Origin of the sequence: Pseudonocardia hydrocarbonoxydans (genome assembly GCF_006539565.1) — a bacterium.
GTDB lineage: Bacteria > Actinomycetota > Actinomycetes > Mycobacteriales > Pseudonocardiaceae > Pseudonocardia > Pseudonocardia hydrocarbonoxydans.
This window is the reverse complement of sequence record NZ_BJNG01000018.1, coordinates 1-54,588: the sequence shown is the minus strand read 5'-3', so window position 1 is coordinate 54,588 and position 54,588 is coordinate 1. Positions and strand designations below refer to the sequence as shown.

60 protein-coding genes and 3 tRNA genes are annotated in these 54,588 nt (G+C 74.5%); 29 read left to right on the top strand and 34 right to left on the bottom strand.

What is annotated here, in order from left to right:
* Window positions 1–75 precede the first annotated feature (75 nt).
* From PHY01_RS12810 to PHY01_RS12800, 3 genes are all read right to left on the bottom strand, one after another.
* Complete coding sequence (locus PHY01_RS12810; protein ID WP_141278835.1) at window positions 76–1,041, bottom strand: R2-like ligand-binding oxidase; 966 nt, start codon at window positions 1,039–1,041, stop codon at window positions 76–78.
* A 17-nt stretch (window positions 1,042–1,058) separates the two neighbouring features.
* On the bottom strand, window positions 1,059–2,165 hold the full coding sequence (locus PHY01_RS12805) for an NDMA-dependent alcohol dehydrogenase (RefSeq protein WP_141278834.1): 1,107 nt from the start codon (window positions 2,163–2,165) through the stop codon (window positions 1,059–1,061).
* Between the two features lie 204 nt (window positions 2,166–2,369).
* Window positions 2,370–3,626: a sensor histidine kinase gene (locus PHY01_RS12800; RefSeq protein WP_141278833.1), complete on the bottom strand. Its 1,257-nt coding sequence runs from the start codon at window positions 3,624–3,626 to the stop codon at window positions 2,370–2,372.
* Window positions 3,627–3,671: 45 nt separating this feature from the next.
* Between PHY01_RS12800 and PHY01_RS12795 the strand changes: the two genes are divergently transcribed.
* The 5 genes from PHY01_RS12795 (at window position 3,672) to PHY01_RS12775 (ending at window position 8,217) form a co-directional block, all read left to right on the top strand.
* Window positions 3,672–4,343: a response regulator gene (locus PHY01_RS12795; protein WP_141278832.1), complete on the top strand. Its 672-nt coding sequence runs from the start codon at window positions 3,672–3,674 to the stop codon at window positions 4,341–4,343.
* Between the two features lie 38 nt (window positions 4,344–4,381).
* Complete coding sequence (locus PHY01_RS12790) at window positions 4,382–4,864, top strand: sterol carrier protein (RefSeq protein ID WP_246085868.1); 483 nt, start codon at window positions 4,382–4,384, stop codon at window positions 4,862–4,864.
* 51 nt (window positions 4,865–4,915) lie between these two features.
* Entirely contained in the window at window positions 4,916–5,179 is a 264-nt protein-coding gene (locus tag PHY01_RS12785) for a hypothetical protein (RefSeq protein ID WP_141278831.1), read from the top strand.
* Window positions 5,180–5,376: 197 nt separating this feature from the next.
* Window positions 5,377–6,834, top strand: a complete 1,458-nt coding sequence (gene yczR / locus PHY01_RS12780) for a MocR-like transcription factor YczR (RefSeq protein WP_246085867.1) — start codon at window positions 5,377–5,379, stop codon at window positions 6,832–6,834.
* 54 nt (window positions 6,835–6,888) lie between these two features.
* Window positions 6,889–8,217, top strand: coding sequence for a hypothetical protein (locus PHY01_RS12775; RefSeq protein ID WP_141278830.1), 1,329 nt, complete (start codon window positions 6,889–6,891; stop codon window positions 8,215–8,217).
* Here PHY01_RS12775 and PHY01_RS12770 read toward each other — a convergent pair.
* A complete protein-coding gene (locus PHY01_RS12770) occupies window positions 8,177–8,632 on the bottom strand; it encodes a hypothetical protein (RefSeq protein WP_174824112.1) in 456 nt (151 codons plus the stop codon). The genes PHY01_RS12775 and PHY01_RS12770 overlap by 41 nt on opposite strands.
* A gap of 10 nt (window positions 8,633–8,642) precedes the next feature.
* Entirely contained in the window at window positions 8,643–9,887 is a 1,245-nt protein-coding gene (locus tag PHY01_RS12765) for a molybdopterin-dependent oxidoreductase (RefSeq protein WP_141278829.1), read from the bottom strand.
* 129 nt (window positions 9,888–10,016) lie between these two features.
* Here PHY01_RS12765 and PHY01_RS12760 point away from each other — a divergent pair, with 129 nt between their 5' ends.
* Window positions 10,017–10,703, top strand: a complete 687-nt coding sequence (locus PHY01_RS12760) for a response regulator transcription factor (protein WP_141278828.1) — start codon at window positions 10,017–10,019, stop codon at window positions 10,701–10,703.
* Window positions 10,700–11,731, top strand: a complete 1,032-nt coding sequence (locus tag PHY01_RS12755; protein ID WP_141278827.1) for a sensor histidine kinase — start codon at window positions 10,700–10,702, stop codon at window positions 11,729–11,731. Before PHY01_RS12760 ends, PHY01_RS12755 begins: the two co-directional genes overlap by 4 nt.
* Here the strand turns inward: PHY01_RS12755 and PHY01_RS12750 are convergent.
* The 4 genes from PHY01_RS12750 to PHY01_RS12735 form a co-directional block, all read right to left on the bottom strand.
* The gene (locus PHY01_RS12750) at window positions 11,718–12,341 is read right to left on the bottom strand and encodes a methyltransferase domain-containing protein (RefSeq protein WP_141278826.1); all 624 of its coding nucleotides are present in this window, start codon (window positions 12,339–12,341) and stop codon (window positions 11,718–11,720) included. The genes PHY01_RS12755 and PHY01_RS12750 overlap by 14 nt on opposite strands.
* Window positions 12,335–13,018, bottom strand: a complete 684-nt coding sequence (locus PHY01_RS12745; protein ID WP_174824111.1) for a TIGR04282 family arsenosugar biosynthesis glycosyltransferase — start codon at window positions 13,016–13,018, stop codon at window positions 12,335–12,337. Before PHY01_RS12745 ends, PHY01_RS12750 begins: the two co-directional genes overlap by 7 nt.
* Before the next feature lie 5 nt (window positions 13,019–13,023).
* A complete protein-coding gene (locus tag PHY01_RS12740) occupies window positions 13,024–13,677 on the bottom strand; it encodes a glycosyltransferase family 2 protein (protein WP_141278824.1) in 654 nt (217 codons plus the stop codon).
* Window positions 13,678–13,739: 62 nt separating this feature from the next.
* A complete protein-coding gene (locus PHY01_RS12735) occupies window positions 13,740–14,798 on the bottom strand; it encodes an NAD-dependent epimerase/dehydratase family protein (RefSeq protein WP_141278823.1) in 1,059 nt (352 codons plus the stop codon).
* 53 nt (window positions 14,799–14,851) lie between these two features.
* Here PHY01_RS12735 and PHY01_RS12730 point away from each other — a divergent pair, with 53 nt between their 5' ends.
* The gene (locus PHY01_RS12730) at window positions 14,852–15,940 is read left to right on the top strand and encodes a CaiB/BaiF CoA transferase family protein (RefSeq protein ID WP_141278822.1); all 1,089 of its coding nucleotides are present in this window, start codon (window positions 14,852–14,854) and stop codon (window positions 15,938–15,940) included.
* Between the two features lie 88 nt (window positions 15,941–16,028).
* On the opposite strand, the gene rplA is transcribed toward PHY01_RS12730, so the two are convergent.
* From rplA to rpmG (PHY01_RS12655), 15 genes are all read right to left on the bottom strand, one after another.
* Window positions 16,029–16,748 carry a 50S ribosomal protein L1 gene (rplA, locus tag PHY01_RS12725; RefSeq protein ID WP_141278821.1) on the bottom strand — a complete coding sequence of 240 codons (720 nt, stop codon included), beginning with the start codon at window positions 16,746–16,748 and terminating at the stop codon, window positions 16,029–16,031.
* Window positions 16,749–16,820: 72 nt separating this feature from the next.
* Window positions 16,821–17,255, bottom strand: a complete 435-nt coding sequence (gene rplK / locus PHY01_RS12720) for a 50S ribosomal protein L11 (RefSeq protein ID WP_141278820.1) — start codon at window positions 17,253–17,255, stop codon at window positions 16,821–16,823.
* Between the two features lie 14 nt (window positions 17,256–17,269).
* On the bottom strand, window positions 17,270–18,142 hold the full coding sequence (gene nusG / locus PHY01_RS12715; RefSeq protein ID WP_141278819.1) for a transcription termination/antitermination protein NusG: 873 nt from the start codon (window positions 18,140–18,142) through the stop codon (window positions 17,270–17,272).
* A 34-nt stretch (window positions 18,143–18,176) separates the two neighbouring features.
* Window positions 18,177–18,518, bottom strand: a complete 342-nt coding sequence (gene secE, locus PHY01_RS12710) for a preprotein translocase subunit SecE (RefSeq protein ID WP_141278818.1) — start codon at window positions 18,516–18,518, stop codon at window positions 18,177–18,179.
* Window positions 18,519–18,600: 82 nt separating this feature from the next.
* Window positions 18,601–18,673, bottom strand: a tRNA-Trp gene (locus tag PHY01_RS12705).
* 105 nt (window positions 18,674–18,778) lie between these two features.
* A complete protein-coding gene (locus tag PHY01_RS12700; protein ID WP_246085866.1) occupies window positions 18,779–18,988 on the bottom strand; it encodes a hypothetical protein in 210 nt (69 codons plus the stop codon).
* A 77-nt stretch (window positions 18,989–19,065) separates the two neighbouring features.
* Window positions 19,066–19,488 carry a MaoC family dehydratase gene (locus tag PHY01_RS12695; RefSeq protein ID WP_141278816.1) on the bottom strand — a complete coding sequence of 141 codons (423 nt, stop codon included), beginning with the start codon at window positions 19,486–19,488 and terminating at the stop codon, window positions 19,066–19,068.
* Window positions 19,485–19,898, bottom strand: a complete 414-nt coding sequence (locus PHY01_RS12690; RefSeq protein ID WP_370467343.1) for an FAS1-like dehydratase domain-containing protein — start codon at window positions 19,896–19,898, stop codon at window positions 19,485–19,487. The genes PHY01_RS12695 and PHY01_RS12690 overlap by 4 nt, the downstream gene beginning before the upstream one ends.
* Before the next feature lie 26 nt (window positions 19,899–19,924).
* Window positions 19,925–20,092 (bottom strand): 50S ribosomal protein L33, encoded by a 168-nt coding sequence (gene rpmG, locus PHY01_RS12685; protein ID WP_141278814.1) that lies wholly within the window; start codon window positions 20,090–20,092, stop codon window positions 19,925–19,927.
* A 38-nt stretch (window positions 20,093–20,130) separates the two neighbouring features.
* Window positions 20,131–20,206 (bottom strand) — tRNA-Met (locus PHY01_RS12680).
* A 28-nt stretch (window positions 20,207–20,234) separates the two neighbouring features.
* Window positions 20,235–20,307: transfer RNA gene (locus tag PHY01_RS12675), tRNA-Thr, on the bottom strand.
* A gap of 81 nt (window positions 20,308–20,388) precedes the next feature.
* Window positions 20,389–20,694 carry a 30S ribosomal protein S14 gene (rpsN, locus tag PHY01_RS12670; RefSeq protein WP_141278813.1) on the bottom strand — a complete coding sequence of 102 codons (306 nt, stop codon included), beginning with the start codon at window positions 20,692–20,694 and terminating at the stop codon, window positions 20,389–20,391.
* A complete protein-coding gene (rpmB, locus tag PHY01_RS12665) occupies window positions 20,694–20,924 on the bottom strand; it encodes a 50S ribosomal protein L28 (RefSeq protein ID WP_141278812.1) in 231 nt (76 codons plus the stop codon). The genes rpsN and rpmB overlap by 1 nt, the downstream gene beginning before the upstream one ends.
* Window positions 20,924–21,160, bottom strand: a complete 237-nt coding sequence (gene rpsR, locus PHY01_RS12660) for a 30S ribosomal protein S18 (protein WP_141278811.1) — start codon at window positions 21,158–21,160, stop codon at window positions 20,924–20,926. Before rpsR ends, rpmB begins: the two co-directional genes overlap by 1 nt.
* A complete protein-coding gene (rpmG, locus tag PHY01_RS12655) occupies window positions 21,160–21,327 on the bottom strand; it encodes a 50S ribosomal protein L33 (RefSeq protein WP_141278810.1) in 168 nt (55 codons plus the stop codon). The genes rpsR and rpmG (PHY01_RS12655) overlap by 1 nt, the downstream gene beginning before the upstream one ends.
* A gap of 69 nt (window positions 21,328–21,396) precedes the next feature.
* Between rpmG (PHY01_RS12655) and mrf the strand changes: the two genes are divergently transcribed.
* From mrf to PHY01_RS12620, 7 genes are all read left to right on the top strand, one after another.
* On the top strand, window positions 21,397–22,617 hold the full coding sequence (gene mrf / locus PHY01_RS12650) for a ribosome hibernation factor-recruiting GTPase MRF (protein ID WP_141278809.1): 1,221 nt from the start codon (window positions 21,397–21,399) through the stop codon (window positions 22,615–22,617).
* Entirely contained in the window at window positions 22,617–22,787 is a 171-nt protein-coding gene (gene rpmF, locus PHY01_RS12645) for a 50S ribosomal protein L32 (RefSeq protein WP_141278808.1), read from the top strand. The genes mrf and rpmF overlap by 1 nt, the downstream gene beginning before the upstream one ends.
* A 259-nt stretch (window positions 22,788–23,046) precedes the next feature.
* The gene (locus PHY01_RS12640; protein WP_141278807.1) at window positions 23,047–23,253 is read left to right on the top strand and encodes a hypothetical protein; all 207 of its coding nucleotides are present in this window, start codon (window positions 23,047–23,049) and stop codon (window positions 23,251–23,253) included.
* Window positions 23,250–26,204, top strand: coding sequence for a helix-turn-helix transcriptional regulator (locus PHY01_RS12635; protein ID WP_141278806.1), 2,955 nt, complete (start codon window positions 23,250–23,252; stop codon window positions 26,202–26,204). The genes PHY01_RS12640 and PHY01_RS12635 overlap by 4 nt, the downstream gene beginning before the upstream one ends.
* A 128-nt stretch (window positions 26,205–26,332) precedes the next feature.
* Window positions 26,333–27,589, top strand: a complete 1,257-nt coding sequence (locus PHY01_RS12630) for a cytochrome P450 (protein ID WP_141278805.1) — start codon at window positions 26,333–26,335, stop codon at window positions 27,587–27,589.
* Window positions 27,586–29,250: a class I adenylate-forming enzyme family protein gene (locus PHY01_RS12625; RefSeq protein ID WP_141278804.1), complete on the top strand. Its 1,665-nt coding sequence runs from the start codon at window positions 27,586–27,588 to the stop codon at window positions 29,248–29,250. Before PHY01_RS12630 ends, PHY01_RS12625 begins: the two co-directional genes overlap by 4 nt.
* A gap of 111 nt (window positions 29,251–29,361) precedes the next feature.
* Window positions 29,362–29,586, top strand: coding sequence for a hypothetical protein (locus tag PHY01_RS12620; RefSeq protein WP_141278803.1), 225 nt, complete (start codon window positions 29,362–29,364; stop codon window positions 29,584–29,586).
* A gap of 21 nt (window positions 29,587–29,607) precedes the next feature.
* Here the strand turns inward: PHY01_RS12620 and PHY01_RS12615 are convergent, their stop codons facing one another.
* A complete protein-coding gene (locus PHY01_RS12615; protein WP_141278802.1) occupies window positions 29,608–29,823 on the bottom strand; it encodes a hypothetical protein in 216 nt (71 codons plus the stop codon).
* Window positions 29,824–30,018: 195 nt separating this feature from the next.
* On the opposite strand from PHY01_RS12615, the gene tenA reads away from it, so the two are divergent.
* Window positions 30,019–30,666 (top strand): thiaminase II, encoded by a 648-nt coding sequence (gene tenA, locus PHY01_RS12610; protein WP_141278801.1) that lies wholly within the window; start codon window positions 30,019–30,021, stop codon window positions 30,664–30,666.
* On the opposite strand, the gene PHY01_RS12605 is transcribed toward tenA, so the two are convergent.
* The 3 genes from PHY01_RS12605 to PHY01_RS12595 form a co-directional block, all read right to left on the bottom strand.
* Window positions 30,667–31,062, bottom strand: a complete 396-nt coding sequence (locus PHY01_RS12605; protein ID WP_174824110.1) for a phage holin family protein — start codon at window positions 31,060–31,062, stop codon at window positions 30,667–30,669.
* Window positions 31,062–32,288, bottom strand: a complete 1,227-nt coding sequence (locus PHY01_RS12600) for a serine hydrolase domain-containing protein (RefSeq protein WP_141278800.1) — start codon at window positions 32,286–32,288, stop codon at window positions 31,062–31,064. Before PHY01_RS12600 ends, PHY01_RS12605 begins: the two co-directional genes overlap by 1 nt.
* Window positions 32,289–32,357: 69 nt before the next feature.
* Window positions 32,358–33,512: an apiosidase-like domain-containing protein gene (locus PHY01_RS12595; protein ID WP_170183786.1), complete on the bottom strand. Its 1,155-nt coding sequence runs from the start codon at window positions 33,510–33,512 to the stop codon at window positions 32,358–32,360.
* Between the two features lie 95 nt (window positions 33,513–33,607).
* Here PHY01_RS12595 and PHY01_RS12590 point away from each other — a divergent pair, with 95 nt between their 5' ends.
* Genes PHY01_RS12590 through PHY01_RS12575 form a run of 4 tightly spaced genes read left to right on the top strand, consistent with a single transcriptional unit; the run spans window position 33,608 to window position 37,541 of the window.
* Window positions 33,608–35,143 carry an FAD-binding oxidoreductase gene (locus PHY01_RS12590; RefSeq protein WP_141278798.1) on the top strand — a complete coding sequence of 512 codons (1,536 nt, stop codon included), beginning with the start codon at window positions 33,608–33,610 and terminating at the stop codon, window positions 35,141–35,143.
* Between the two features lie 27 nt (window positions 35,144–35,170).
* Window positions 35,171–36,127 (top strand): patatin-like phospholipase family protein, encoded by a 957-nt coding sequence (locus tag PHY01_RS12585; protein ID WP_141278797.1) that lies wholly within the window; start codon window positions 35,171–35,173, stop codon window positions 36,125–36,127.
* Window positions 36,124–36,891 (top strand): putative protein N(5)-glutamine methyltransferase, encoded by a 768-nt coding sequence (locus tag PHY01_RS12580; RefSeq protein ID WP_141278796.1) that lies wholly within the window; start codon window positions 36,124–36,126, stop codon window positions 36,889–36,891. Before PHY01_RS12585 ends, PHY01_RS12580 begins: the two co-directional genes overlap by 4 nt.
* A gap of 17 nt (window positions 36,892–36,908) precedes the next feature.
* Window positions 36,909–37,541 (top strand): class I SAM-dependent methyltransferase, encoded by a 633-nt coding sequence (locus PHY01_RS12575; RefSeq protein WP_141278795.1) that lies wholly within the window; start codon window positions 36,909–36,911, stop codon window positions 37,539–37,541.
* Here PHY01_RS12575 and PHY01_RS12570 read toward each other — a convergent pair.
* The 5 genes from PHY01_RS12570 to PHY01_RS12550 are packed head-to-tail and all read right to left on the bottom strand — an operon-like array spanning window position 37,520 to window position 42,357.
* Entirely contained in the window at window positions 37,520–38,092 is a 573-nt protein-coding gene (locus PHY01_RS12570; protein WP_218030138.1) for a DUF1638 domain-containing protein, read from the bottom strand. The genes PHY01_RS12575 and PHY01_RS12570 overlap by 22 nt on opposite strands.
* A gap of 40 nt (window positions 38,093–38,132) precedes the next feature.
* Window positions 38,133–39,992 (bottom strand): ASKHA domain-containing protein, encoded by a 1,860-nt coding sequence (locus PHY01_RS12565; protein WP_218030137.1) that lies wholly within the window; start codon window positions 39,990–39,992, stop codon window positions 38,133–38,135.
* Between the two features lie 50 nt (window positions 39,993–40,042).
* A complete protein-coding gene (locus PHY01_RS12560; RefSeq protein ID WP_141278793.1) occupies window positions 40,043–40,906 on the bottom strand; it encodes a dihydropteroate synthase in 864 nt (287 codons plus the stop codon).
* 3 nt (window positions 40,907–40,909) lie between these two features.
* Window positions 40,910–41,593, bottom strand: coding sequence for a cobalamin B12-binding domain-containing protein (locus PHY01_RS12555; protein WP_141278792.1), 684 nt, complete (start codon window positions 41,591–41,593; stop codon window positions 40,910–40,912).
* Entirely contained in the window at window positions 41,590–42,357 is a 768-nt protein-coding gene (locus tag PHY01_RS12550; protein ID WP_141278791.1) for an IclR family transcriptional regulator, read from the bottom strand. The genes PHY01_RS12555 and PHY01_RS12550 overlap by 4 nt, the downstream gene beginning before the upstream one ends.
* A gap of 146 nt (window positions 42,358–42,503) precedes the next feature.
* Between PHY01_RS12550 and PHY01_RS12545 the strand changes: the two genes are divergently transcribed.
* From PHY01_RS12545 to PHY01_RS12520, 6 genes are read left to right on the top strand one after another with little or no spacing between them, the layout of a single operon-like run.
* Window positions 42,504–43,958, top strand: a complete 1,455-nt coding sequence (locus PHY01_RS12545; protein ID WP_141278790.1) for a trimethylamine methyltransferase family protein — start codon at window positions 42,504–42,506, stop codon at window positions 43,956–43,958.
* An 11-nt stretch (window positions 43,959–43,969) separates the two neighbouring features.
* Entirely contained in the window at window positions 43,970–46,480 is a 2,511-nt protein-coding gene (locus PHY01_RS12540; protein WP_141278789.1) for a GcvT family protein, read from the top strand.
* A 3-nt stretch (window positions 46,481–46,483) separates the two neighbouring features.
* Entirely contained in the window at window positions 46,484–47,233 is a 750-nt protein-coding gene (locus PHY01_RS12535; RefSeq protein WP_141278788.1) for an electron transfer flavoprotein subunit beta/FixA family protein, read from the top strand.
* Window positions 47,230–48,186 (top strand): electron transfer flavoprotein subunit alpha/FixB family protein, encoded by a 957-nt coding sequence (locus PHY01_RS12530; RefSeq protein WP_141278787.1) that lies wholly within the window; start codon window positions 47,230–47,232, stop codon window positions 48,184–48,186. Before PHY01_RS12535 ends, PHY01_RS12530 begins: the two co-directional genes overlap by 4 nt.
* A gap of 3 nt (window positions 48,187–48,189) precedes the next feature.
* The gene (locus PHY01_RS12525; protein WP_141278786.1) at window positions 48,190–49,083 is read left to right on the top strand and encodes a methylenetetrahydrofolate reductase; all 894 of its coding nucleotides are present in this window, start codon (window positions 48,190–48,192) and stop codon (window positions 49,081–49,083) included.
* A gap of 15 nt (window positions 49,084–49,098) precedes the next feature.
* Window positions 49,099–50,796, top strand: a complete 1,698-nt coding sequence (locus PHY01_RS12520; RefSeq protein ID WP_141278785.1) for a formate--tetrahydrofolate ligase — start codon at window positions 49,099–49,101, stop codon at window positions 50,794–50,796.
* Window positions 50,797–50,897: 101 nt separating this feature from the next.
* Here the strand turns inward: PHY01_RS12520 and PHY01_RS12515 are convergent, their stop codons facing one another.
* Entirely contained in the window at window positions 50,898–51,368 is a 471-nt protein-coding gene (locus PHY01_RS12515; RefSeq protein ID WP_141278784.1) for a hypothetical protein, read from the bottom strand.
* A 394-nt stretch (window positions 51,369–51,762) separates the two neighbouring features.
* On the opposite strand from PHY01_RS12515, the gene PHY01_RS12510 reads away from it, so the two are divergent.
* The 3 genes from PHY01_RS12510 to PHY01_RS12500 all read left to right on the top strand — a co-directional run bounded on the left by PHY01_RS12510 (window position 51,763) and on the right by PHY01_RS12500 (window position 54,477).
* Window positions 51,763–52,947 (top strand): alpha/beta fold hydrolase, encoded by a 1,185-nt coding sequence (locus PHY01_RS12510; RefSeq protein WP_141278783.1) that lies wholly within the window; start codon window positions 51,763–51,765, stop codon window positions 52,945–52,947.
* Between the two features lie 108 nt (window positions 52,948–53,055).
* Window positions 53,056–53,310, top strand: coding sequence for a hypothetical protein (locus PHY01_RS12505; RefSeq protein ID WP_141278782.1), 255 nt, complete (start codon window positions 53,056–53,058; stop codon window positions 53,308–53,310).
* 636 nt (window positions 53,311–53,946) lie between these two features.
* Window positions 53,947–54,477, top strand: coding sequence for a hypothetical protein (locus tag PHY01_RS12500; protein WP_141278781.1), 531 nt, complete (start codon window positions 53,947–53,949; stop codon window positions 54,475–54,477).
* Window positions 54,478–54,588 lie beyond the last annotated feature (111 nt).

Here is a 54,588-nt window from a genome sequence, read left to right as displayed (position 1 = left end):
GCGCACCTCGCGGCCGCGCGCGCACGTTCGAACGCGCGCGGCGCGGTGGGAGGTGCGCGGGGCGGTGGGGACGGCTCAGGCCGCCGCCAGCTCCGCCTGATCCTCGGCGTGGAACCTCTCCTCCAGCGCCTCCGGGGTGGCGTCCACGTCGATCACGTGCAGATCGGCACCGCGGGCCGACTCGATCGCGCCCAGCCGGCGGCCGATCTTGTCCATCGCGTACTCGGCCAGCTCGTTCAGCTCGATCGCGAACGGGGGGTCCTCGCCCTCGGCGAGCCGGTCGAACGGCTCGGCGACCACGCCCATGGCCGGGACCAGCAGCTCCTGCATGCGCTCGTCGACGGTGTCCCACAGGGTGTCGTCGGCGGCGACGTGGCGCCGGCAGGTGAACGTCCCCCACGCCATGTGGCGGCGCTCGTCGTCACCGATGTGCTTGATGAGCCGCTGCATGCCGGGCAGGATCCCCCGGCTCTTGCAGATCTTCGCCCAGATGTAGTAGCCGGTGAGCGCGAGCGTGCCCTCGACGATGTGGTTGTAGGTGACCGACGCGCGGATCTGGTTGCGCGGCGAGGGGTCCGCACCCAGGGCGTAGAGGCTGTCGGGCAGCTCGTGGGTGAAGATCTGCTGGTAGGAGCCGTTGTCGGCGATGTAGGGGTGCAGGTCCTCGGTGATCCCGACGGCGTCGAACCACCGCCGGAAGCCCTCGGTGTGCTTGGCCTCCTCGAACACGAACTGCGTCAGGTACATCTCGTCGGCCAGGCGGCCCTCCGCGGCCATCGCGGCGACGAACGGCTGCAGGTCCTGCGTCACCGACTCCTCCCCCGCCATGAACTGCGTGGCGAGCATCGTGGTCCACCAGCGCTCGCCGTCGGTCATCGCGGCGAAGTCGCGGGCGTCCTGGGAGAAGTCGATGTCGGCGGGGTTCCAGTGCTTGGCGTTGCCCTTGGCGAACAGCTTCATCGGGAACGAGTCGAAGTTCAGCCCGCCCTTGCCCAGGGTGGCGAAACCGGTGCGCTTGCCGTGCTCGATCGATCGCGTCATTGCGGTGGATCCCTTCGTCAGTACCGGATGAGCCCGCGGATGTTGCGGCCCTCGCGCATGTCGTCGTAGCCCTGGTTGATCTCCTCCAGGGAGTACTCGCGGGTGATCAGCTCGTCGAGCCGCAGCTGGCCGAGGTTGTACATCTCCAGCAGCCGGGGCACGTCGTGCTGGCCGTTGGAGCTGCCGAACAGGGCGCCGCGGATCTGCTTCTCGTAGAGGGTGAGGTCGAGCAGCGACAGCGTGGCGGTCTCCTCGTCGGGGTGGCCCAGCGCGGTGACGACCACGCGGCCCTTCTTGCCGACGAGCTGCAGCGCGGGCTGCAGGTAGGAGCCCTCGGCGACGCCCGTCGTCAGGATGGCGGCGTCGGCGAGCTGGCCGCGGGTCAGGCTCGACACGGTGTTCCAGGCCTCGTCCATGCTCGCCGCGACGTGCGTGGCGCCCAGCTCCAGCGCCTTCTCCCGCTTGAACTCCACCGGGTCGACGGCCACGACGTAGCGGCAGCCGGCGATCCGGGCGCCCTGCACGGCGTTGGCCCCGATCCCCCCGATCCCGATGACGACGGCCGTGTCGCCCGCGCGCAGCTCGGCGGTGCGCACGGCGGAGCCGAACCCGGTGGTGACCCCGCACCCGACGAGCGCGGCGAGGTGCAGCGGGAACCCCTCGTCGATCTTCACGACGGACTTGACCGGGACCACGGTGTGCCGTGCGAACGTGCCGAGAAGGCACATCTGGCCGACGTCCTCGCCCCGGGAGTGGAAGCGGTAGGTGCCGTCGAGCTGCGGGCCCAGGGTGGCGCCCGCCCCGTCGTCGCACAGGGCGGTGTAGCCGCGCACGCAGTACGAGCAGCGCCCGCAGCTCGGCAGGAAGGTCATGACGACCGGGTCGCCGACCGCCACGTCGGTGACGCCGGGCCCGACCTCCAGGATCCGCCCCGCGCCCTCGTGCCCGCCGACCATCGGGAACCCGACCGGCAGGTCACCGGTGACCAGGTGCTCGTCGGAGTGGCACAACCCGCTCGCGGCGAGCTCGACGAGCACCTCGCCCGCGTTCGGCGGGTCGAGCTCGACCTCCTCGACCTCCCACTTGCCGCCCTGCTCCCACAACACCGCCGCCTGCGTCCGCATGGGGGGAGCATGCACCGGCGACCGGCCGCACCACACCGGTCCGGAGGGTCCGCCCCTGGCCCCCACGTGCCAGTTCACCCGACCGGGTGGGCCGCGACCCGGACTCGGGGCCGGGATACGGGGGACTCGCGGGTCTCCCCCGCGAGTCCCCCGTTCTGCGGCCGCGAGTCCCCCGTTCCGCGGCCGCGAGTCCCGGGTCACGGGTCAGGGCGCGGGGAGGGGGAGGTCGAGGTGGGCCACCAGGCCGCCGCCGTCGCGCGGGACCAGGCTCAGCTCGCCGTCCATCGACGCCACCAGCGCCTCGACGATCCACAGCCCCAGCCCCGCCGTGCCGCGCCGCTCCCCCAGCGCCACGCCCTTCGCCGTCACCACGCCCTCCTGCCCCGGCGGCAGGCCGGGGCCGCGGTCGCGGATCTCGGCGACCAGCCGGCCGTCGGCGTGGCGCAGGTCCAGCTCGACGGGCGCGTCGCCGCTGTGCCGGGCCGCGTTCTCGACGAGGTTGGTCAGCACCCGGCGCAGCCGCTGGGGGTCGCAGCGCACCGCCGCCCCGTCCGGGACGACCGACGGGCGACGGCGCGCCGCGGCGACCCCCGCCGCGTCCAGCACGGCGTCGGCCAGCTCCGACAGCGGCACCACCCGGGCCCGCACCCGGCCGACCGGGCTCCCCTGGGCGACCGCGACGTCGGCGAGGCCGTCGAGCATGTCGCGCAGGTGCACGGCGTGCTCGGCGAGCAGCCGGGTGGCCGTCTCGCGCGACGCCCCGGACAGCCGGCCCGCGGCGAGATCGGTGCTCAGCGCCGTCAGCGAGGCGACGGGGGTGCGGAACTCGTGCAGCACGACCCGCACCCCGTCGAGACGGGCCTGCTGGGCGGCGAGCAGCCGGGCGCGCAGGTCGCGCTCCTCCAGGAACGCCTCGTGCTCGGCCCGGGCGAGCGCGGCCGCCTCCAGCTGCCGCTCCAGCGCCTGCACCAGCACCCCGACCAGCACCGAGGCCGCCACCAGGAAGCCGGTCCACCAGGCACCGGCGAGCCAGCGGTCGGCGAGCGGGACGTCGGCGTCGGACCCGAGCACCGCGCCGACCGTGAACCCGGCCCCCGCGACGACCGCGGCCAGCCGCCCGACCACCGCCCCGCCCCGCACCGACGCGGCGATCACCACCAGCGGCAGCAGCGCGACCATGATGCTCTCGGCGCCCCCGGTCAGCCCGCAGGCGACGACGACCAGCACGCCGTCGATCGCGGTGGCGACCCGCGGGGGGAGCAGCTGCCGTCCGCGGAAGTCGGCGACGGCGAGCACCACGGCGTAGCCGAACGCCGCCGCGACCAGCGCGGCGAGCGGCCCGACCGGGCCACGGGCGAGCTGCGGGCCCAGCACCAGCGCCAGCCCGACCGCCGCCACCGCCACGACCCGGATGACGACGGCCGACCGGTCCTCCCGGGCGTGCTCGAGGGTCGGTTCCACGCGGACAGCATGACCGGTCGCCCGGAGCCGCTACAGTCGCCGATCGTGCGCGACGGCCGCTACGTCGTGGTCATCGTCGACGACCACGCCCTCTTCGCCCAGGGGCTCGCCCTGCTCCTGGAGTCCCGCGCGGGCGACCGGTTCGTCGTGGCCGGGTCCACCACCCGGGGCGAGGACGCGGTGGCCCTGGTCGGGCGGGAGGCCGCCGACATCGCGATCGTCGACCTCGCACTGCCCCCGCTCGGCGGCGTCGAGACGATCCGGCGGGTCACCGCCGCCTACCCGCGGACCCACGTGCTGGCCCTGTCGGGCACCGACGACCTGGGACTGGCCACCGCCGCGCTGCAGGCCGGGGCGGCCGGGTTCCTGGGCAAGTCGGCCGACCCCGAGGTGCTGGTCGCGCCGTTGCTGGCGATCGTGGCCGGGGTGCGGGTGGTGCGTCCCGATCTCCTCGACGCCCTGCTCGCCGCGGGCGACCGCACCGGTGACGGCCTGCTGGAGCGGCTCGGCCCCCGCGAGGTGGCGCTGTGGCGGCTGCTCGCCCGGGGACTGGAGACCAGTGAGATCGCCCGGCCGATGCTGGTCAGCGAGCGCACCGCGAAGCGGATGATCGCCTCGCTGCTGCACCGGCTCGGCGCGGCGAACCGCGTGGAGGCGGCCGCACTGGCCGGGCGCTACGGCCTGCTCGACGACACCGACGACCCCGCCCCGCGCTGATCCGCCGCTGGCCCGCACGGGCCGCACATGGCCCGTTCGTGGTCCTGCGCCCGGCCGCCCGGGTGCGCCAGACTGCCCCGACCAGCACCGACATCAGCAAAGGGGCCGACGTGGCGGCGTTCAGCAGCGAGCAAGAGGTCTACGAGTTCCTGGGCGGGGTGTTCCGGCGCGGGATGGACGACGCCGACCTCGTGGCGAAGCTCGAACCCACCGGCATCGTCCTGCGCATCACCTACACCGATCCCGACGCGGTGATCACCGTCGACATGCCGGGCAAGGAGATCCACGAGGGCGCGGGCGCGGGGCCGGACCCGAACGTCGAGCTGTTCATGACCGCCGACACCGGCAACCGGTTCTGGCTGGGCAAGGTCGTCCTGCCGGTGGCACTGGCCAAGGGCACGGTGCGGGCGAAGGGCCCGGTCGCGAAGCTGCTCAAGGTGCTGCCGCTGGCCAAGCAGATGTTCGGGCCCTACCGGGAGCACCTGGCCTCGGCCGGACGCCAGGACCTGCTCGACGCCTGATCGGGTGACCCGCCGGGCCGCGCCGCCCCGGCGGCCCGATACTCCCGGCCCATGGACCAGGTGTGGCTGGACGTGCGGATGTGGACCGGCCTGCAGGGCAACTTCCACCCGTTCACCGACGTCGTGTGCGACGCGCCCGATCCGCTGCCCGACCTGGTCGACGGCTGGCAGGAGTGGGCGGCGGGGTACCTGGGTGCCATCGCCTCGCACGAGGGGTGGCAGCCGGGCCGCTACCACTACAGCGCGGAACAGCGTGACGACGGCGGGCACACGCTCGCCGTCTTCGCCCGCGGCACCTGGGACTGGAGCACGTGACGCAGGCGCGTGAGGTCACCCCGCACCGTCGCGCGGCGCCGCGGGGCCTCGCCGGGCCGTGACCACCGGCTGTCGGCGCCGTAGCGGGGGGCCGCGAGGGCGATGAGGACGAGCACCGCGTACACCCAGATCTCCATGCGTCCACCCTCACCCTGATTGGCCTTGGCATCGAGGGCCAATTCCGGGAAGGTGGACCCGTGGAGGCCCTGGACCGCCGGATCGGTGCGCGCAGCTTCGCCCGGCTACTCGGTGACTGGCGCCCGCCCGACGGCCGCGGCCTGGCCGGCGCGCTCGCCGACCGCGTCCGCCTCCTCGTCCTCGACGGGCGCCTGCCGCTGCAGACCCGCGTGCCCGCCGAGCGCGAGCTGGCGGGCGCGCTGGGCGTCAGCCGCACGACGGTCGCGGCCGCCTACGACGCGCTGCGCGACGCCGCCGTGCTGCACAGCAGGCGCGGCTCGGGCAGCTGGACCCGCCTGCCCGCCGACCGGGCCGGGACGGTCGCCCCGTCCCCGTTCTCCCCGCACGGCGACCGCGCGCTGTTCGACCTCGCGCACGCCGCGCTGCCGGCCCCGTCCGAGGAGCTGCGGGCGGCCGCCGCCGGCGCGCTGCACGACCTCGACGGGCTGCTCGGCGGCCACGGCTACGACCTGCTCGGCCTGCCGGAACTGCGCGCCGCGGTCGCCCGCCGCTACACCGAGCGCGGCCTGCCCACGAACCCCGACCAGGTGCTGGTGACGGCCGGGGCGCAGCAGGCGATCGCCCTGGCACTCGCCGGGTTCACCGGGCCGGGCGACCGCGTCCTCGTCGAGCAGCCCACCTACCCCAACGCGCTGGAGGCCATCACCGCCCGCGGCGCACGGCCGGTCGGGCTGCCGCTGTCGGACGGCTGGGACCTGGACCTCGTGGCCGCGGCGCTGCGGGACGCCGCCCCGCGCCTGGCCTACGTGATCCCGGACTTCCAGAACCCGACCGGTGCCGTCCTCGACCCCGGGGGCCGGGCCCGGCTGGTGGAGCTCGCCCGGCGCACCGGCACCCCGCTCGTGCTCGACGAGACGCTGTCGGAGCTGTGGCTCGACGGTCCCGTCCCGCCGCCCGCGGCGTCGTTCGGGGCGGCCGAGGCGGCGGGGGTACTGACCCTCGGGTCCGCGAGCAAGGTGTTCTGGGGCGGGCTTCGGGTGGGCTGGATCCGCGGGACCGCGCCGACCGTGCGCCGCCTGGCCGCCCTGCGCGCGGCCGTCGACCTCGGCAGCCCCGCGCTCGAACAGCTGCTCACCGCCCGGTTGGTGCACGACCTGCCCGCGGTGACGGCCGGGCGGCGTGCCGCGCTGGTCACCGCACGCGACGGCCTGCGGGCCGCGCTCGCCACGCGGTTCCCGGCCTGGCGGCCCTCGGCACCCACGGGCGGGCTGAGCTTCTGGATCGACCTGGGCGATCCGGTGTCCAGCCGGCTGACGGTGGCCGCCCGGCGCCACGACGTGCTGCTCGCCGCGGGCCCGCGGTTCGGCATCGACGGCGCGTTCGAGCGGTACCTCCGCCTGCCCTGGACGCTGCGCCCGGATCGTGTCGACGAGGCGCTGGACCGGCTCGCGACGGCCTGGAACACCCTCGATCACCTCGACGCGGGCGTCCGGCCCGACCCGGTGGCCGTCGCCTGAGAGCGTCACCGGACGGTAAGGCCCGGCCCGGGTGATCATCCCTACCGTGGGCCGGTGGCTCCCCCCTCGCTCCGCACCCGTTCCGGCACCACCGCCGACCTGCTCGCCGTGGCGGCCGGGGTGGCACTCGTCGGCGCCGCGGCGCTCGTCGGCCGAGCCCTGCTGGCGGACGGGGTCGACCTCTTCCTCGGCTGGCCTCCCCTGCTGGCGGTCTGGCTGCCGCACGTCGGGCCCGGCACGCCGGTCGCGGTCGCCGTCGCGGTGCTCGTCGTGGCCCGCGGCCCCGAGCTCGCGGAACGGGCGGGGTGGCGCCCGCTGCTGGCAGCCGGGTACGCCGCGTCCGCCGTGTGGACCCTCGGGCTCGCGCTCGTCGACGGCTGGACGCGTGGCGTGGTCGAGCGCCTCTCCAGCGACCAGGAGTACCTGCACGACGTGCCGCGGGTGACCGACATCGGCGCCGTGCTGCGCACCTTCGACCAGTTCATCCTCACCGACCAGCCGGTCCACTGGACGACGCACGTCGGCGCCCACCCGCCCGGGGTGTTCCTGTTCTACGTCGTGCTCGACCGGCTCGGCCTGGGCGACGGCGGCGCGGCCGGGGTCGTGACCGTGCTGATCGGGGCCTCGGCCGGGATCGCCGTCGCGGTGGCCGTGCGCGCCCTGTCCGGGGAGGACCTGGCCCGCCGGGTGCTGCCGTTCGCCGTGCTGTTCCCCGGCGCGGTCTGGGTCGGGGTGTCCGCGGACGGCATGTTCGCCGCGGTGCTCGCCTGGGGCGTCGCGCTGCTGGCCGTCGGCGCCACGGGGCACGGCGGGCGGGCCGACGGCGCCGCGCTCGCGGGCGGGGTGCTGCTGGGCTGGGCGCTGTACCAGTCCTACGGGCTCGTGCTCGGCGGGCTCGTGGCGCTCGCGGTCGTGGCCGCCACCCGGCGGTGGCGCGCGGTCGGGTTCGCGGCGCTGGGCGTCGGGCTGGTGGTGCTGGCGTTCACCCTGGCCGGGTTCTGGTGGTTCACCGGGCTGGAGCGCACCCGGGTGATCTACGCCGCCAGCGTCGCGGCCACCCGGCCCTACGCCTACTTCGTGTGGGCCAACCTCGCGGCCGTCGCGTTCGCCGTCGGGCCTGCCGTCCTGGCCGGGATCCGGCGGGCCGCCGCGTCGCCGCGGGCGCTGCCGCTGGGGGCGCTGCTACTGGCCGCCGGCGGGCTCGCCGCCCTGCTGGCGGCGGACCTGTCCGGCCTGTCGAAGGCCGAGGTGGAACGGATCTGGCTGCCGTTCGGCGTGTGGCTGGTGATCCCGTGTGCGCTGCTCCCCCGGGTCCGGCCGTGGCTGGCGGCGCAGGCGGCGTTCACGCTGGCCGTGAACCACCTGCTGTTGACGGTCTGGTGAGTGACGGTCTGGTGAGACCGGCGAGCACCCGCAGGCCGTAGACCGCGGCGGAGACCGCGAACAGCGTCGCGACCAGCAGCAGCCAGCGGCCCAGGAACGGGGACTGGTCCAGCCCGGTCGCCCCGATCACCGCGCCCTCGCCCTGGCGGACGATCCCGGGCAGGAACAGCAGCAGCGTCAGCCCGGCCCCGAGCGCGGGGGCGCGGACGTGGTTGACCACCGGCACGCGGGTGCGTGGTGCGAGCGCCACGAGCGCACGGTCGGCGCCGGCGTAGAGCGGCAGCAGCAGCGCGTCGTGCACGACGACGCCGGCGAGGAACCACACCGCCATCCGCACCCACGACGGGTCACCGGCGACGATCGTGGCCGCGTAGCCGGCCAGGGCGACGCAGCCGAGCAGGACCACAGGGCGCACGAACCGCACGTCAGACGCTCCGGAACTCGACGGACCGCACCCACTTGGTGCAGCGGACACCCGGTATCGCCGGGACGATCAGCCGGGCGGGGAACCCGTGGTCGGGCGAGAGGTCCGCCCCGTTGACGCGCAGCGCGAGCAACGAGTCCGGGTGCAGCACCTGCCCCTCGTGCAGCTCCGCCTGCGCGAACGGCCCGGTCTCCAGCGACCGCACCACCGCCGACGTCGGCTCGGGCACCCCGGCCAGCGCGGCCAGGTCACGCAGCCGCACGCCCGTCCACGTCTGCTGGGTCGACCACCCCTCGACGCAGGAGATCGGCAGGTCCGCGGTGTGCAGGTCCATGGCGAGCAGGGCGGCCCGGTCGAGGCGGATGCCGCCCACGTCCAGCCGCCAGGCCGCGCCGGTGGCCGCCGCCGCGATCCCTGTCGAGACGAACGTGCGGTTCACCGGGAAGTCGTTGGGGCCGCCGTCGCCCGCCGCGGTGGTGCGCCCCCGGGGCAGCAGGACGGCGGTGCCGCGCAGCGGGCCGTCGAGCACCTGGCCCACCGACAGCAACCCGACCAGCGCCGCTCCCCCACCGACGAGGGTGAGCGCGCCGCGGCGGCTGATCGTGGGCGGCAGCGGGTCGTCGGCGACCAGGTCGTGGTCGGGCGGGTCCTCCCGGCGGCGCAGGCCGGCCACCATGTGCGGCAGCTTGAGCACGACGTGCGCGACGAACGCCCCGATGAACACCCACGCCCCCACGTAGTGCGCGGCGTAGAAGCTGAACCCGAACACGTAGTCGTACTGGATGTTCAGCACGCCGGTGACGATCTCGAAGAGCAGGCTGCCGACGAGCAGCAGCACGGTGCCGCGCTCCAGGGCGTCGGTGAGCGAGCGTGCGGGCGGCCAGGCCACCAGCTTCGGCACCACCGACCACAGCTTCGCGAGCACCACCGGCACCAGCACCAGCCCGAGCAGGACGTGGGTGCCCTGGTTGACGCGGTAGAGCCAGGCCGGGGAGGTGGGCCAGTCGAACGCCGGCGGGCGCAGGAAGCCGACGTCGCCGGGGATGGGCGCCGACCCGTACGCGACGTAGGACAGCAGCCCGGTGACGATCACGACCGGCATCCCGACCAGCAGCACCAGGCCCAGCCAGGCGGTGAACCGCGGCCCGCGCACGGAGCTGCGGAAGCGCGGCAGGGGTGGGCGACGGCGTTCCACGGCCCGCCACAGCGTGGCGGGGAACCCGTACTCGGGCTCGTTCGGCGACATGATCACGACCCTAGGAACGGGGGCGGCCCGGCGTCCCCGATCCGGCCGATCGGTCATCGTTCCGTGAGGCCGCCTTACCGAACGGTGACGACGGCCGTCGGGGGGCGGGGCCGCGCCTACCCTGACCTCGTGAACGCCCATGTGCTGGTCGTCGAGGACGACGCCACCGTCCGCGACGTCGTCGCCCGCTACCTCGGCGACGCCGGGCACCGCGTCGAGCTCGCCGGCGACGGCCCGTCCGGGCTGGAGGCGGCCGTGCGCGGGGAGCCCGACGTGGTGGTGCTCGACCTGATGCTGCCCGGCCTGTCCGGCCTGGAGGTCTGTCGGGCACTGCGGGCGCGGCGCACGAACGCCGCGATCGTCATGCTCACCGCGCTCGGCGAGGAGGACGACCGGGTGCTGGGTCTGGAGCTGGGCGCCGACGACTACGTCACCAAGCCGTTCAGCCCCCGCGAGCTGGTCCTGCGGGTCGGCTCCGTGCTGCGCCGGACCGCCCCCGTCGACGGACCCGACGCCCCGCTGGTGGACGGCGACCTGCGCGTCGAACCGGCGGCCCGGCGCGCATTCCTCGGCGCCGTCGAGCTGGCCCTGACCACCCGCGAGTTCGACCTGCTGGCCTTCCTCCTCGCCCGGCCCGGCCGCGCGTTCACCCGGGCCGAGCTGCTCGCGCAGGTGTGGGGCTGGGACTTCGGCGACCACTCCACGGTCACCGTCCACGTGCGGCGGCTGCGGGAGAAGATCGAGGCCGATCCGACGCAGCCGCGCCGGATCGCGACGATCTGGGGCACCGGGTACCGCTACGACGGTGCCGCGTGATCGCGGAGCTGACCCGTGCGGCGCCGCTGGCGCTGCTGTTCGCGCTGCCCGTCGCCGCGCTCGGCGGCCTCGTGCTGCACCGGCTGCGCCGCCGCTCGATGACCGCGGCGATGACGGCGCTGGGCGTCGTGCCGCTGGCCGCCGCCCTCGCCGGGGTGGTCGCGGTCAGCGGGTTCATGTACACCCCGCAGCTCGTGGGGACCGTCGCGGTGGTCGGCGTCGTCGCCGTGGTGACGGTGCCCGCCGCGATGCTGCTGGGCCGCGGCTTCGCCCGCGACGCCCTGTGGGCCCGGGAGATGCGGGAGTCGGAGCGGCGCGCGGAGGAGGCGCGGCGCTCGCTGGTCAGCGGGATGAGCCACGACCTGCGCTCCCCGCTGGCCGGGATCCGCGGCATGACCGACGCGCTGGCCGACGGCGTGGTGCGCGAGCCGGCCGAGGTCGCCGAGTACCTGGCCCGGATCCGGCGGGAGACCGTGCGGATGGCGGCGATGGTGGAGGACCTGTTCCAGCTCTCCCGGGCCACCTCCCCCACCCTGCGCCTGGACGTCGCGCCGGTGGCGCTCGGCGAGGTGGTCTCCGACGCCGTCGCCGCCGAGACGGCCTCCGGGCGCGCCGACGTGGACGTCGTCGCGGAGGACCCCGAGGACTGGCCCACGGTGCTGGGCAGCGACACCGAGCTGACCCGGGTGGTGCGCAACCTGCTGTCCAACGCGCTGCGCCACACCCGGCCCGGCGGGGAGGTGCGGCTGACCGCAGGCGTCCGCGACGGGGCGGCGTGGCTGCACGTGCAGGACGGCTGCGGTGGCATCGACGGGGCCGATCTCGAGCGGGTCTTCGACGTCGGCTACCGCGGCACCCCCGCCCGTACCCCCGGCCCCGACTCGGGGGCCGGCCTGGGGCTGGCGATCGCCAGGGCCCTGGCCGAGGCGCACGGCGGCGCGCTGGACGTGGCCAACCACGGGCCCGGCTGCCGGTTCACCCTGACGTTGCCCCCGGCCGCCCGGACCGCGGGCGTCAGCTCCGCCTGAGCTCGACGAAGCTGCGCGGACCGGCGAGCCCGCCGGTCCGCACCAGCCCGGCCCGTGGTGCGAGCCGGGTCAGCGCGTCCGCCCCGGCGCACGCCCACGGCACCGCGGCGCCGTCGGCGTCCGCGGTGCACACCTGCACGCTGCCCCGCCACCACATCCCGGGGTCGGGGTCGGTCTCCACCAGCACGGTGCCGCCGGACGCCAGCAGCGCCGCGGCCCGCCGGAGCAGCCGCAACGGGTCGCCCCCGATGCCGATGTTGCCGTCGGCGAGCAGGACGTGGTCCCAGCAGCCCTCGGCGGGCTGCGGCGCGAACACGTCGCGGCGCACCATCGGTGCCCGGCGACGACGGCACAGCGCCTCGGCGGCCGCCGAGGCGTCCACGCCCAGCGCCGGCAGGCGGCGACCCAGCAGGGCCTCCACGAGCCGGCCCGGGCCGCAGCCCAGGTCGATCACGGCGCCGGAACACCGGTCGAGCAGCCACCCGTCGCCCTCGGAGGCGGGGTCGTGCCAGCGGGCGACGGCCAGCTCGACCTCGACGCCGTCGCTGCGTCGCAGCCGGGCGGTCGACCCGGACAGTGCCGCGTCGAACCCGGGGACGACGGTCAGCACCGCACGACCGTGTTCAGGGACGGCAGCGCGGCCACGGCCGCCGCGAGGCGGGAGTGCGGCGCCGCGGCGGCCACGGCGACGGCGTCGGCCGCGGTGTCGACGTCGCGCAGCTCGGCGAGCAGCTCCACGCGCAGCCCGCCGGCGCGCAGCGCGTGGAGGGTGCGCTCGCCGGTGTCGGCGCGCGAGGTCGGCACCCCGGCGACGAGCGCGGCGTGCCGGGGGTCGCGCAGGCCCAGCGCCCACCACCCGCCGTCGGACGCCGGGCCGAGGACGGCGTCCGGCCCGCCCTCCCGGTGCAGCCGCGCGGCCGCAGCGGCAAGCAGCGGGCCGTCGAGCTGGGGGGTGTCCATGCCCACCTGCAGGGACGGCAGGCCCGGCGCCCGCGCGGCCGCGTCGGCGTGCGCCGCGGCGATGCGCTCACCCAGCCCGTCGCCGCGCTGGGCGACGACGACGGTCCCGCGCAGCGCGGCCGCCAGCTCGCCGGACCGGGCCGCCGGGCCCAGGTCGCCGGTGAGCGCGACGAGCACCGTCGCGCCGGGGACGGCACGCGCGGCGTCGAGGGTGTCGAGCAGCGCGGCGGCGGCCAGGTCCGCGGCCTGTCCCGGGGTCACCGGCGGGCACAGGCGGGTCTTGACGCGGCCGGGCTCGGGGGCCTTGGCGAGCACGACGAGGGTCACGCCGCTCACCGGAGCCGCCCGGCCATGTCCCGCGCGGCCCGCACGGTGCCGCGCACCGAACCGGACACCTTCGACCGCCCGCCCGCGCGGGCCCGGTACGCCACCGGGGACTCGGCGATCCGCCACCCCGCCGCTCCCGCCCGCAGCAGCAGCTCCAGCGGGTAGCCGAACGCGCGGTCGGCCACCGCGAGGTCGAGCAGCGCCTGCCGACGGGCCACCCGGATCGGCGCGATGTCGTGGACCGGGACGCCCCGACGGCGCAGCAGGGCGGCGATCACCAGGTTGCCGGCGCGGGCGTGCCAGGGCCACACCCCGGCCGACACCGGCACCCGCCGTCCCACGGCGAGGTCGGCGCGGCCGTCGGCGACCGTCGCGGCCATCGCGGGCAGGACGTCCGCGTCGAGCGACCCGTCGCCGTCGAGGACGGCCACCAGCTCGGTCCGCGCCGCCACCAGCCCGGCGTGGACCGCCGCCCCGTAACCGCGGCGGGGCTCGACGACGACGGTGGCGCCCAGCGACCGGGCGACGTCCGCGGTGCCGTCGGTGGAGCCGTTGTCGACGACCAGGACGGGCCAGCCGGCGGGCAGGGCGGCGAGCACCGACGGCAGGGCCTGCGCCTCGTCCAGGCAGGGCAGCACGATCTGGGGGGAGCCGTTCACGTCCTGATCTTCGGCCGCCGGGCGGCGTTCTGTCGGCCGTTCGGCCTTACGAGAGCGTGACGTCAGGTGCGGGAGGGGGCACGCAGCGGGTCCGTGGCGAAGGCGCGCACCCCGTCGGCGAAGGACGTGGCGGCGCGGAAGCCGATCAGCTCCCGGGCCCGTGCCGGGTCGGCCACCACGTGCCGGACGTCGCCGGGCCGGGCCCCGCCGACCACCACGGGCTGCGGACCGCCCGTCACGGCCGCGAGCTCGCCGGCCAGGTCACCGATCGTGTGCGGCTCCCCGGAGCAGACGTTGAGCGCCGTCAGCCCGGGCGCGGGCGGCGGGACCGCCAGCGCCAGCGCGTTCGCCGCCGCCACGTCGGTGACGTGGACGAAGTCGCGGCGCTGCCGGCCGTCCTCCAGCACCCGCGGGGCCTCGCCGCGCTCCAGCGCGGACCGGAAGATCGACGCCACCCCGGCGTAGGGGGTGTCGCGGGGCATCCGCGGGCCGTAGACGTTGTGGTAGCGCAGCGACCACACCGTGCCGCCGGTCTGCCGCGCCCACGCCGACGCCAGGAACTCCTGGGCGGCCTTCGTCGCGGCGTAGGTGCTGCGCGGGTCGAGCGGGGCGTCCTCACCGACCAGGCCGGGCACCAGATCGCGCCCGCAGGCGGGGCACGCCGGCTCGTACCGGCCGGCGTCGAGGTCGGCGACCGAGCGGGCGCCGGGGGCGACGCGACCGTGCTCCGGGCAGTCGTAGCGGCCCTCGCCGTAGACCACCATCGACCCGGCCAGCACCAGGCGCGCGACGCCTGCCGCGTGCATCCCGGCCAGCAGCACCGCGGTGCCGAGGTCGTTGTGGGCGGCGTAGTCGGGGGCGTCGGACGGGTCGACACCGTGGCCGACCATCGCCGCCTGGTGGCACACCGCGTCGATGCCGGGCAGCAGGCGGGCGAGCAGGTCGGCGTCGCGGACGTCGCCGACGACGAGCTCGTGGTCACCGGTCCACGGCGGCGGGCCGTCGCCGTGCGCCTGGGGCAGCAGGGCGTCCAGCAGCAGCACGTCGTGACCGTCGGCGACGAGCCGGTCCGCGATGTGGGAGCCGACGAACCCGGCCCCGCCGGTGATCAGGATGCGCACCGCGCGGACGTTACGCTCGCGGCGACGACACGGTGTCGACGAGGAGGCAGTACGTGGCTGGACCGCTGGCAGGATGCAAGGTCGTGGAGCTGGCCGGGATCGGACCGGGCCCGCACGCCGCGATGATCCTCGCCGACCTGGGCGCCCAGGTCGTCCGCGTCGACCGGCCGGGCGGGCTGCAGCTCGGCGACGCGAGCGCGCCCGACCCCACGCTGCGCGGGCGCCGCCGGGTGGCGGCCGACCTCAAGTCGCCCGAGGGCGTCGAGACGGTCCTGCGACTCGTCGAGAAGGCCGACGTGCTGATCGAGGGCTACCGGCCCGGCGTCACCGAGCGGCTCGGCGTCGGTCCGGAGCAGTGCCACGCGCGCAACCCGAAGCTGGTCTACGCCCGGATGACCGGCTGGGGCCAGGACGGCCCGATGGCCCCGCGCGCCGGGCACGACATCAACTACATCTCGCTGACCGGCGCACTGCACGCGATCGGCCGGGCCGGGGAGCGGCCGGTGCCGCCGCTGAACCTGGTCGGCGACTTCGGCGGTGGCTCGATGCTGCTGGTCGTCGGCGTGCTGTCGGCGCTGTGGGAGGCCGGCCGCTCCGGGCAGGGGCAGGTCGTCGACGCGGCGATGGTCGACGGTGCGTCGCTGCTGAGCCAGATGTTCTGGGGCTTCCTGGCCCAGAAGTTCTGGATCGACGAGCCGGACTCGAACCTGCTCGACGGCCACGCGCCCTTCTACGACACCTACACCTGCGCCGACGGTAGGCACGTGGCCGTCGGCTCGCTGGAGCCGCAGTTCTACGCGGCGCTGCTCGCCGGCCTGGGCATCGACCCCGCCGAGCTGCCCGCGCAGTTCGACCGCGAGCGGTGGCCGGAGCTGCGCGCCCGGTTCACCGAGGCGTTCGCGAGCCGCACCCGCGACGAGTGGGCCGCGGTGTTCGAGAGCACCGACGCCTGCGTCACCCCGGTGCTGGCGTTCGGCGAGGTCGCCGCGCACCCGCACATCGCCGCGCGCTCGACGATCGTCGAGTCCGACGGGGTGCCGCAGGCCGCGCCCGCCCCCCGCTTCTCCCGCACGCCCTCCACCGTCCCCGGCACGGCGGGCGAGGCCGAGTCCGTCGACGCGGTGCTCGCCGACTGGTCCTGACCGCCGCCGGCCGCCCGGAACGGGGGGCGCGACGACGACGACACCCCGCCGCCCGGGAGGGCGACGGGGTGTCGGGGTGGTGCGGGGATCAGGCCGAGGGCTCGTCCACCAGGAGGTTGCGGGTGCGCAGTGGGTCGACGGGGATGCCCGGGCCCGTCGTCGTGCTCACCGTGATCTTCTTGATGTACTTGCCCTTGGCGGCGCTCGGCTTGGCGCGCAGGATCTCGTCGAGCGCGGCGCCGTAGTTCTCCACCAGCTTGGCGGTGTCGAACGAGGCCTTGCCGATCACCATGTGCAGGTTGGCCTGCTTGTCGACGCGGAAGTTGATCTTTCCGCCCTTGATGTCGTTGACGGCCTTGGTGACGTCGGGCGTCACGGTGCCGGTCTTCGGGTTCGGCATCAGGCCACGCGGGCCGAGGATGCGGGCGATCCGGCCGACCTTGGCCATCTGGTCCGGGGTGGCGATGGCGGCGTCGAAGTCGAGCCAGCCGCCCTGGATCCGCTCGATGAGGTCCTCGGCGCCGACGACGTCGGCGCCCGCGGCCTCGGCCTCGGCGGCCTTGTCACCGGTGGCGAACACGATGACGCGGGCGGTCTTGCCGGTGCCGTGCGGCAGGTTGACGGTGCCGCGGACCATCTGGTCGGCCTTGCGGGGGTCGACGCCCAGCCGCATGGCCACCTCGACGGTGGCGTCCATCTTCGTGCTCGACGTCTCCTTGGCCAGGTTGGCGGCCTGGAGCGGGGTGTACAGGTTGTCCTTGTCGATCTTCGCCGCGGCTTCGCGGTAGGCCTTGCTGCGCTGTGCCATCTGAAATCCTCGGTCTCGTTCAGGTCGTGGTGCGAGCCGCGCCCGGCTCTCCCACGCGTGCAGGGGGGCTGGTCAGCCCTTGATCGTGATGCCCATCGAGCGCGCGGTGCCGGCGATGATCTTCGCGGCCTGCTCGATGTCGTCGGAGTTCAGGTCGGCCATCTTGGTCTGGGCGATCTGGCGCACCTGGTCCATGGTCACCGAGGCGACCTTGGTGGTGTGCGGCGTGCCGCTGCCCTTGTCGACGCCCGCGGCCTTGAGCAGCAGGCGCGCGGCCGGCGGCGTCTTCAGCGCGAACGTGAACGACCGGTCCTCGAACACCGAGATCTCGACGGGGACGATGTCGCCGCGCTGGGACTCGGTGGCCGCGTTGTAGGCCTTGCAGAACTCCATGATGTTGACGCCGTGCTGGCCGAGCGCGGGGCCGACCGGCGGGGCCGGGGTCGCGGCCCCGGCCTTGATCTGGAGCTTGATGATCGCGGAGAGCTTCCGCTTCTTGGGGGGCATCTCTGTTCCTCGTACTAGATCTTGGAGACCTGGCTGAATGCCAGCTCGACGGGCGTCTCGCGGCCGAAGATCGACACCAGCACCTTGAGCTTCTGGGCGTCGACGTTGACCTCGTTGATGGTGGCCGGGAGCGTGGCGAACGGCCCGTCCATGACGGTGACGGACTCGCCGACCTCGAAGTCGACCTCCACCGTGGGCTTGGCACCGGTGCTCGTGCCGGCCTCCGCCTTGCCACCCGCGGCGGCCTGCTTCGGCTCGACCTTGGGCAGCAGGAACTTGAGGACGTCGTCGTGGCTCAGCGGCGACGGCTTGTTCGTCGCGCCCACGAACCCGGTGACGCCGGGGGTGTTGCGCACGGCGCCCCACGACTGGTCGTTGAGATCCATCCGGACCAGGATGTAGCCGGGCAGCACCTTGCGCTGCACCTGCTTGCGCTGGCCGTTCTTGATCTCGGTGACCTCCTCGGTGGGCACCTCGACCTGGAAGATGTAGTCCTCGACGTCGAGGGTCTGCACCCGCGTCTCGAGGTTGGTCTTCACCTTGTTCTCGTAGCCGGCGTAGGAGTGCACGACGTACCAGTCGCCGGGGGCGCGGCGCAGGGCGGCACGCATCTCCTCGACCGGGTCGACCTCCGCCTCCGGCTCGTCACCGGCGACGCCCTCGTCAACGGCGACGTCGGCGGTGGGCGTGCCCTCGGAGTCGACGGCGTCGTCGGTGTAGCCGTCGCCGACCGCGTCGGCGCCGTGGGCGGCCTCGACGTCGGCGTCCTGCACGGCCTGCTCGGGGAGATCAGCGTCGGGAGTGGCCTCGGCCGTGGCGTCGAGCGCGGCCTCGTCGGCCTCGATCTGGCTGTCGGACAGCTGTGTGCCGCCGTCTGGGGAACTCACGTACGTCTCGCTTCCTTCTCCGTGTCGTGCCGGGTCACGTGCCGAACAGGTACGTGACACCCTGCGCGAACACCAGATCCAGCAGTGCGACGAACGCGACCATGAAGGACACGAAGACCAGCACGACGATCGTGTAGGTGATGAGCTGCTTGCGCGTGGGCCAGATGACCTTGCGCAGCTCGGCTATCACCTCGCGCAGGAACCGGATCAGCCTGCTCGGCAGCGATGCCTTCTCGGGACGGCCGTCCCGGACCGCGGTGGCCCGACCCTTGTCGCCGTCGCCGGCCGGCGTGGAGCCGGCTCGTCGACCCCGACGGTCGGCAGCGGAATCCGGGCGTTCCCGCCCGTCTCCGCTCGCCTCGCGCTCGTCCGTCACGACCCGTCCTCCAGCTCACCGTCGGATGTCGACCGGCAGGGACTGCCGGCCGGATCCGCTGCTTCCGTTCCTGTACGCAGTGCAGGGGTGACAGGACTTGAACCTGCAACCTGCGGTTTTGGAGACCGCTGCTCTGCCAGTTGAGCTACACCCCTAGACCACTCCGCCGGGAGACCTGCCCGCCTGCGGAGAGGTACGTCGCATGACGACGCACCCAGCACGACGAGTGTACGGCACCCGACGGAGCGGTTCCGCCCGCCCTACTTGTCCAGCGGGCCGAGCGCGACCAGCGCGGCCGCGCGCTGCGCGTACTTCCAGTTGCCGAGGTCGGCGACGGTCTTGATGCCCAGGCCCGCGAGGACCTGGTCGTGCTTCTCGGTGAGCCCCTCCAGCGCGGACGGCGGCGCGGCGAGGATCTCCGCCGCGCTCTTGTCCTCCCACGCCTTGTCCACGAGCTTGCCGAACTTCACGTCGTGCTCCCTCCGGTCGGTGGTGCTGACGCCCGGCAGCATCGACCCGGCGCGGGGACGCGGGCAACTCGGGGCGCTCAGGCGGGGAGGACGACCTCGGCGACGGCCCGGCCGAGCACCGTCTTCCCGTCGAACCGTGCGGTGACGGCGACCTTCGCGACGCCGTCGGCGACGTCGGTGACCTTGCCGGAGAGCTCCACCAGCGCCCCCTCGTCGTCGTCTGGGACGACCACCGGGCGGGTGAAGCGGACGCCGAAGCTGCGGACCGCGGTCGGGTCGCCCGCCCAGTCGGTGACGAACCGGCCGGCGAGCGCCATCGTCAGCATCCCGTGGGCGATGACGCCCGGCAGGCCGACCCCGGTGGCGACGCGGTCGCTCCAGTGGATCGGGTTGAGGTCGCCGGAGGCGCCGGCGTAGCGGACCAGGTCGGCCCGGGTGACGCGCAGCTCCAGCGGGGGCAGCTCGGTGCCCTTCTCGACGGGGCCCTTCTCGACGCTCATGCGGCCGTCACCAGCAGGGCCTTCGTCGTGGCGACGGGGGACCCGCCGGAGTCGGCGACCTCGCAGCGCAGCGTCAGCAGGTGGCTGCCGCCGCGGGTGCTCAGCTCCTCGACGTGGATCACGGTGACCAGCTCGTCACCGCCGTGGATGGGGCGGTGCAGCACGATCGACTGGTCGCCGTGGACCATCCGCGAGTAGTCCCAGCCGAACGCCGGGTCGCGCAGGAAGCCCTCGATCAGCGGCATCGTGAACGTGACGGCGAAGGTGGGCGGCGCGACGACGTCGGGATGGCCCGCGGCCCGGGCCGCGTCGACGTCGGTACACACGGAAGCGCCCTCGCCGATGGCGAGGGCGAATTCCCTGATCTTCTCCCGGCCGACGAGGTACGGCGCCGAGGGCGCCAGTGCCATGCCGACGAACGAGGCGTCGGGCACCGTCAGCGGGTCTCGCGGTGCTCGCGGTGCGTGCCGCAGTTGGCGCAGAACTTCTTGATCGCGAGGCGATCGGGGTCGTTGCGCCGGTTCTTCTTCGTGATGTAGTTGCGGTGCTTGCACTGCTCGCACGCCAGCGTGATCTTCGGCCGGACGTCCGTGGCCTTACCCATCGCGGGTGCCTCCATGCTTGTCTGTCACTGAGTCGAACTGGTAGCGGTGGCCGGACTTGAACCGGCGACACAGCGATTATGAGCCGCTTGCTCTACCAGCTGAGCTACACCGCTATGCGAGGCTGCTCACGCCGCCTCACCGAGCCCCTTTACGGAATCGAACCGTAGACCTTCTCCTTACCATGGAGACGCTCTGCCGACTGAGCTAAAGGGGCGGCACGGGCCTGCGGACGGTCACTCCCCGCGGCCGTTGAAGATGCTACACACCTCCCGCGGCGGCCCGAAATCGCCTCCCGTCACCAGCTCGACTTGTGCACCCCGGGCAGGTAGCCGGCGTGCGCGAGGTCGCGCAGCTTGACCCGGGACACCCCGAACTTGCGCAGGTAGCCGCGCGGTCGGCCGTCGGCGGCGTCGCGGTTGCGGACGCGGGTGGCGCTCGCGTCGCGCGGCTGGCGGTTGAGCTCGCGGACCGCGGCGGCGCGCTCGTCCTCGGGCGTCGTGGGCCGGGCGATCACCGCCTTGAGCTCCGCCCGCCGCTGCGCGTGCTTCGCGACGATCGCCTTGCGACGCTCGTTCTTCACGATCTTGCTCGTCTTGGCCATCAGACCTTCCCTCCGCGGGCCCGGATGCGGGCCACCGCCGCGTCGATACCGATCCGGTCGATCGTCCGGATCGCGTCGGTGGACAGGCGCAGCCGCACCGTGCGGCCCTCGAACCGGTAGCGCTTCACCTGGATGTTGGGGTCCCACCGTCGGCTCGTGCGGCGGTGGGAGTGGGACACGTTCCTGCCGAAACCGGGCTCGCGGCCCGTCAGCTCGCAGCGGCGCGACATCACGCCCTCCCGGGACGCGGGTAGGGCAGCAGCGCCATCTCGCGGGCGTTGCGGATGGCCGTGGCCACCTGCCGCTGCTGCTGCGGGGTCAGCCCGGTGACGCGGCGGGCGCGGATCTTGCCGCGGTCGGAGACGAACTGGCGGAGCAGGTTCGTGTCCTTCCAGTCCACGTGGGTGATCTTCTTCGCGTGCAGCGGGTTGGCCTTCTTCCGCGGCGTCCGCTCGGGGCGGGCCATCAGCGCTCCTCCCGGAACTCGACGTGGCGGCGGACCACCGGGTCGTACTTGCGCAGCGTCATCCGGTCCGGGTCGTTGCGCCGGTTCTTCCGCGTGACGTACGTGGTGCCGGTGCCGGCCGTCGAGCGCATCTTCACGATCGGCCGGAGCTCGTTGCTGCGGACCATCGCCCACCTCCCTGCGTAACGACATTCGTTTTCATCTACGGTGGACGGTACCCCACCCCTGGAGGTCCCGTGTCCCGCCCCGAGCTCCTCGTGCTCTCCGGGCTCACCCCGCCCGGCGTCGAGGCCGTCGTCACCCGCATCCGTGCCCTCGACCCGTCCGTCGCGGTGCTGCACCACGACCTGCGCGACGTCGGCCGCGGCGTCGTGCGACGCCGGTTGCGCACCCGTGACGACGACGTCACCACCACCGTCGAACTGGCCCACGGCTGTGTGTCCTGCACGATGCGCGAGGACCTGCTGCCGCAGCTCGTCGCACTGGCCGGGCCGGACGGGCCCGCGCGGATCGTGCTGCACCTCGACGCCGCGCTCGAGCCCGAACACGTCTGCTGGTCGCTGCTGCACGTGCTCGTCGACGGCGCGCCCGTCGTCGACGCGGTGGACCTGCGGGGCGTCGTGACCGTCGTCGACACGGCGACGTGGTTCGACGACGCCACCGGCGAGGCCGCACTCCCCGAGCGCGGGCTCTCCGACCTGCCGGACGACGAGCGGACCGTGGCGCAGGTGGCCGTCGCCCAGGCGGAGTTCGCCGACCTGATCGTGCCCGTCGACACGGCCGACGCCTGGGAGCTTGCCCGCCTCGACGCCGTGCTGGCCCGGCTCGCCCCCGCCGCCCCGCGCGTGCGGATCCGGGAGCTGGACGAGCGGGTGTTCGCCCCGGGCGCGGCCCGGCGCGGGCGCCCCGACGACGTGCACGCCGCCCTGCTGCGCGGCACTCCCCCGCTCGACGGCGACTGCGGCGTGCGGCTGGTGCTGTTCTCCGCGCGCCGTCCGTTCCATCCCGAGCGGCTGCACGACGCGCTCGACGTGCTGCTCGACGGCGTCGTCCGCACCCGGGGCCGGATCTGGCTCGCCACCCGTCCGGACGCGGTGCTGTGGCTGGAGTCGGCGGGCGGCGGGCTGAAGGTCGGGCACGCGGGCGACTGGCTCGACGGTGCGGGCCCCGAGGTGTGGGAGGCGGCGTCGGACGAGCGGCGGGCCATCGCCGCGCTGGGCTGGCACCCGCGCTTCGGGGACCGGGCCCAGGAGCTCGTCGTCCTCTCCCACGCCGCCGACCCCGACGAGATCGACGCCGTCCTGCGCGAGGCCCTGCTGACCGATCTCGAGCTGGCGGCGGGCGAGGACGCGTGGCGGGAGCTGCCCGACCCCTTCGGCTGGTGGCACACCGACCCCTGTTCTCCTGCCGCCGACGCGGTGGCGGGCCCCGAGCACCGTTCCGAGGAGGAGCACTGATGGCCGTCCCCAAGCGCCGGATGTCCCGGTCCAACACCCGCAGCCGCCGGGCGCAGTGGAAGGCGACCGCGCCCGACCTGGTGCCGGTGCGGATCGACGGGCGGGAGTACCGCGTGCCGCGACGGCTGCTGCGGGCCTACCAGCGGGGCCTGCTCCCGGCGCCGGAGTAGCCCGCGCCGGGGCCGTTGGCCCCGCGCCCCCGCCGGGTCCCGCGCGCACAGCCGGGTCCCGCGCGCACAGCCGGGTCCCGCGCGGCCCCGGGGGCGCGCGAGACCTGGGAACGCGCGCGAACGCCGCCGCCGACGCCGGGTGGCGGGACCGCGGGTAAGGGCCGGGCCCGGGGCCTTACCCGCGACCCCCTGCCCGGGCGGGCGGACACGACGTGATCGCCCGATGCCCGGGTCCGGGCCTCAGCACGAGGCTCGTGCCATGTTCTTCGACATCCCGGACCTGCCCCTCGTCGCCGACCTCCGGCACCGCGAGCTCGTCGCGGAGGCCGAGCGGTTCCGGCTCGGCCGCCTCGCCAGGGCCGCACGCCGGGCCCGCCGCGCGGAGCGGCCGCCCGCGCCACCCGGTGCCGCCCCCACCCCCGCCGCGAACACGGACCCGAACCGTCGGTACGCCGTGTCACGATGACCGGCGTGGCGCGGATCGGGGCGGGCATCGAGCTGGTCGGGCGCCGGCGCGAGGTCGCCGCGCTGGTCGCCGCGCTCGACCGCGCCGCCGCGGGCTCGCCGACGGGGGTGCTGCTCTCCGGCGACGCGGGCGTCGGGAAGTCCCGGCTGGTGGCCGAGGCGGTGGCACGGGCCGGTGCGGCGGGTTTCGCCGTGCTCACCGGGCGCTGCCTCGACACCGCCGAGGCCGCGCTGCCCTACCTCCCGTTCACCGAGATCGTCGGCGCCCTCGCGGCGGAGCCGCCCGAGCTGGTCGCCGCGCACGGGTCCCTGCGGCACCTGCAGCCCGGCGGTCCACCGCGGGCCGAGCCGGAGTCCGACCGCTCCCTGGGCCAGCTCCGGGTGTTCGACGCCGTGCTGTCGGTGCTCGACGGGCTCACCGCCGAACGGCCCGCGCTCGTCGTCCTCGAGGACCTGCACTGGGCCGACCGGTCCAGCCGCGACCTCGTCGTCTTCCTGCTCTCCCGGCTCGACGCGCAACGCCTGGTCGTGCTGGCCACCTACCGCTCCGACGACCTGCACCGCCGCCACCCGCTGCGGCCCGTGCTCGCCGAGCTCGTGCGGCTGCCGGCCGTCGAGCGGGTGGAGCTGGAGCCCCTCGGCGACGCCGACGCGCTGGCACTGGTCCGCCTGCTCGCCGACGGTGCGCTCACCCCGCAGCTGCTGCACGGCGTCGCCCGCCGCAGCGAGGGCAACGCGTTCTTCGCCGAGGAACTGGTCTCGGCCTGCTCCGACGGCCTGCCGCACAGCCTCGTCGAGGTGCTGCTCGGGAGGGTCGAGAGCCTGGGCCCCACGACGCAGCGGCTGCTGCGGGTGGCCTCGGTGGCCGGGCGCCGGGTCCGGCACGACCAGCTGGCCGCGGTGGCCGGGCTCGGGGTCGACGAGCTGGAGCTGGGGCTGCGGGAGGCCGTGCACCACCACGTCCTGGTCGCCGACGAGCACGCGGGCGGCGGTTACGTCTTCCGGCACGCCCTGCTGCGCGAGGCCATCCACCACGACCTGCTGCCCGGGGAGCGCAGCCGCCTGCACGCCGCGTTCGCCGCGCTGCTCGCCGACCCGGCCGCACCCGACGAACCGGGCCGCGCCGCGCTGCTGGCCCACCACGCCCTGGCCGCCCACGACCTGCCCACCGCACTCGCCGCCTCGGAGGGTGCCGCCCGCGAGGCCGACGAGCAGGAGGCCCCCGCCGAGCTGCTCGTGCACGCCGAACGCGCGCTGGAGCTGTGGCCCGCGGTCGAGGACGCCGAGGCGGTCGCCGGTGCGCCGGAGTACGAGCTCACCGGCCTGGCGGCGTGGGCCGCCAGCGCCACGGGCGACCCCGAACGCGGCAGCGCGCTCGGCAGGCGCGCGCTGGAGCTCGCCGAGCTCCGGGCCGACCCCGTGCTCACCGCGACGCTGCGCCTGAAGTACGCGCTGCGCCTGCTGGAGCTCGACGGCGACCTGCGCGCCGCCCGCGACGCCGCCGAACAGGCGATGGCGGTGTTCGCGACGCGCGCACCCTCGGGTCACCTCGCCTGGTGCCACGCGGTGCTGGCCAGGGCCCACTACCGCGTCGACGAGTTCCCCGACGCCGTGCGCGAGGCCGAGCTGGCCGTGCGCACCGCGGGCGCCCTGCCCGACGCCGACCGCTTCGCCCATGCCGCCGCGGCCGACGCGCTCGTCACCACGGCGGGCTGCGAGGCCTACTCCGGGCGGCCGCAGCAGGCGCGGGCACGGCTGGCCACCGCCCGCTCGCTGGCCCGTCGCGCGGGTGATCTCGGCGCGGAGCTGCGCACCTACTCCGGCGTCGGGTTCTCGCTGCTGGAGGAGTGCCGGTTCGCCGACGCCGCCGCCGAGCTGGCCGCCGGGGAGGAGCGCGCCGCCGTCACCGGCCTGCGCTGGAGCATGCCGGGGCTCGACGTCCGGGTCGCCCACGTGATCGCCCGGTTCCTCGGGGGCGACTGGGACGCCGCCGAGACCGCCGCCGACCTCGCAGGGGCGGCGGTCCCCGCGTCGGTGTCGGCCCGTCTGGTCGCGGCCGGGTTGCTCGTGGCGGCCGCCCGCGGGCGGTTCGAGGTGGTCGAGCGCCGCTACGCCGAGCTCGGTGGCCACCTCGTGGAGGGCGTGCAGGCCGCGGTGTACCTGGGCACGGCCGCCACCGAGGCCGCGCTCTGGCAGGGCCGGGCCGACGACGCCGTGGCGCGCTCGCTCGCCGCGCAGGCCGCGCTCGACGCGATCGAGGGGTACGCGTTCGGCGGGATCGCGCTCGCGGCGCTCGGGATCGCCGCCCACGCCGACCGCGTCGCCGCGGGGGCCGACGCCGCCGACGCGCTGCGCGACGCCGGACGGATGCTCGCCCACGCGGAGGAGACGGCGCTGCGCGGGCTGCCCCGCGGGGCGGAGATGGGGCCCGAGGGGCACGCCTGGCTGCTCCGCGCGCGGGCCGAGCTCACCCGGCTGACCGGGCCCGACCCGTCGGCGTGGGACGCCGTGGTCGACGCGTTCGCCTACGAGCCCGCGGGCCTGGGCTACCGCGGCGCCCACGCCGCGCTGCGCCGCACCGAAGCCCGGCTCGCCACCGGGCACCATGGCTCCGACGTGGCCGACGACCTGCACTCCGCCCGGCGCACCGCCGCCGCGCTGCGGGCCGCCCCGCTGCTGGCGGCCGTCGACGCGCTCGCCGCCCGCGCGGGCGTGGCACGGGAAGGAGCCGCCCCGGCGCCCGACGTCCTCACCCCGCGGGAGCGGTCGGTGCTGGAGCAGGTGGCGCAGGGCCACACCAACCGGCAGATCGGCGCGGCGCTGTTCATCAGCGAGAAGACCGTGAGCGTGCACCTGTCCCGGGTGATGGCGAAGCTGGGCGCGGGCAGCCGCACCGAGGCCGTCGGCATCGCCTACGCCCGCGGGCTGCTCGCCCCGCGGGTGTCGGCGTGACCGACTCGCGTCACGCGTGCGTCGGGAGGCTGGCCCCTGCGGGCCCGGACCCGGCCCGCGCGGACCCTTGAGTGCTACCCCCTGGTAACTAGGGTGGGGTGATCCGAACCACTCCGAGGAGGCCGGCGATGCCGCCGAGCACGACCTGGGCCACCCGCCCGGACCTGTCCGACATCGAACGGTTCTGGACGGCGCCGATCGACGAGCGGGCGGCGGCGTTCGCCGCGCTGCGGGAGCGGGAGCCGGTGCCGTTCTTCGCCGAGCCGGAGTTCGCCTACCTCCCGCAGGGCCCGGGCTACTGGGCCCTGACCCGCCTCGACGACCTGGTCGAGGCCAGCCGCAACGCCAAGGTCTTCACCTCCGGGCCGGGCGCGACGAACGTCGCCGACATGCCGCCGGAGTTCCTGGAGTTCTACGGCTCGATGATCAACACCGACGACCCGCGGCACGCCCGGCTGCGCCGCATCGTCTCGCGCGGGTTCACCCCGAAGCGCCTCGCCGGCCTCACCGACGAGGTGCAGGCGACGGCCACACGGATCGTCGACGACCTGGTCGACGCCGGGGAGTGCGACGCCGTGAGCGCCATCTCCGCCCGGCTCCCGCTGAAGATCGTCTGCGACATGATGGGCGTGCCGGAGAGCCAGTACGACTTCGTGTTCCGCACCTCGAACGTGATCCTCGGGGCGAGCGACCCGGAGTACGTCCCGGACGCCGACAACATCCTGGTGGCGCTGCTCAACGCCGGCAACGAGCTGGCCGAGCTGATGCGCGACCTGGGCCGCCACCGCGAGCGACACCCCACCGACGACGTGACCTCGGCACTGGTGAACGCCGAGATCGACGGCGAGCGGCTCACCCCCGACGAGCTGGCGAGCTTCTTCATCCTGCTGGTGGTGGCCGGCAACGAGACCACCCGCAACGCCGTCAGCTGGGGTCTCAAGCTGCTCACCGACCATCCCGAGCAGCGCCGCGTCTGGCTCGACGACCTCGACGGCGTCACCCCGACCGCGGTCGAGGAGATCGTGCGCTGGGCGTCGCCGGTGATCTTCATGCGCCGCACGCTCGCCGTCGACGCCGTGCTGGGCGGCCAGCCGATGACCGCGGGCGACAAGGTGCTGCTGTTCTACTGGGCCGCCAACCGCGACCCCGCGCACTTCCGCGACCCCGACGCGTTCGACGTCCGCCGCTCCCCCAACCCGCACGTCGGGTTCGGCGGCGCCGGTCCGCACTTCTGCCTCGGCGCGCACCTCGCCCGCCGGGAGATGGCGGTGATGTTCCGCGAGCTGCTCACCCGGGTGCCCGACATCCACGCCACCGCCGAGCCCAGGAGGCTGCAGTCGATGTTCATCAACGGGATCAAGTCGATGCCGGTGAGCATCCGATGACGACGCTGACCTACCCGGAGGTCCCGGTCGGTGCGCTGCTCGCCGGCTCCGCGCGGCGCTTCGGCGACCGCACCGCGATCCACTTCGCCGGCCGCGAGCTGTCCTTCACGGCGCTGTACGAGCGCGCCTGCGCCTTCGCGAACGCGCTGGGCGGGGCGGGGATCGGCCGCGGCGACGTCGTCGCGGTCCACCTGCCCAACTGCCCGCAGTACGCGATCGCCTACTACGGGATCCTGCTCTCCGGCGCCACGTTCTCCCCCACCAACCCGCTGCTCCCGCCGCCGGACCTGGCCGCCCAGCTCACCGACTGCGGCGCCGTCGCGGCGGTGACCTGGGGCCCGGCCGCGCCCGCGCTGGCCGCCGTGCGCGACCGCACCGCGATCCGGCTGGTGCTGGTCACCGACCGGGAGCAGGCGCTGGACCCGGCGCACCGCACGGCCGTCGACGGGATGGCGGACTTCGAGGCCTTCCACGCCGACGCCCCGACGGGCGCACCGGCCGTCGAGATCGACGTGCACCGCGACCTCGCCCACCTCGCCTACACCGGCGGCACCACCGGGCGCTCCAAGGGCGTGCAGCTGCCGCACCGCAACGTCGTCGTCAACACCCTGCAGTACGCCTGCTGGGGCACCGGCTCGGTCCCGGCCCTGGACGACGCGGGCGGGGTGGTGCTCGACCAGGTCGGGTCGCCGGAGGAGTACCCGACGCGGCTGGGCGCCGGCGTGGCCGTCAACCTGACGCCGTGGTTCCACGCGATGGGCACGGTCGGCGCGCTGAACGTCCCCACCCTGACCGGTTCCACGACGGTGCTGCACGAGCGCTTCGACCCCGCCGCCTACCTCGCCGACGCCGAACGGTTCGCCGTCACCGGGATGGGCGGGGCGCCGCCGATCTTCGCGGCGCTGCTGCGCCATCCCGACCTCGCCACCCGGGACCTGTCCAGCGTCCGCACGCTCACCTCCGGCGCGGCGCCGCTGCCGGTGGAGATGATCCAGGGGTTGCAGCGCCGCTTCGGCGAGGACGTCGTCGTGGCCGAGGGCTACGGCCTCACCGAGGTGACGATGGGCGCCACGATCGGCCCGGCCGCGCGGTCGGCGGTGCGGAAGGTCGGCACCGTGGGGCTGCCGGTGTACGACACCGAGGTACGGGTCGTCGACCCGGCGGGCGAGGACCTGGCCCCGCTGCCCGCGGGCGAGCCGGGCGAGGTGGTGATCCGGGGTCCGCAGGTGATGGTCGGCTACAAGGACCGCCCCGAGGAGAACGCGGCCACCCTCGTCGACGGCTGGCTGCGTACCGGGGACATCGGCGTCCTCGACGAGGACGGCTACCTCGCCATCGTCGACCGCAAGAAGGACATGTTGATCTACAAGGGCTACAACGTCTATCCGCGCGACCTGGAGGAGCTGCTGCACGCGCAGCCCGGGGTGGCGGGCGCGGCGGTGGTCGGGCGGCCGGACCCAGAGGTCGGGGAGCTGCCGGTGGCGTTCGTCGTGGCCCCCGGGGCCGACGCCGACGCGCTGCGGGAAGCGGTGAACGCGCAGGTCACGCCGTACAAGCGGCTCCGCGAGCTGCACCTGGTGGACGCGATCCCGGTGTCGGCGGCGGGGAAGGTGCTCAAGCGGGAGCTGCGGGAGCGGCTACGGACTGACACGATCGGGTGACGCACAGCTAACGATCGGTGGGGCGGCGGCGATGTTCCGGGTGTACGTCCACCCGGCACGCGCGCACCGGACCGGACACCTCCCGCCCCACCGATCGAAGACGGTGCCGCCATGTCCTCATCCCCGCCCGCCCCCGCCGGACACCGGCCCATCGGTCGTCATCACCGCACCGCCACGCCCCGCGACCGCGCCGTGCGCGCCCTCGACCTCGTGGGCCGGCTGGGCACGGTCGTGACGCTCGCGTCCCTGCTGGTCGTCGGCGCGGCCGTCGGCGGGCTGTTCGACGGCACGTCGGAGACCGAGAACGCCACCGTGACGGCGACGTTCGGACGCTGACCCCGCGGACGGCGCCGCAGGTCAGGCCGCCTCCGCCTGCCCGAGCGGCGTCTTGAGGACGTGGTCGACCAGCCGCATGACCAGCTGGCCGCCGCCCAGGCGGTACCCGAACTCCTCCCAGGTCAGCAGCTCCCGCGAGAGCAGCTCACCGACCGGGCCGGGGTACAGGCGGGTCACCCGGAAAGCGGCTGCACGCAGCCGCACCTTCTCGTGATGATCCATGGGTACGGGGCTCATTCCGACTCACCTCCGCGTGCGATGCGGGGCTCTCAGCGTTGAGGGGCCACCCTGGGGGATCGATCCGTGCTTCTGCGTACATGTTCCGGCCGGCTGCACTGCCCGCACACCCCATCGTACCCGAAGAGTGACCAGGATCTCACACTCTGCGCACACCCCGTACGGACACCGTGACCCGGCGCTAACCTGATCTTCGTGGCTCCCCGCGACGTACTCTGGTCCGACATCACCGGCATCTACGGGGCGATCCTCGCCCACCCGTTCCTCACCGGCCTCGCCGACGGCACGCTGCCGCGCGAGGCGTTCCGGCACTACATCGTGCAGGACGCGCACTACCTGCGCGGGTACGCGAAGGCGCTCGCGGTGTGTGCGGCGAAGGCCCCGACCGAGGACGCCACGCTGATGTTCGCCGGGCACGCCGCGGGCGCGATCGCGGCCGAGCGCGACCTGCACGCGTCCCTGCTCGACGAGCTCGGCACCCTCGACGACGAGGTCGCCCCGGCGACGCAGGCCTACCTGAGCTACCTGCTCGCCACCGCCCACGGCGGCTCCTACGCCGACGCCGTCGGCGCGGTGCTGCCCTGCTACTGGATCTACGCCCGGGTCGGCGAGCACCTGCTGGCCGCCGGCTCCCCCGACCCGCTCTACGCGCGCTGGATCGCGATGTACGGCGGCGAGGACTTCCAGGGCGTCGTCGACGCCGTCCTCGCCGAGACCGACCGCGCGGCGGGCGCCCTGTCCGAGCCCGACCTCGCCCGCATGCGGCGCCACTTCACCACGACGTCGCGCTACGAGTGGATGTTCTGGGACGGGGCCTACCGGCAGGAGCGCTGGCCGGTCTGATCAGCGCTGGTCGATCCGGTCGGGGATGACGACGTGCAGCACGAACCCGACCACGGCCACCACGATCGCGCCGACGAACGCCGCCCCGAACCCGCCGACGGTGAACGGCAGCCCGAGCCCGCCCGCGATGAACCCGACGAGCAGGAACAGCAGCGCGTTGACGACCAGCCCGACCAGCCCCAGCGTGAGGATGTAGAACGGGCAGCCGACGACCTTGACGATCGGCTTGATGACGGCGTTGACCAGCCCGAAGATCAGTGCGACGCCGACGAGGGTGCCGATCCGGGCGCCGGTGCCGCCGGCGTCGTTGTCGATGCCGGGGACGACGAGGGTGGCCACCCAGAGGCTGACGGCGACGACCGCCACCCGGACGACGAAGGCCAGTGCGTTCGACATCAGTCCACCAGCGCCGAGGTCACCAGCGTGCGCAGCTGCGGCCGGATCGGATGGGTGCTGGAGGGCATGAGCTGGGTCAGGAACATGGCGGTGATCTCCTCGGTGGGATCGACGTAGAACGCGGTGCTGGCCAGCCCGCCCCAGGCGTACTCGCCGGCGCTGGTGAGCGACTTCCCGGCGGCGGCGTCGACGACCACGGAGAAGCCCAGCCCGAACCCGACGCCCTGGAACGCGGACTCGGCGAAGATCGGGCGGCCGAACTCCTGCAGGTCGGCGCCCCCGGGCAGGTGGTTGCGGGTGGCGTAGGCGACGGTGCGCGGCGACAGCAGGCGCACGCCGTCGAGCTCGCCGCCGCGGGCGAGCATGCGGGTGAAGGCGTGGTAGTCCGCGGCCGAGGAGACCAGCCCGCCGCCGCCGGAGAGGAAGGTGGGATCGCGCAGCGCGGCGTCGCCCATCCGGTCGTGGCGGTGCAGGCCGCCGCCGGGCTTCGGGACGTAGAGCGCGGCGAGCCGGTCGGGGTCGGCGGCGCCGAAGCCGGTGTCGGTCATGTCGAGCGGGCGCAGGACCTCCTCGTCGAGGAACGCGTCGAGCGGGCGGCCCGACACCACCTCGACGACCCGGCCGAGCACGTCGGTGGCCACCGAGTAGTTCCACTCCGCGCCGGGCTGGTGCACCAGCGGGATGGCCGCCCAGGCGTTGCAGGCCGCCGCCAGGTCCATCCCGGCGGGGACGCCGAACTCGAAGCCGCGGCTGCGGTACATCTCGTCGACGGGGTGCGCGTGGTGGAAGCCGTAGGTCAGGCCGGCGGTGTGGGTGAGCAGGTGCCAGATCCGCACCGGCTCGGTCGCGGGCTCGGTGCCCGGGTTCGCCGCGGCGCCGCCGCGGTAGACCCGCAGGTCGGCGAACGCCGGGAGATACAGCGACACCGGGTCGGTCAGGGCGAGCAGGCCACGCTCGAGCAGCATCAGCGCGGCCACCGAGGTGATCGGCTTGGTCATCGAGTAGATCCGCCACAGCGTGTCGTCGCCGACCGGGCGGGCGGCCTCGACGTCGGCCAGGCCGTGGTGGGTCAGGTGCACGACCCGGTCGCGGCGGGCGACCGCGACCGTCCACCCGGCGAGCCGCCCGTCGTCGACGTAGCGGGCGAAGTGCTCGTCGATCCGGGCGAGCCGCTGCGGGTCGAACCCGACCTCCGCCGGCTCCGCGTCCACCTTCAGCTGCGCCACGCCACCACCCTACTGAGATCCGGGCGGGCCTATGGGGATCCGGGCGGGCCTACGCGGATCCGGGCGGGCCTACGGGGATCCGGGCGGGGCGAGCGGGACCGCGGCCCCGTCCACCGCGTCCACGACCAGCACCCAGTCCTGGTCGGCGTCCGCGGGCCCGGTGACGGGCGGGAAGAACGCCGTCGACGGCGAGCGGGGCACCGTCCCGGCGTCCACCGGCTCCCCGGTGCGCGGGTCGAACCACCAGGCGCGCAGCTCGTCACCGGGCAGGGCGGTGGTGTCCAGGGCGAAGCCGTCGGCCGCGGGGGCGTGGGCGAGCAGGTGGTCGGGGCCGCGCAGTACCCCGGCGTCGCCCTCGGTGAGCAGCTCGGGGGCGGGCGTGCGGGCGCTGCGCGAGTCGGTCAGGGCCCGCAGGTGCACGAGCTGGGTGGCGCCCTCGTCGCGCAGCGCGGCGGCGCGGACGTCCGCGTCCTCGGCCCAGGCGCCGGGGTGGCCGTAGGTGTGGCCCGCGGCGCCGGAGAAGACGTCGGCGTAGGCGGCGCGGCGGACGCCGAGGGCGTCGGTGGGGCCCGCGCAGCCGTCCTCGTGGGCCGGGCGGGCGTCGAGGAACGGGCGGTGGGCGTCGACGACGCGGGTGAGCAGGCCCTGGCACAGCCCGCTGCGGACCAGCGCGAACGACAGCCACGGTGCGTCGCCGACGGTGTCGCCCGACGCGCGGCCGGGGGCCGGTGTGAAGGTCATCAGCGGGTCGTCGCCCGCGGCCGCCGCGATGCCGGACGCGACCGCCGACCACGGCCCGCCGTCGTGGCCGGTGCCGTCGCCCAGCACCCAGACGACCCGGTCGCCGTAGCGCGCGCCGAGGAACTCCCCCAGCCCCGGCCGGGGGGACGCCGGGGTGATCGCGAGCCGCAGGCCGCGCTGCGCGGCCCCGTCGACCGCGGCGTCGACCCGGGTCCAGTCGACGCCCTCGGGTGCCGGCGCCCGCACGACGGTGAAGCCCTGCGCGGCGCGGACGTCGAGGTAGTGCGCGACCTCGGCCGGGTCGTCGGCCGACAGCAGCCCCGCCGCCGAGTCGGCCAGCCACAGGAACGGCTCGCCGCCCGCGGTGAAGGAGCGGCCGTCGGGTGTCACCTGCAGGGGCGGCAGTGCGGGCGTGCCGGCCGCCACCGTGAGCGGGCCGGCGAGCACGACCGCGAGGGCCACCCCGAGAGTCCGGATCTTCACGGCGCGATCCTCACCGCCGTCCCCCGCCGCGCCCCGGCGGCGCGCGGCGGGGACACCCGAACGGGCGTGGACGGCCGTGCGGCAGGGTGGGCCGGATGGACGAGCGGACACGGTCGTGGTGGGGCTGGGGTTGGACGCAGGAGGCGCTGGCCGACGACGCCTGCGCGGGCCTGGCCGCGGGGCTGCCCGGCTGCGCCACCGACCCCGTGCCGGTGCCTGCGGTCCCCGCGCTGCGCGCGCCGCGGGTCGACCCGCCCGCCGCGCTGGCCGACCGGTTCACCGCGGATCCCCACGTCCGGGCCGGGCACACCTACGGCAAGGCGTTCCGCGACGTCGTGCGCGCGCTGGCCGGTGACCTCTCGGCCGCGCCCGACCTGGTCGCGTTCCCGCGCTCCGAGGAGGACGTGGCCGCGGTGCTGGACTGGGCGGGCGGGGCGGGTGTCGCGGTGGTCCCCTACGGCGGCGGCAGCTCGGTGGTGGGCGGCACCGAGTACCGCGGCGAGGGCCCGGTCGTGTCGCTGGACCTCACCCGGCTCGACCGCGTCCTCGAGATCGACGCCACCAGCCGGGCCGCCCGCGTGCAGGGCGGCACGCTCGGGCCGGGGCTGGAGGACCAGCTCCGCCCGCACGGCCTCACGATGCGGCACTTCCCGCAGAGCTTCGAGTTCTCCACCGTCGGCGGCTGGCTCGCCACCCGCTCCGGCGGGCACTACGCGATGGGCGGCACGCACGTCGACGACTTCGTGGAGTCGCTGCGGGTGGTCACCCCGGCCGGGGTGAACGAGTCGTGGCGGCTGCCCGCCTCGGGTGCGGGCCCGTCGCCGGACCGGCTGTTCCTGGGCTCGGAGGGCGCGCTCGGCGTCCTCACCGAGGCGTGGCTGCGGGTGCAGGCGCGCCCGGTGCACCGGGCGTCGGCCGCGGTGCGGTTCGTCCGCTTCGACGACGGGCTGGCCGCGGTCCGGGAGATCGTGCAGTCGGGGGTCACCCTGGCCAACTGCCGGCTGCTCGACCACGGCGAGGCGCACTTCTCCGGTGCCGCGCAGGGCGGGCACACGGTGCTGGTGCTCGGCGCGGAGTCGGCGGTCGCGCCCGTCGACGTCGCGGGGCCGGTGGCGATCGCGCAGGCGCACGGCGGCGCCGTCGAGGAGCAGGGCGACGCGGTCGGCACCTGGCGCTCGGCGTTCCTGCGGATGCCCTACCTGCGCGACGGGATCACGCGATGCGGCGGGATCGTCGAGACCTTCGAGACCGCCTGCACCTGGGACGCCGCCGACGCGCTGATCGAGGCCGTGCGCAGCGAGGTCGGGGCGGCGGTGCGGCAGGTCTGCGGCGTCGACGGGATCGTGAACTGCCGGATCACCCACGTCTACCCCGACGGCCCCGCGCCCTACTTCACGGTCCTCGCGGGCGGGCGTCCCGGGATGCAGCTCGGCGCGTGGGACGAGATCAAGACCGCCGCGATGGAGGTGCTGACCCGGCACCGCGCGAGCGTCACCCACCACCACGCCGTCGGCCGAGACCACCGCCCCGGCTACGACCGGCAGCGGCCTGAGCCGTTCGCGGCGGCGCTGCGCGCGGTGAAGGCGACGCTCGACCCGCACGGCGTCCTCAACCCGGGCGTGTTGGTCTGACCGGCGCCCGCGGGGGATGATCCGGCCGTGCTCCCGCTCCCCGGTGACGACGAGGTGCTCCGCGCGCTCGTCCGCCGCCGCGACACCGGGGTGCGCGACGACGGCCACTGCATCGCTCTGGTCGTCAGCGGGGGCGGGATGCGCGGGGTGTACGCGGGCGGCATGGCCCACGCGCTCGACGACGCCGGGCTCGGCGGCTGCTTCGACGTCGTCTACGGCAGCTCGGCCGGGGCCTACATCGGCGGCGCGCTGCTGCTGGGCGACGGCCGGGGCGCGGCGCACATCTTCTTCGAGGACATGGCCTGCCGCGCGTTCGTCGACCCGCGGCGCCTCGGCAGCCGCCGGCCGATGGTGTCGCTGGACCACCTGCTCGGCCACATCCTCACCGTCGCCAAGCCGATGTCGTGGGAGCGGCTGCGCGACTCCCCGGTGCCGCTGCGGGTCGTCGCGACCGCGGCCGACGACCTCACCCCGCACGTCCTGGAGCCGCGCTCGGTGCCGGAGTGGCGGCTCGCGATGCGCGCCACCGCGGCCATCCCGGTGCTGGCCGGACCCGCGGTGCGGCTGCACGGCCGCCGCTGGATCGACGGGTCGGTGGCCGAGCCGCTGCCCGTCCTGCGCGCGCTGCGCGATGGCGCCACGCACGTCCTCGCGCTGCTCAACCGCACCCTGCCCGAGCTGCGCGCCACCGACCCCGGCGCCGGGCCCGCCCGCTGGGCGCGGGCGCTGGACCGCCTCGCACCCGGGCTCGGCGCGATGGCGCAGGAGAGCGCGCGGCACGGGCCGTCGATGACGGTGCTCGACGACGCCGCGCACCCGTCGCGCACGGGCGCGCACCTGCTGGCCGTGCTGCCCGGCCACGACGTCGGCGTGCGGGGGCTGACCATCGACCCGGCCCGGGTGGAGCGGGCCGCGCGGGTCGGCTACGCCGCGCTGCAGGAGGCACTGGAGCGGGTCGACCCGACACCGCGTACCGGGACGTGACCGGCCAGGAGGTGGTGGCGCGGCTGCGGGCCGCGGGCTGCGTGTTCGCCGAGGACGAGGCGCGCCTGCTGCTCGCGGCCGCCACGGACCCCGCCGGACTCGACGCCCTCGTCGCGCGGCGGGTGGCCGGGGAGCCGCTGGAGCACGTGCTCGGGTGGGCGGAGTTCTGCGGGCTGCGCATCGCCGTCGGCCCGGGGGTGTTCGTGCCGCGGCGGCGCACCGGGTTCCTCGCCGAGCAGGCCGTGGCGCTGACCCCGCCGGGCGGCGTGCTCGTCGACCTGTGCTGCGGGACGGGCGCCGTCGGTGCGGTCGTGGCCGCGTCCGTCCCCGGTGCGCGGGTGCACGCCGTCGACGTCGACCCGGCCGCGGTCGCGCTGGCCCGGCGCAACCTGCCCGGCGGGTGGGTCCACGAGGGCGACCTCGACGCCCCGCTGCCCGCCGACCTGCGCGGGCGCGTCGACGTGCTGGTGGCCAACGCCCCCTACGTGCCGACCGCCGCGATCCCGCTGATGCCGCCGGAGGCCCGGCTGCACGAGGCGCGGGTGGCGCTCGACGGCGGGCCCGACGGCACCGACGTGCAGCGGCGCGTGGCGGCCGCGGCGCCGCGCTGGCTCGCCCCCGGCGGGCACCTGCTGATCGAGACCAGCGACCGTCAGGCCCCCTCGACGGCGGCGGCGGTGCGGAGCCACGGGCTCGCCACCCGGATCGTCGCCGACGAGGAGCGGGACGCGACGGTGGTGGTCGGAACGGGGGCCGGAGGGTGAGCGGTAGCGTCGCCGCCGTGGGCGAGTCCGAGCACGTGCGCCGGACGCGGGAGTCCTACGACGCGGTGGCCGCCGACTACGTCCCGTGGGCCCGCGACGACCTCGCCGCCCGGCCGCTGGACCGGGCGCTGCTGGGGTGGTTCGCCGAGCTCGTCGGGGACGGGCCGGTCGTCGACGTCGGGTGCGGCGGCGGGCGGATCACCGCGCACCTGCACGCGCTGGGCGTCGACGCCTCGGGGATCGACCTCTCGCCGCGCATGGTCGACCTCGCCCGCGCCGCGCATCCCGGCCTGCGGTTCTCCGTGGGCTCGATGACCGACCTGGCGCTGCCGGACGCCTCGGTGCGCGGGCTGCTCGCCTACTACTCGACGATCCACGTGCCCGACGACGAGCTCCCCGGCGCGCTGGCGGAGTTCCACCGCGTCCTGGCCCCCGGCGGCCACGCCCTGCTCGTGTTCCAGGTCGGTGACGAGCCGCTGGTCCTGACCGACGTGCTCGGGCACGCCGTCGAGCTGGCCTTCCTGCGCCGACGCCCGGAGCGGATGGCCGCCCTGCTCGAGGCGGCGGGCCTGTCGGTGCGGTCGCACACCGTCCGGCAGCCCGGTCCCGACGAACGGACGCCGCAGGCCTACCTGCTGGCCCGCCGCTGACGCCGGCGCCCCATCGCCAGGAGTTCCTCCAGCGCCCGCTCCAGCAGGGCGTCACCGACGACGACCTCCTCCAGCGGCAGGCCGAGCACGCCCGCCGCCCGTCCGGCCGCCGCGCGCAGGGCGGCGGTCGGGTGCTGGGCCAGCCAGACGGCGCGGCGGTAGTGGCCGAAGTAGTCCTCGCGCAGCTGCGGGAACCGGTCGAGACCCAGTTCGACCACCACCGAGCGGTGGAACGAGGTCACCAGGTAGTCGGTGAGCAGGTAGGTGCCGGGCTCGGTCTCCAGGACCGCACGCAGGCGGGCGGCCCCGGCGAAGACCTCGTAGCAGTCGGAGCCGGGGAGCCGGGGCACGCCGAGCCGGTGGCACACCTCGTCCAGCGCCCCGCGGGTACCGCAGCCGGCGTACCCGACCGCCACCCGCGCGTAGTGCGGCCCCAGCTCGCGCACGCGCCGCTCGACCGCGGCGGCGATCCGCTCCGGGCGGTTGTGCAGCAACGGCGGCAGCGGGTGCACGTCGACGGGCCAGCCGCGGCGGACGGCGACGTCGGCCACGTGCCGGGCGATCGCCCCGCAGGCGACGACGGCGACCCGGTCAGCCCGGGAAGGCGAGGCGGTCGACGAACCGGTCGTTGAAGTCGGCGCGGTCGGAGAGCTCGACATAGTGCACCTCCTCCAGCAGCGCCTGCGCCGCCGCGCGCTCGCGCAGCGACAGCAGCGCCATCTTCGCCCCCTCCCCCGCGACGTTGCCCGCGCTCACGATCCGCAGCAGCGCGACGTCGGGCACCAGGCCGATCCGCACCGCGGCGGCCGGGGACAGGAAGCTGCCGAACGACCCGGCCAGCAGCACCTGCGCGACGTCGTCGGGGGTGAGCCCCTGCCCCTCCAGCAGCAGCGTCCAGCCGGTCGCGATGGCCGCCTTGGCGAACTGCAGCTCGCGGATGTCGCGCTGGGACAGGTAGAGCCAGCCGGCCGGGTCGTCGGTGGCGTACCCCTCCCGGGTCGCCAGGACGAACACCCGCTCCTTCCCGACCAGGCGCAGCCGCGCGGCCAGGCCGGGCGGCACCGCGGGCGCGTCGGCCGCGACGAGCCGCCCCGACGGGTCGACGAGCCCGGCCGCGGCCATCGCGGCGACGGCGTCGACGAGCCCGGACCCGGCCAGCCCGACCGGCGCGACGTCGCCGATGACCTCCAGCAGCACGTCCTCGTCGCTGATCTTGACGCCCTCGACGGCGCCCGGCGCGGCGCGCATCCCGCAGCGGATGGCCGCCCCCTCGAACGCCGGTCCGGCCGGGGCGGCGGTGGCGAGCAGCCGGTCGCCCGCCGCGAGCAGGATCTCGCAGTTCGTGCCGATGTCGACGAACAGCCGGACCCGCCGGTCGCGGTCCATCCCCGACGCCAGCGCGCCCGCGACGATGTCGCCGCCGACGTAGGCGCCCAGCGCCGGGAACACGTACGCGCGGGCCCGCGGGTGCACCGCGACGCCGAGGTCGGCCGCGCCGAGGTCGTCGAAGGACCGCGCGGCCATGACGAACGGGGCGACGCCCAGCGGCTCCGGGTCGAGCCCGAGCGCGAGATGGCACATCGTCGCGTTGCCGGCGACCGCGATCTCGTAGACCTCGCGCCGGTCGACGCCCCCGTCGGCGCACACCTCACCGGCCAGCTGGTCGAGGGCGGAATGGGCGAGCGCGGTGAGCCTGCCGAGCGCGTCGGGGTCCATCATCGTCGCGCTGATCCGGGTGATCACGTCGGCGCCGAAGGGCTGCTGGGGGTTGAGCAGGGACGCGACGGCGACGGGCGTGCCCGTGGCGAGGTCGAGCAGCGTCGCGACGACGGTGGTCGTGCCGAGGTCGAAGGCGATGCCGAACAGCCGCGCGGCCGTGTCGCCGGGCTCGACGTCGACGAGCACGTCGTCGACCACGACGGCGGTGACGACCGGATCGGCCCGGAACGCCCGGGACAGGTCGCGGGTCACCGGCAGCCCGATCCGCAGCTCCAGGTCCGGCAGCGCGTCACGCAGGCGTTCGACGTCGGTGCGCTGGTCGGCGAGCGTGGGCTCGGTCAGCGTGACGCACCGCTTCTGCACGGCGGGCCGCAGGATCACCTGCCGCCCGACGCCGACCGTCGCCGCCTTCGGCCGGGTGACCAGCGGGGGCACCTCGACCCGCAGGTCCCCCTCGGCGTGCGCGACGCACGCCAGGCGCCACCCGGCCCGCAGCTCGTCGGGGCCGAACGCCCGCGGGTCGAGCCGCGACACCGGCACGGCGCCCTCGACGACCCGCATCCGGCACTTGCGGCAGGTGCCGTGCCCGCCGCAGGTGGAGTCGACCGCGATGCCGTTCCAGCTGGCGGCGTCGAACAGGGTGGCCCCGGCGGGCACCCGCACCTCCCGCGACTGCGCGCCGTCGGGCTCGAAGCGGATCCGCACCCGGTCCGGGGCAGGAGGGTCCGGCACAGGAGGGTCCGGCGCGGGGAGGTCGGGCACGGGGAGGTCGGGCACGGGGATCAGGTCCCCGCCGCGGCCTGGGCGGCCCGGAACCGCGCGATCCACGCCGCGCCCCAGTCGTCGTTGCCCAGCAGCAGGTCGGCCGCCTTGACCGCCTCGACGATCTGCGGGGAGCGCACGTCCATGATCGCGCTGGTCAGGCCCGCGTGCATCGCCATGGCCAGGAACCCCGCGCCCAGCGCGGCGCGTCCGGGCATGCCGAACGAGACGTTGGAGGCGCCGAGGGTCATGTTGAGGCCGAGCTCGTCGTGGATCAGCTCGATGGTGCGCAGGGTCGTCCGCACCAGCGACGTGTCGGCGCCCACCGGCATCGCCAGCGGGTCGATCACGATGTCCTCGACCGGGATGCCGTACTCGCCGACCGCGATGTCGACGATCTTCCTGGTGATCTCCAGCCGCCGCTCCGGCTCGTCGGGGATCTCGTCCTCCTCGTTGGGCAGGGCGATCACCGCCGCCCCGTGCCGGGCGACGATCGGCAGGATCGCGTCGAGCCGTTCGCGCTCGCCGGTGACCGAGTTGACCAGCGCCTTGCCCCGGTAGACCGCGAGCCCGGCCTCCAGCGCCTCGACGACCGACGAGTCGATGACCAGCGGCAGGTCGGTGAGGTCCTGCACCATCGTGACGGCCGTCGCGAGCAGCTCGGCCTCGTCGACGAGCGGGATGCCCATGTTGACGTCCAGCATCGTCGCGCCCGCGGCGACCTGCTCCTCGACGTCGACGGCGATGCGCGAGAGGTCGCCGCGGCGCAGCTGCTCGGCGAAGATCTTGCGGCCGGTCGGGTTGAGGCGCTCCCCGATCAGGCAGAACGGCTGGTCGCCGCCGATGACGACCTCGCGGGTCGCGGAACGCAGGACGGTGTGCACGTCTCAGACCCCCACGGTGGCGCGACGGGCGGCGAGCAGCTCCTTGGCCCGGCGGACGGCGGTGGCGGCGTCGGCGGCGTACCCGTCGGCGCCGACGGCGTCGGCGTACTCCTGGGTGACCGGGGCGCCGCCGACCATCACGATCACCTGGTCGCGCAGGCCCGCCTTCTGCAGCGCGTTGATGTTGGCCTTGAACATCGGCATGGTCGTGGTGAGGAACGCCGAGAAGCCGACGATGTCCGGGTTGTGCTCGCGGATGCCGGCGACCACCTTCTCCGGCGAGACCTGCACGCCCAGGTCGATCACGTGGAAGCCGGCGCCCTCCAGCATGATGTTGACCAGGTTCTTGCCGATGTCGTGCACGTCGCCCTTGACGGTGCTCATCAGGAACGTGCCGACGGTGCGGGCGCCGGTCTCGGCCAGCAGCGGGCGCAGCACGTCCAGCGCTCCGCTCATCGCCTTGCCCGCCACCAGCATCTCGGGGACGAAGAAGTCGCCGCGCTCGAAGCGGGCGCCGACCTCCTCCAGCGAGGGGATGAGCGCGTCGAACAGCATCGTCTCCGGCGTCAGCCCGGCGGCGAGCCCTTCGTGGGTCAGCTCCAGCACGCGCGGCCGGTTGCCGACGAGGGTCTCGTCGTAGAGCCCGCGCAGGATCGCCGCGTGTTCTGTCGCAGCGTGGTCGGTCATGACACGTCCCTTCGAGCGGGGTAGTGGCCCAGCAGCGCCGACAGGCCGCGGAGCTCGGCGACCAGCAGGTCGCCGAGGCGGGTGATGCCGTACTCGTTGACCCGGCTCGTCGGGCCGGACACCGAGACGGCCGCGACGACGGTGCCGTCGACCGTCCGCACCGGTGCACCGACGGCGGCGAGCCCCAGCTCCAGCTCGTCGAGCGAGGCGGCCCAGCCCCGGCGCCGCACCTCGATCAGGGCGTGGTCGAACTGCGCACGGTCGACCGGGGAGTGCGCGGTGCGGCGTTCGAGCGCCCCGCGCGGCAGGTCGAGCGCCCCGTAGGCGTAGAGCACCTTGCCCAGCGCCGTGCAGTGCGCGGGCACGTCGACCCCGACCCAGCTGACGGCCCCGAGCAGGTAGCGGCTCTCCACCTGGTCGATCTGCACGGGCGTGCCGCCGCGCGGGACGGCGAGGTTCACCGTCTCCCGCGACAGTTCCGACAGGTGCTCCATCGTCGGCCGGGCGAGCTCGGAGAGGTCGTGCAGCGCGCTGGGCCGGGCCGCGTGCAGCGAGAACAGCGCGCCCGGGCGGAACGCCCCCGCCCGGTCGCGGTGCACCAACCTGCTGCGCTCCAGGGCGTGCAGGAGCCGGGAGGTGGTGGATTTCGCCATGCCGAGCTCGTCGACGAGCGAGCTGAAGGTGCGCGGCGTCCCCGACTCGACGATGACGCCGAGCAGGGCGCCCGCGCGTTCGACGGCCTGGCTGCCCGTATGCGTAGCCATCACGATCCGCCTCTAAACCTGTGTCGGCAAAAGTTTCACAGTATGGAACCGCTGTTCCTGGAAACGCGGTTACTGTGACGCCGGTCGCCCGGCCCGTCAAGAGGCCGGATGGCCCGAGCAGAATTCGGTCACGAGCGGAGAAGCGCATGTTCCGCAATCGGATGCCCCGTTACGAGATCCTCTCCGAGGACGCGATGGCCACCCTCGACGGCGGCTGGCGACGGCTGGTGTCGGAGATCGGGGTCGAGTTCGGCGACGAGCGGGCGCTGGAGCTGTTCCGCCGGGCCGGGCAGAAGGTCGAGGAGTCCGAAGAAGGCGCCGGGATCGTCCGGTTCGACCCGGACTTCGTCCTGGAGCAGGTCGCGAAGGCGCCGCGCTCGTTCGACGTCCAGGCCCGCAACCCGGCGAACTCCGTGCACATCGGCGACGACGCCATGGCGTTCGGCGCCGTCTACGGCCCGCCGTTCGTGCGCGAGGGCGAGGTCCGCCGCGACGCCACGATGGACGACTTCGAGAACTTCGCCCGCCTGTCGCAGGGCTTCGGCGTGCTCGACTCGGCGGGCGGGATCGTGTGCGAGCCGGAGGACACCCCGCTCGATTCACGGCACCTCGACATGACCTTCGCATTGCAGACGCTCACCGACAAGATCTATATGGGCAACGTCGTCTCCGGCGTGAATGCCGCCGACACCCTGGCCATGACGGAGATCCTTTTCGGCGGCCGGGAGTCCATCGAGCGCACGCCCGCCACCATCTCCTTGATCAATTGTAATTCCCCGCTGCGCTGGGACGAGCGCATGCTGGAGGCGCAGTTCGCCTACTGCGAGGCCGGCCAGGCCGTCGTCATCACGCCGTTCCTGTTGATGGGGGCGATGTCGCCGGTGTCGATCCCGGCGGCGCTGGCCCAGCAGATGGCCGAGGCGCTCACCGGGATCGCGCTGTCCCAGCTGATCCGCCCGGGCTGCCCGGTGGTCTTCGGGTCGTTCCTGTCCAACATCGACATGCAGTCCGGGTCGCCGTGCTTCGGCACCCCCGAGTCGGCGGTCGGGCTGCTGTGCACCGGGCAGATCGCGCGGCACTTCGGGCTGCCGGTGCGCTCGGGCGGCGGGCTGACGTCGAGCCAGACGGCCGACGCCCAGGCCGGCTACGAGTCGCTGATGACCATGCTCCCGACGTTCCTCGCGGGCATCAACTGGGTGATGCACTCCGCGGGCTGGCTGGAGGGCGGGCTGGTGGCGAGCTACGAGAAGTTCGTCCTGGACTGCCAGGTGCTGGAGATGCTGCAGCACGAGTTCACCCCGCTGGAGATCGACGAGGCGTCGCTGGCCTTCGACGCGCACGACGAGGTCTGCCACGGCGGCCACTTCCTCGGCGCGGCCCACACGATGGAACGGTTCCGGACCTGCTTCTACCGGCCGTTCGTCAACAGCTCCGACAACTACGACCGCTGGATGCGGGGCGGCGGCAAGGACGCCGCCACCCGCGCCGGCGAGCTGGCCCGCAGGAAGATCGACGAGTACGAGCCCCCGCCGCTGGACGACGCGGTCCGCGAGGAGCTCGCCGCGTACGTGACCCGCCGCCGCCGCGAACTCGGCGACTGAGAGAGGACACCATGGCCACCGTCCCCGCCACCGCCCGCGTCGTCGTGATCGGCGCCGGCATCGTCGGCAACAGCCTCGTGCACCACCTCGCGCGGCTCGGCTGGCGCGACATCGTGCAGATCGACAAGGGCCCGCTGCCCAACCCGGGCGGCTCCACCGGGCACGCGTCGAACTTCATCTTCCCCGTCGACCACTCCCGCGAGCTGGCCGACCTCACCCTGGACTCGGTGCGCCAGTACAAGGAGCTGGGCGTGTTCACCGAGTCCGGCGGGTTCGAGGTCGCCCGCACCGAGGAGCGGATGGAGGAGCTGCGCAGGCGGATGTCGTCGGCGCGCGCCTGGGGGGTCGAGGCCGAGCTGGTCACCCCGGAGCAGGTCGTCGCGCGCGTGCCGTTCCTGGACAAGGACACGATCCTGGGCGCGTTCTGGTGCCCGTCGGTCGGCGTCGTCGACTCGCTGCGCGCGGGCACGCTGTTCCGCGAGTCCGCGCTGGCCATGGGCGCGCTCACCGTCGTGCCGACCGTCGAGGTCGTCGGCATGGACGTCGAGGCGGGCCGGATCGCCCGCGTGCGCACCACCGGCGGCGACATCGAGACCGACACCGTCCTCGTCGCCTGCGGCGTGTGGAGCCCGAAGCTGGCCGCGATGGCGGGCGCGTCGATCCCGCTCACCCCCGCGGTGCACCAGATGATCTCGGTCGGGCCGATCCCGCAGCTCGCCGAGCGTCCGGGCGAGATCTCGTTCCCGATCGTCCGCGACATGGACACCTTCTGCTACGAGCGCCAGCACGGCGCCGACATGGAGGTCGGCTCCTACGCCCACCGCCCGATCCTCATGGACGCCGAGGAGATCCCGTCCATCGAGCAGGCCAAGCTCTCCCCCACCGAGATGCCCTTCACCGCCGACGACTTCGACCCGCAGCTGGAGCAGGCCTACGAGCTGATGCCCGACGCGCTCGGCGCCGAGGGGGCCGAGATGCGCTACGCGATCAACGGCCTGCTCTCGCTGACCCCGGACGGCGGGCCGCTGCTCGGCGAGACCCCCGAGGTCAAGGGCCTGTGGTCGGCGGCCGCGGTGTGGATCAAGGAGGGGCCCGGGGTCGGGCGCGCGGTCGCCGAGTGGATGACCCACGGCCACTCCGAGATCGACGTGCACCACGCCGACATCGCCCGCTTCTACCCGCACCAGCGCACCCGGGCCTACGTGCGGTCGCGCACGTCCGAGGCGTTCAACAAGACCTACGGCATCGTGCACCCGGCCGAGCAGTGGTCCGGCGAGCGCGGCAAGCGCCTCGCGCCCATGCACGCCGCCGAGCAGGCCGCGGGCGCGGAGTTCTTCGAGACCGTCGGCTGGGAGCGGCCGTTCTGGTACCGCTCGAACGAGGCGCTGCTCGGCGAGTACGGCGACCGGGTCATGCCGCGCGAGCACGAGTGGGACGCCCGCTGGTGGTCGCCGATCATCAACGCCGAGCACCTCGCGATGCGCGAGCGGGCCGGCATCGTCGACCTGTCCGCGTTCGCGATCTTCGACGTGGTCGGGCCCGCGGCGGAGCAGGCCGTGCAGGGCATCGTCGTCGCGCAGGCCGCGGTCGCCGACGGCCGGGTGATCTACACACCGGTGCTCGACGCCAAGGGCGGCTTCCGCTCCGACCTCACCGTCATGCGGCTGGCCCACGACCGCTACCGCGTCGTCACCGGCGGCGCGCACGGCATGGCCGACCTCAAGTGGTTCGCCGACCACCTCCCCGCGGGGGCCGCGGTCGTCGACCAGACCTCGGCGTTCACCACGATCGGGCTGTGGGGCCCGCGGGCCCGCGACGTGCTGGGTCGCCTCACCGACGCCGACATCTCGCACGAGGGCTTCCCGTTCCTCACCTGCCGGCGCATCGAGCTGGGCAACGTCGAGGTGCTGGCGTCGCGGATCTCGTATGTCGGCGAGCTGGGCTGGGAGCTCTACGTGCCGATGGAGCAGGGCGCCCGGGTGTGGGACCTGCTGCACGAGGCCGGGCGGCCGGACGGCGCCGTCCCGGTCGGGATCGGCGTGTACGGCACGACGGGCCGGCTGGAGAAGGGCTACCGGGCCTACGGGTTCGAGCTCGACGGCGAGCGGTCCATCGTCGAGGCGGGGATGGCCCGCCCGAAGGTCAAGGACGCCGGCTTCGTGGGCCGCGACGCCTACCTCGCCCAGCGGGAGGCGGCGCCGCTCTCGGTGCTGTGCACGATGACCGTCGACGACCACACGTCGGCGAGCGGGGGCAGGCGCTACATGCTCGGCGGCGAGCCGATCCTCACCCGCGACGGCGGCCCGCTGACCGACGGCCACGGCCGTCACCCCTACGTCACCTCCGCCGGGTCGGCGCCGTCGCTGGGCGCCCACGTGCTCATGGCCTACCTGCCGCCGGACGAGGCCGTGGTCGGCAACCGGCTCGCCGTGTCCTACATGGAGGAGCTCTACCCGGTCACCGTGCGGTCGAACGACGCCACACCGCTGTTCGACCCCACCAACGAGCGGATCCGGGGCTGAGCCATGGCGGACGTGCTGGTGTGCATCAAGCGCGTGCCCGAGGTCGCGGGCGAGGTGGCGCTCACCGACGACGCGCAGGGCGTCGACGCCCGCCACGTCGGGTACACGATCAGCGCGCACGAGAGCTGCGCGGTGGAGCTGGCGGTGCGGATCGCCACCGGCACCGGGGGCGCGGCGACCGTGCTGACGCTGGGCACCGACGACGCGGTCGAGCAGCTGCGGACGGCCCTGTCACTGGGGTGCTCCCGGGCGGTGCTGATCGAGGCGGACCCGTCCGGGTTCGGCCCGGCCGACGTGGCGCGCGAGATCGCGGCCGTGGCCCGGGAGCACGACGTCGTCCTGCTCGGCAACGACGCCGCCGACACCGGCGACTTCCAGGTCGGCATCCGGCTCGCGTACGCGCTGGGCCGCCCGGTGGTCAACGGGGCGCGGACCGTCGAGGTGGCGGACGGCGCGGTGACCGCGCAGGTCGACGGGCCCGACGGCATCGAGAACTACGCGGTGCCGCTGCCCGCCGTCGTCACCGTGCTGGAGGGCGGTGTCGAGCCGCGCTACCCGACGATCACCGGCCGGATGAAGGCGAAGAAGGTGCGGGTCGAGACGGTGACACCGCAACGCGGGCCGGACGGCCCGGGCCGGGTGCGGCTGCTGCTGCCGCCCGCCCGACCGAACGTGGTCGAGGTGCTCGGCGAGGGGCCGGACGCGGCGAAGTCGGTGGTCGACCTGCTGGAGAAGCTGGGGGTGGCGCGATGATTCTCGCGTTCGTGGAGACCGACGCCTCCGGCGCCACCGAGGTCTCGCGCGAGGCCCTCACCCTCGCCGCGCGCATGGGCGCCCCGCTGCACGCGGTGGTCGTCGGGGCCCTGCCGGACGGGGTGGTCGAGCAGCTCGGCCGCTACGGCGTCGAGGTCGTCCACCACGCCGTCGGCGACGCGGTCGCGGCCTTCGGCGGGGCCGCCTGGGCCGCGGCGGTCCAGGACGCGGCGGGCGACGCCGGGGTCGTCGTCGCCCCCGGCACCCCGCGCGGCATGGAGGTCGCCGCCCACCTGGCCGCCCGCCTCGACGTGCCGATGGCCGCGAACGTCGTGGCCGCCGGGGCCGGCGACCCGCTGCGGGTCACCCGTCAGGTCGTCGGCGGCTCGGTGCTGGAGGAGATGGAGCTGCCCGCGCGCCCCGCCGTGCTCACGGTCGCGGGCCACGCCGTCGAGGACGAGCCCGGCGACGGGGTCACGGCGACGCTGCGCACGTTCACCCCGCAGGTCGCCGACGCCGACCTCGTGGCCCGGGTGGTGTCGGTCGAGCCCGTCGACGACGCCGGCCGGTCGGACGCGCTCACCTCGGCGCGGGTCGTCGTCGGCGCCGGGCGCGGGGCCGGGTCGGCGGCCGGGTTCGACGCGACCGTCGAGCTGGCCGAGCTGCTCGGCGGCGCGCTCGGGGTCTCCCGGGTCGTCACCAGCCTGGGCTGGCGCCCCCACCACGAGCAGATCGGCCAGACCGGCAGCCGCATCTCCCCCGACGTCTACATCCCGTGCGGCATCAGCGGGGCCATCCAGCACTGGGCCGGCTGCGCGAGCTCGAGGACGATCCTGGCGATCAACAGCGACGAGGCCGCGCCGATGGTCACCAAGGCGACGTACGCGGTGATCGGCGACATGCACGAGGTCGTCCCCGCGATCAACGCCGAGATCCGGCGACGGCGGGGCTGAGGGATGGATCCCGCCGTGGTGCGGCAGCTGATGGCGCGGTTCAGCGTGGAGATCACCCCGCGGGAGGCGCCGACGCTCCCGCCCCTGGCCGACGTCCTGGCCCCCGGGACGGCCGTGTACCTCACGTTCCTGCCGCACACGCCGTGGGCCGACACCGTGGCGGTCGCCCGGTCGGTCCGCGACGCCGGGATGCGGCCGGTGCCGCACCTCGCGGCCCGGGCCGTGCCCGACCACGCCACCCTGCGGCGGATGCTCGCCGACCTCGCCGCGGTGGGCGTGCGGGACCTGCTGGTCCTCGCCGGCTCGCTCACCACACCGGTCGGCGAGTTCCACGAGGCGGCCCAGGTCCTCGACAGCGGGTTGCTGGCCGACGCCGGCATCACCCGCGTCGGGATCGTCGGCCATCCGGAGGGCCATCCCGACGTCGACGACGACGAGCTGCTGCGCGCGCTGCTGGCCAAGTGCCGCATCGCCCGGGAGCGCGGCCTGGACCTGCACCTGGTCACCCAGTTCGCCTTCGCCCCCGAGCCGATCGTCGCGTGGGAACGCCGGATCCGGGCCCACGGCGTCGACGTGCCGGTGCACGTCGGGCTGCCCGGCCTGACGACGCCCGCCCGCCTGCTGCGGTTCGGCCTGCGCTGCGGGGTGGGGGCGTCGCTGAAGGTGCTGCGCCAGCAGGCGGGCGGGGTGCTGCGCCTGGCCACCTCCCCCGTCCACCATCCCGACGCCACCCTCGTCGGCGTCGCGGCGGCCGCGGCCGCCGACCCGGCCTGCCTGCTGCGGGGGATCCACTTCTTCCCGTTCGGCGCGCTCGCGCCCACCGCCGCGTGGGCGGGCGACATCCGCGACGGCCACTTCGTCGTCGACGACAGAGACCGACTGCGCGTGACCGCCTGAGCTCTGGAGACACCCATGCCCTTCCCGTCCGACCTGCAGATCGCCCAGGGCGCCGCGCTCAAGCCGCTCGGGGACGTCGCCGCCGCCATGGGCATCGGGCCCCACCTGATGGAGGCCTACGGCGAGCACGTCGCCAAGATCAAGCTCTCCGCCGTCGACGAGCTCGCGGGCCGGCCCCGGGCGAAGTACGTCGTCGTGTCCGCCGTCACCCCCACACCGCTGGGCGAGGGCAAGACCACCACCACCGTCGGGCTCGGGCAGGCGCTGTGCGCGACCGGGCGGCAGGCCACGGTGGCGATCCGGCAGCCGTCGATGGGCCCGACGTTCGGGATCAAGGGGGGCGCGGCGGGCGGCGGCTACAGCCAGGTCGTCCCCATGGAGACGCTCAACCTGCACCTGACCGGTGACTTCCACGCGGTCACCGCCGCGCACAACCTGCTCTCGGCCGTCCTGGACAACCACCTCTTCCAGGGCAACACCACCGGGATCGACCCGCACGACATCACCTGGCGGCGGGTGCTCGACGTCAACGACCGCGCGCTGCGCAACGTGATCGTCGGCCTGGGCAGCCGGATGGACGGCATCCCGCGGCAGACCGGGTTCGACATCACCGCCGCGAGCGAGGTGATGGCGATCCTCGCGCTCAGCCGCTCGCTGCAGGAGATGCGCGAACGCTTCGGGCGCATCGTCGTCGGCTACACGAAGGGCCGCACACCGGTCACCGCGGAGGACATCGGCGGCGCGGGCGCGATGACCGTCATCATGCGGGAGGCGCTCAAGCCCAACCTCATGCAGACGCTGGAGAACACGCCGGTCCTCGTGCACGCCGGCCCGTTCGGCAACATCGCCCACGGCAACTCCTCGGTCGTCGCCGACCTCATCGGCATCCACAGCGGCGAGTTCCTCGTCACCGAGGCCGGGTTCGGGGCCGACATGGGTGCGGAGCGGTTCTTCAACATCAAGTGCCGGGCGTCGGGGCTCGTCCCGGACGCCGCGGTCGTCGTGGCGACGGTGCGGGCGCTGAAGGCGCACTCCGGGCGGCACCGGATCGTCGCCGGGCAGCCGCTGCCCGACGCGCTGTTCGCCGAGAACCCCGACGAGGTCCACATCGGCGGGGCCAACCTGCGCAAGCAGATCGAGAACATCCGGCTGCACGGGGTCTCGCCGATCGTCGCGATCAACGCCTTCCCCGGCGACCACCCGTCCGAGCACGCGGCGATCGCCGAGATCGCCGCGGAGGCGGGGGCGCGGGCGGCGGTCTGCACGCACTTCACCGACGGCGGTCGCGGGGCCCGGGAGCTGGCCGAGGCGGTCGCCGAGGCCGCCGACGAGCCGTCGGCCTTCCGCTTCCTCTACCCGGACTCCGCCCCGCTCCGGGAGAAGATCGAGACGATCGCCACGAAGGTCTACGGGGCGGCAGGGGTGGACTACGACCTGCTCGCCGCCCGCCAGCTCGCGACCTACGAGGCGAACGGCTACGGCGGCCTCCCGGTCTGCATCGCCAAGACCCACCTGTCGCTGTCGTCGGACGCGTCGCTGACGGGCGCGCCGACGGGCTGGCGACTGCCCGTGCGCGAGGTGCGCGCGTCGGTCGGCGCCGGGTTCATCTACCCGATCTGCGGCGACATGCGCACCATGCCGGGCCTGGGCGCCACCCCCGCCGCGCACCTGATCGACATCGACCGGGACGGCAACATCGTCAACCTCTCCTGAGCCCGGGTACTCCCGCCTCGAACGGAACCCGGTCGTCGTCCGTCCCGCCCACGACAGCGATGAGGTTCCGTTCACGCGGGCCCGGCGCACGTCACGCCGGATCAGTCCTCCGGCAGTCGCCCGGTCGAACCCTCGGCCAGCGCCCTGTCCACCTTGTCGAGGACGCCTCGCACCAGATCGCCGAACGCATCGCCGCCCAGGGCGTCGGATGCGGCTCGTGCCCTGCCGAGGAACTCGCGGGCGCGGTCCGCATCACCGAGACGCCGGTGATCGTCGGCCAGGCTCGCGTAGAGCGACGGCAGGAATCCGCGCACCCGCAGCCGCGGATCGAACTCCTGCGCGCGCTCGTCGCTCACGCCGTCGACCGCCGCCAGGGCACGCTCGTCCCACATCAGCTCGTCGCGCTGGTCGTCCTGCAGGTCGGCCATGACGTGCGCGACCACGCAGCGGTGGAAGTCGTCGCCCTGCACCTCGGCCCAGATCACCGCCAGCTCCTGCCGGGCGGCCACCCGGTCACCTGCTCGACCGCGCTGCACCGCGGCGGTCACGCGGGCCATCACGTCGTCGTCCATCCGGACCCCTTCCGGTCACTGCTGCGTGGCCACCCTCGACCCTGGAGCAGGTCGACGGTCAAGCCCGTTCGCGGCGTGCACACGGCCCACCGGCTGCGGACCTCGACGTCGACGGGACGCTCGTCGATCGACGCACGGGGGTCTCGATGACGTGGGGGGATCCCGATTTCACCTCGACGACCACGGGGCTCGACGACGCCGCGCACACACCATTCGGGTCCGTGCACAGTCCGCGCTCGCACCTGGATCCGTGCGGAGGATCGCTGCGCAGGCGCGTCGGCAATCTCGACGCCGGGAGCAGACACCCGATGGGGTGCGGACCCCGCCGCTCCGGGGGTCGTTGATCCGGTGAGCGCGGTCGTCCCCGTCTGCGCCGCCCCGACTGGAGGAATCGATGAGGAACCCCCTGGGCACGGCCCGGCACCGGACCGGCCTGGTGACGGTCGCCGCCCTGGCCGCGGTCACGGCCCTCGTCGGTCCCGGCGTCGCGTCGGCCGGCCCGAACTCCGACCCCGCCGTGGTCGCCGCCTCCGTGGCTCCGGACAACGGGCGGACCTGCACCACCAGCGAGCTCCCGGTGGACCTGCAGCCGGGCGTGGTGGTGGCACCGGGCTCCGACCTGGGTGTCACCTTCGACCGGGAGCGCAACGACCAGTTCGTCGTGGTCAAGCTGTGCCTGCCCGACGGTGCCGCGCCCCGCGCCGTCCAGGTCCTCACCCACGGCATCACCTACGACCACCGCTACTGGAACATCGCCGACCCCGCCGACCCCGGGGCCGACACCTACTCGTGGGAGGCCGCCGCGGCCGAGGCCGGCTACGCCACGGCCGCGATCGACCGGATCGGCAACGGGGAGAGCAGTCGCCCGCTGTCGGCCTTCGTCGACATCACCTCCAACTCGACGGCCCTGCACAACGTCGTGCAGGCCCTGCGCGAGGGTTCCGTCGAGGGGCAGCAGGGCGGGTTCGACCGCGTCGCGCTGGTCGGTCACTCCTACGGCAGCTTCACCAGCATGATCGCGGCGTCCCGGTTCCAGGACGTCGACGCGGTCCTGCTCACCGGATACACCCACCGCGTGAACAACCGGACGCCGGTGGCCATCGAGACCGGCATCTACCCGGCGTTCCTCGATCCCCAGTTCGCCGGGGAACCCCTCGACCCCGGGTACGCCACCCCGCGCCCGGGCACCCACCGCGGCCTGTTCTACGCGCCGGGCACCGACGTCGACCCGCGGATCATCGAACGCGACGAGGCCACCAAGGGCACCGTCACCCAGAGCGAGCTGGCCAACTTCCCGCTCGTCCAGACCACCGTCCTCGACATCGACGTCCCGGTCTTCCTCCTCAACGGGGACAACGACGGCATCTTCTGCAACCAGGAGTTGATCGACCTGGGCACCGACTGCTCCTCCGCCGAGCGCGTCGTCGAGCAGGAGCGGCCGTTCTTCCCGAAGGCCCCGTCCGTCGAGGCGTACGTGGTGCAGGGCCCCGGCCACGACCTCAACGCCTTCTTCCAGGCGCCCGAGGCCTTCGAGGTCTCGATGGACTGGCTGCAGGGCGTCGTGCCGGCCACCGGCTGAGCTGGAGTGCGGTCCGGCGCACGAACAGCCGTCCGGGCCGCACTCCCCTGGTCTCCGAGCGGTGTCAGCGCGATGCGCTCGCACTCCCCGCGCTGGCAGGCTGGGCCCATGGAGATCGTCGCAGTGGACCCACGGGACCAGCAGTGGGAGTGCGGCTCGCCCTCCTACCGCGTCCACTTCCACGAGGGCACCAGTTCCGACGAGTACGAGGTCCGCGGCGCCGAGAGTGTCCAGGTCGTCATCGAGTGGGCGGAGAACGACCACGCCGGGCGCCCGTACGTGCTCTACGCCCGTGTCGATCGAGACGGCCTCGGGCTGCTGCGACTCGCGGGGCGAGAGCCGCACGAGGCGCCGCTTCCGTAGGCCACCGTCACGCAGAGGCGGAGGCGTTGCGTGCCGGATCGTGAAGATCAGTCCGTGGAAGCCGTGAACAACGCAGAAGCGGCCCCTGACCATGTATCTGCTGGTCAGGGGCCGCTTCTGCGGGGTGTGGCAGGTGAAGGATTCGAACCTTCGTAGGCTAAGCCGACGGATTTACAGTGCACTGTCAACATGGCCTTGACCTGCGGCGGAGCCGCGTCCACACCTGCTGCGTCCGTGCATAGTCCGCGCGGGCCGTTCTTGCACGTCCGCGCCCGAGTGTCGGTGGTGATCTCCTCGCGGCGCGGGTGGAACCCTTCCGGGTCGAGGGGTGGGGTGCAAGGCATGTAGTCCCGCCTTGTGGCCCACCCCTCGACCCGGTAGCCCTCGGGCGCGCCGTGAGGGGATCGCCACCCCGCCGCACCTCCCCCGATCTCTGAGCGGTGTCGGGTTCGGGCAGAGCCCGGTTTGTCGCTTCCGGAGTACCGTCGGTTTGGCATGGACATCGGGGGTGGGACGTTGACGGAGCCATCTGCTTCACCGCAGCCGTACGGCGGCATTGTTCTGGCTGGGCCCCGGGCGAGCGGCAAACGGACGGTGGCATTCGCCCTGACGAGTCTTCGAAGGAGCTACGCCGCCATGCCCGCGCTGACCGTGGCCGCCCGTTCGCCGGTCGATGCGGAGCAGACGACCCAACGTCATCTGGACGACCTGCAGGCCTGGGCGCAGGTCTTCCACCGGTTCACGACTGACGGTGACACCTTCGTCTACGACCGGGAACGCCTGAGCAAGCTCCGTGAGCAGGGGCGTATGCCCGTCGCCTGCGTCGACGACATCGCCACCGTCGAGGCGTTCGAGCGGGAGGCCGACGACTGGCTCCACGTGCTGCTCTGGTGCCCGCGCGAGGAGGCCGAACGCCGCCTTGCCGATGGTTGGACAGCCAACGAGGGGCAGCCGGCACCTGAGCGCGGGTGGGTACGTCGGTGGGAGAAGTCGACCAAGGGCCTTCTGAGGGACCCGCGTCGGTTCACGCTGGCGATCCGCTCGGATCACCTCGATGCGGTTCAGATTGCGCAGATCGTTCACCTCGCCGCGCAGGCAGGCAGGTCGACGCCGCACAGTGCCTCGCGTCCAGGTGCGACATCTGCCGCACAGACGGGCAGCGGGTAGATCCGTTGCCTGATCGGCCTCTTGGTTCACGGTCGCTTCCGCTGGCCGGGTCGGGTAGCCGGCCACGCCGGCCGACCGCGGGCCGGAGGCGGAGCGGTCGAGCCGAGCGCC

What these genes read in the sequence shown, in the direction of transcription:
- PHY01_RS12810 (WP_141278835.1), bottom strand. Translation starts at nt 1,041, where the DNA reads ATGACGCGATCGATCGAGCACGGCAAGCGCACCGGTTTCGCCACCCTG.
- PHY01_RS12805 (WP_141278834.1), bottom strand. Translation starts at nt 2,165, where the DNA reads ATGCGGACGCAGGCGGCGGTGTTGTGGGAGCAGGGCGGCAAGTGGGAG.
- PHY01_RS12785 (WP_141278831.1), top strand. Translation starts at nt 4,916, where the DNA reads ATGGACCAGGTGTGGCTGGACGTGCGGATGTGGACCGGCCTGCAGGGC.
- PHY01_RS12765 (WP_141278829.1), bottom strand. Translation starts at nt 9,887, where the DNA reads ATGTCGCCGAACGAGCCCGAGTACGGGTTCCCCGCCACGCTGTGGCGG.
- rplA (WP_141278821.1), bottom strand. Translation starts at nt 16,748, where the DNA reads ATGGCACAGCGCAGCAAGGCCTACCGCGAAGCCGCGGCGAAGATCGAC.
- rplK (WP_141278820.1), bottom strand. Translation starts at nt 17,255, where the DNA reads ATGCCCCCCAAGAAGCGGAAGCTCTCCGCGATCATCAAGCTCCAGATC.
- PHY01_RS12695 (WP_141278816.1), bottom strand. Translation starts at nt 19,488, where the DNA reads ATGAGCGTCGAGAAGGGCCCCGTCGAGAAGGGCACCGAGCTGCCCCCG.
- PHY01_RS12690 (WP_370467343.1), bottom strand. Translation starts at nt 19,898, where the DNA reads ATGGCACTGGCGCCCTCGGCGCCGTACCTCGTCGGCCGGGAGAAGATC.
- rpmG (WP_141278814.1), bottom strand. Translation starts at nt 20,092, where the DNA reads ATGGGTAAGGCCACGGACGTCCGGCCGAAGATCACGCTGGCGTGCGAG.
- rpsN (WP_141278813.1), bottom strand. Translation starts at nt 20,694, where the DNA reads ATGGCCAAGACGAGCAAGATCGTGAAGAACGAGCGTCGCAAGGCGATC.
- rpmB (WP_141278812.1), bottom strand. Translation starts at nt 20,924, where the DNA reads ATGTCGCGCCGCTGCGAGCTGACGGGCCGCGAGCCCGGTTTCGGCAGG.
- rpsR (WP_141278811.1), bottom strand. Translation starts at nt 21,160, where the DNA reads ATGGCCCGCCCCGAGCGGACGCCGCGGAAGAAGGCCAACCCGCTGCAC.
- rpmG (WP_141278810.1), bottom strand. Translation starts at nt 21,327, where the DNA reads ATGGTCCGCAGCAACGAGCTCCGGCCGATCGTGAAGATGCGCTCGACG.
- rpmF (WP_141278808.1), top strand. Translation starts at nt 22,617, where the DNA reads ATGGCCGTCCCCAAGCGCCGGATGTCCCGGTCCAACACCCGCAGCCGC.
- PHY01_RS12640 (WP_141278807.1), top strand. Translation starts at nt 23,047, where the DNA reads ATGTTCTTCGACATCCCGGACCTGCCCCTCGTCGCCGACCTCCGGCAC.
- PHY01_RS12635 (WP_141278806.1), top strand. Translation starts at nt 23,250, where the DNA reads ATGACCGGCGTGGCGCGGATCGGGGCGGGCATCGAGCTGGTCGGGCGC.
- PHY01_RS12630 (WP_141278805.1), top strand. Translation starts at nt 26,333, where the DNA reads ATGCCGCCGAGCACGACCTGGGCCACCCGCCCGGACCTGTCCGACATC.
- PHY01_RS12625 (WP_141278804.1), top strand. Translation starts at nt 27,586, where the DNA reads ATGACGACGCTGACCTACCCGGAGGTCCCGGTCGGTGCGCTGCTCGCC.
- PHY01_RS12620 (WP_141278803.1), top strand. Translation starts at nt 29,362, where the DNA reads ATGTCCTCATCCCCGCCCGCCCCCGCCGGACACCGGCCCATCGGTCGT.
- PHY01_RS12615 (WP_141278802.1), bottom strand. Translation starts at nt 29,823, where the DNA reads ATGAGCCCCGTACCCATGGATCATCACGAGAAGGTGCGGCTGCGTGCA.
- PHY01_RS12605 (WP_174824110.1), bottom strand. Translation starts at nt 31,062, where the DNA reads ATGTCGAACGCACTGGCCTTCGTCGTCCGGGTGGCGGTCGTCGCCGTC.
- PHY01_RS12590 (WP_141278798.1), top strand. Translation starts at nt 33,608, where the DNA reads ATGGACGAGCGGACACGGTCGTGGTGGGGCTGGGGTTGGACGCAGGAG.
- PHY01_RS12555 (WP_141278792.1), bottom strand. Translation starts at nt 41,593, where the DNA reads ATGACCGACCACGCTGCGACAGAACACGCGGCGATCCTGCGCGGGCTC.
- PHY01_RS12550 (WP_141278791.1), bottom strand. Translation starts at nt 42,357, where the DNA reads ATGGCTACGCATACGGGCAGCCAGGCCGTCGAACGCGCGGGCGCCCTG.
- PHY01_RS12545 (WP_141278790.1), top strand. Translation starts at nt 42,504, where the DNA reads ATGTTCCGCAATCGGATGCCCCGTTACGAGATCCTCTCCGAGGACGCG.
- PHY01_RS12540 (WP_141278789.1), top strand. Translation starts at nt 43,970, where the DNA reads ATGGCCACCGTCCCCGCCACCGCCCGCGTCGTCGTGATCGGCGCCGGC.
- PHY01_RS12535 (WP_141278788.1), top strand. Translation starts at nt 46,484, where the DNA reads ATGGCGGACGTGCTGGTGTGCATCAAGCGCGTGCCCGAGGTCGCGGGC.
- PHY01_RS12530 (WP_141278787.1), top strand. Translation starts at nt 47,230, where the DNA reads ATGATTCTCGCGTTCGTGGAGACCGACGCCTCCGGCGCCACCGAGGTC.
- PHY01_RS12525 (WP_141278786.1), top strand. Translation starts at nt 48,190, where the DNA reads ATGGATCCCGCCGTGGTGCGGCAGCTGATGGCGCGGTTCAGCGTGGAG.
- PHY01_RS12520 (WP_141278785.1), top strand. Translation starts at nt 49,099, where the DNA reads ATGCCCTTCCCGTCCGACCTGCAGATCGCCCAGGGCGCCGCGCTCAAG.
- PHY01_RS12515 (WP_141278784.1), bottom strand. Translation starts at nt 51,368, where the DNA reads ATGGACGACGACGTGATGGCCCGCGTGACCGCCGCGGTGCAGCGCGGT.
- PHY01_RS12510 (WP_141278783.1), top strand. Translation starts at nt 51,763, where the DNA reads ATGAGGAACCCCCTGGGCACGGCCCGGCACCGGACCGGCCTGGTGACG.
- PHY01_RS12505 (WP_141278782.1), top strand. Translation starts at nt 53,056, where the DNA reads ATGGAGATCGTCGCAGTGGACCCACGGGACCAGCAGTGGGAGTGCGGC.
- PHY01_RS12500 (WP_141278781.1), top strand. Translation starts at nt 53,947, where the DNA reads ATGCCCGCGCTGACCGTGGCCGCCCGTTCGCCGGTCGATGCGGAGCAG.